Below are 57,671 nucleotides of genomic sequence, written 5' to 3'. Positions count from 1 at the left end.
GGCCCGTAAAGGTGAGGCTTTCCGACACGTGCTGACGACGACGACCACCAAGGTGCTGGAGCCCGGGGAGCTCGACGACGCGCTGGCGGTACTGGACCGCGACCCCGTCGCCAACGCCTTCGTCGCCGCCCGCGTCCAGGTCGCCGGACTGGATCCCTGGCGGCTCGGCGGCGAGATGTGGGGCTGGTACGCGGACGGCCGCCTGGAGTCGCTGTGCTACGCGGGCGCCAACCTCGTCCCCGTCTGCGCCACCCCCGAAGCGGTACGAGGCTTCGCCGAGCGGGCCCGCCGACAGGGCCGTCGCTGCTCCTCCATCGTCGGCCCGGCCGGACCCACCGCCGAACTGTGGGCCCTCCTGGAGCCCCACTGGGGCCCCGCCCGCGAGGTGCGCGCGAACCAGCCCCTGATGGTCACGTCCGCCTTCGCGACCGAGGTCGAGCCCGACCCGTACGTCCGGCGCATCGGCAAGCACGAGATGGACCTGATCATGCCCGCGTGCGTGGCGATGTTCACCGAGGAGGTCGGCATCTCGCCGCTGGCCGGCGACGGCGGGCTGCTCTACCAGGCGCGCGTCGCCGAGCTGGTCGGTACCGGGCGGTCCTTCGCCCGTGTCGACGACGGCAAGGTGGTCTTCAAGGCCGAGATCGGCGCCGCCACCCGGCGGGCCTGCCAGATCCAGGGCGTCTGGGTGGCCCCCGAGTACCGCGGCAAAGGCCTCTCGGAGACCGGCATGGCCGCCGTGCTGCGCTACGCCCTCACCGAGATCGCGCCGGTCGCCTCGCTGTACGTGAACGACTTCAACACGGCCGCCCGGGCCGCGTACCGGCGGGTGGGCTTCGAGGAGACCGGCGCCTTCATGAGCGTGCTGTTCTGAGACACCCGCGGCCGGCCGTCGCACCGGGCCCGCCGGCCGATCGTCTTACGGCCCGGTGCCTTGTACGCTCCCGACCATGGATGACGTCGCGGTCGGCCCCCTGGATCTCGCTGCCCGCGTGGACGACGCGCTCGCCGTGCAGGCACTGGCGTTCGGACTGACCGACGACGAGATCGGCGTCCGCCGCCACATCGTCCTGCGGCACCTGGCCGACCCCGGGGCCCGCGCCCTCGGCGCCACCACCCCCGGCGGGCGCCTGGTCGGCTTCGTCTACGGGATGCCCAACAGCCGTACGCACTGGTGGTCCACGGTCGTCGAGCCGTACCTGCGCTCCCAGGAGCGGGACCACTGGCTCGACGACTCCTTCGTGATCACCGAACTGCACGTGCTGCCCGCCTTCCAGAACCGGCGCATCGGCCGCGAACTGATCACCCGCATCACCGACGACGCCGCCGAGCCGCGCAGCATCCTGTCCGCCATCGACACCGACAGCCCGGCCCGCGGCCTGTACCGCTCCCTGGGCTACCGCGACCTGGCCCGCCGCGTCCTGTTCCCGAGCGCCCCGCTGCCGTACGCGGTGATGGGCGCGCTCCTGCCGCTCGAACGCTGACGGATTCGCGGCCGGGCGGGGGCGGATCCCATTTCCGTGGGGCATGCCCCTCCGGATAACCTCGCGGCAGTCACCTTTCTTACGCAGGAGAATCACCATGGCCCAGGTCCAGCGCATGTCCCGGTTGATGATCAAGACGCTGCGCGACGACCCGGCCGACGCCGAGACCGCCAGCCACAAGCTGCTCGTGCGCGCCGGCTACGTCCGCCGCACCTCCGCCGGCATCTGGACCTGGCTGCCGCTGGGCAAGAAGGTGCTGGAGAACGTGTCGCGCATCATCCGCGAGGAGATGGACGCGATCGGCGCTCAGGAGGTGCTGCTGCCGGCCCTGCTGCCCAAGGAGCCCTACGAGGCCACCGGCCGCTGGGAGGAGTACGGCGACCAGCTCTTCCGGCTCAAGGACCGCAAGGGCGCGGACTACCTCCTGGGGCCCACCCACGAAGAGATCTTCACCCTCATGGTCAAGGACCAGTGCACGTCCTACAAGGACCTGCCGGTGATGCTGTACCAGATCCAGACCAAGTACCGCGACGAGGCCCGCCCGCGCTCCGGCGTGCTGCGCGGCCGCGAGTTCCAGATGAAGGACTCGTACAGCTTCGACACCACCGACGAGGGCCTGGCCGAGTCGTACCGCCTGCACCGCGAGGCGTACCAGAAGATCTTCCAGCGCCTGGGCCTGGACTACCGCATCGTCTCCGCCGTCTCCGGCGCCATGGGCGGCTCCGCCTCCGAGGAGTTCCTGGCCCCCGCCGCGGCCGGCGAGGACACCTTCGTGGACTGCCCGGCCTGTGACTACGCGGCCAACACCGAGGCCGTCACGGTCACCGTCCCGGCGGTGGACGGCTCCGCGCACGGCCCCGTCGAGGAGCTGGACACCCCGGACACCCCGACCATCGAGACGCTGGCCGGGCACCTGGGCGTACCGGCCGCCGCCACGCTGAAGAACCTGCTGGTCAAGGTCGACGGCGAGATCGTCGCGGTGGGCGTGCCCGGGGACCGCGAGGTGGACCTCGGCAAGCTGGGCGAGCATCTGGCCCCGGCCACGGTCGAACTGGTCACCGCCGAGGACTTCACCGGCCGCGACGACCTCGTGCGCGGCTACGTCGGCCCGCAGGGCCTGGCAGGCAAGTCCTTCAAGTACCTCGCCGACCCGCGGGTCGCCCCCGGCACCGCCTGGATCACCGGCGCCAACAAGGACGGCAAGCACGCGCGCAACGTCGTCGCGGGCCGTGACTTCGAGGTCGACGAATACCTGGACGTCGTCGTGGTCGAGCCGGGCGACCCCTGCCCCAAGTGCGGCGCGGGCCTGCGCATCGACCGGGCGATCGAAATCGGCCACATCTTCCAGCTGGGCCGCAAGTACGCGGACGCCTTCGAGCTGGACGTGCTCGGCCAGAACGGCAAGCCCGTGCGCGTCACGATGGGCTCGTACGGCATCGGCGTCTCGCGCGCCGTCGCGGCCCTCGCCGAGCAGACCTTCGACGAGTCAGGCCTGTGCTGGCCCGCCGAGGTCGCCCCGGCCGACGTGCACGTGGTCGCCGCGGGCAAGGCCAAGCAGACCGAGCTGGCCCTGGAGGTCGGTGACAAGCTCGGCGCCGCGGGCCTGCGCGTCCTGGTGGACGACCGGGCGGGCGTCTCGCCGGGGGTGAAGTTCACCGACGCCGAGCTGCTGGGCGTCCCGAAGATCCTGGTCGCGGGCCGCCGCGCCGGCGAGGGCGTCGTCGAGCTGAAGGACCGCTGTACGGGCGAGCGCGAGGAGCTGACGGTCGAGGAGGCCGTGGCCCGGCTGAGCGCCTGACCGGCGAGGAACAGCCCGGTGGCCGGGCGGGACCAGGAGACGGTCCCGCCCGGCCACCGGCCGTCAGCGCCCTTCTGCGGCCACGTGGCGCACTCCGGGAGCTACAGCCACGTGGCGAACTCCAGCAGCAGCTCGCCGCGCTGTGCGTCGCCGCCCGGCGTCGTCATCTCGCGCACCCCCGAGTCCACCGCCCGGTACAGCGTCCAACTGCGCAGGCGGTCGCGGTCCACGTCCAGGGAGTCCGCCAGCTTGGCCACCCGCCGCCGGGCCGCCGACGCGGCTCCCGAGCCGGCCGCCAGGTCCTCGAAACGGTCCAGTACCAGCCAGGCCAGGTCGTACGCCCGCTCGCCGACCACCGGCGCCGGACCGACGGCCAGCCACGGCGTCCGCTCCCCGGCCAGCACCTTGCCCTGCCGGAACGCGCCGTGCAGCAGCACCTCCTCGGGGGCGTCGGCCGGCAGCGCCCGGCGCAGCTCCAGGCTCTCGTCCAGCAGCGGCCCCGCGGCGGGGGTCTCCGACCCGAGGGCGCGCAGCTCCCCGACGGTCTCCTCCGTACGGTCCGCCAGTGACGCGAACGGGTGGCCGTCGGCCGGCGGCACCCACAGCCGCCGTACCGTCCCCGCCGCCTCCAGCAGCGCCTTCGCCTCCGGCAGCGAGCGCAGGGACACCGCGCCCTGCAAACGCTCCAGGAGCAGCGCACCGCTGTCCTCGTCGGTGCGCAGCAGGCGTGCCGCGCCCCAGCCGTCCCACTGCGCCAGCGCCGCGCCCTCGTGCGCCGGCGCACGGCCGGGCGCCGGGAACTTCAGCGCGGCCGGCGTCCCGTCGGCCTGCCGCACGTACACCAGCAGACTGCTGCGCCCGCCCGGTTCGTGCACCCGCTCCGGCGTCAACTCCCACGCTTCCAGGCGCTGTTGGACCAGGCCGGGCAGAGCTTCCAGCCAGGCACCGGCCGGTCCGTCCGGATCGCCGCCGAGCGCGCTCACCAGCCGTCGCGGCGGTTCGATGGGTGCCGTAGCCATGCCTGTGCTGTCCCTTTCGGTGGACGTTCGGTGCCCCCCGGTACAGGGGCGGTCGTCAGTGCCGGTCCGCGGCGGCGCCGGGCGCCGCGCCGGACGGGGTGCCGGCGCCCCCGGCCCGTTCCGCGAGCCCAGGGAAGGCTACGCCGCTGCCGCGCCAGCGCACCGCACGCACCGCGGCCTCGCGCAGCGCCCCCGCCGCGTCCCGGCGCCGCGCGCCGTCACCGTCCCGGACGAGATCGGCGTACACGGCCGCCACCCGGTCCTCCAGCTCCGCGGCCAGCCGGGCCGCGGCCGCCGCGTCCGGCACCGGGAACGGCAGCTCGTACGCGGCCGCGGCGGCCTGCGGGGTGCCGCCCAGGTCCCGTACCCCGCGCCGGAGCGCGTCCCGGCGCGCGCGGTGCGCGTCATACCCCTCCCGCGCCTCCTCGCGCCGGTCCTCGCCGATCCGGCCGCCGACCACGCCGTAGCCGTACACGGCCGCGTGCTCGGCCGCCAGCGCGGCCTGGAGCGCCCGCAGCTCGGCGCCGCGCGCGCCCCCCTCCGCCGCATCGGTACGCGCCGCCCTGGTTGTCAGCATCGCTGTGCCCCTTCCGTGGCCGGGCCCTGCCCCGGCCGCTGTCCCGTCGTGCGGCCGCCCGCCGCTCCGGCGTGCCTCACGCGCCGTCCTCCGCGAGCAGGTACGCGTGCGCCGCGCCCGCCGCCGCGACCGACGCCAGCAGCCTGGCCAGCTCCGGCGGCGCGTCCACCAGGGCCGCGGCGCGGGCGTCCGCGGTACGCCGCTCCGCCGCCGCGAGGTCCGTACGCGCCTGCTTCTCGTCGGGCGGGACGGCGGGCGCGGAGGGGGCGGGGGAGGAGGCCGACGCGCCCGTACGGGGCAGCGTGGACGGACCGGCGGACGAACCGCCGGACGCGGAAGGCGCGGCAGGGGCACCGAACGCCGCCGCGTGCCGGGCCACTTCGGTCCGCAGCGGCCGCAGCCGCTCGCCGAGCCCGGGGTGCGCGGCGAGCGTCGCGTCGTACCGGGCGAGCAGCGCGGAGCTGTCCCGCGCGGCCTGCCCGCGCAGCCGGGCGTCCGCCGCCGCGTCCGCGTCCTTCCTGCCCGCGCCGGGCCCGGAATCCTCCGAGCAGCCGGTGAGCAGCAGCGCCGCCCCGCCGAGCACGGAGCCGGCCAGCAAGGTCCTCCTGCGCGTGTGCGCGACGTTGTGCACGTGTGACTTCCCGGGGTCTTCGGTGGGGGCGTCCGTAGTGATCACCGCAGGCGAGCGTATCCGTGACCGGCCACCGAATCGTCAGTACCCCGCCGGAACAGCTAGGCTTTGACCCGACACGCGACCTTCCCACAACAGCACACGCGGCCGAGGAGTCACCCGGATGAGCACCACCCAGAGCGAGAGGCTGCGCGGACTGCTTGAACCGCTCGTCGCCGCGCGAGACCTGGATCTGGAAGAGATCGAGGTGACACCGGCCGGAAAGCGGCGTGTGCTGAGGATCGTGGTCGACTCCGACGACGGCGTGCAGCTGGACGAGTGTGCCGAGCTGAGCCGCGAGGCGTCGCAGGCGCTCGACGACTCCGACGTGATGGGCGGCGCCCCGTACACGCTGGAGGTCACCTCCCCCGGAGCCGACCGTCCGCTGACCGAGCCGCGGCACTACCGCCGCGCCGTCGGCCGCCTCATCAGGGCTCAACTCCACGAGGGCGGCGAACTGGTGGCGCGTATCACCGCCATGGACGACGAGGGCCTGGACCTGGAGGTGCCGGGCGTGAAGGGGCGCAAGCCCACCGCCCGGCGGGTCGCCTTCGCCGAGATCGCCAAGGCGCGCGTGGAGATCGAGTTCAACCGCAAGCAGGACAAGGGGCGCGACGACCGCGCCGAGCAGAACGACGAGAGCCAGGAGGAGGCGTAGCCGTGGACATCGACATGAGTGCCCTGCGGGGTTTGGTACGGGAGAAGGAGATCTCGTTCGACCTGCTGGTCGCGGCCATCGAGTCGGCCCTCCTCATCGCGTACCACCGTACCGAGGGAAGCCGCCGCCACGCGCGGGTGGAGCTGGACCGCAACACCGGCCATGTGACGGTGTGGGCCAAGGAGGACCCGGCCGACCTCGAAGAGGGCGCCGAGCCCCGTGAGTTCGACGACACCCCGTCCGGCTTCGGCCGGATCGCGGCGACCACCGCCAAGCAGGTCATCCTCCAGCGGCTGCGGGACGCCGAGGAGGAGATCACCTTCGGCGAGTACGCCGGGCGTGAGGGCGACGTCGTCATGGGCGTCGTCCAGCAGGGCCGGGACCCGAAGAACGTGCTGGTCGACATCGGCAAGCTGGAGGCCATCCTGCCGGCGCAGGAGCAGGTCCCCGGCGAGGAGTACGCGCACGGCACCCGGCTGCGCTCGTACGTCGTCCGGGTGGTCAAGGGCGTGCGCGGCCCGTCCGTGACGCTCTCGCGCACCCACCCCAACCTGGTGAAGAAGCTCTTCGCCATGGAGGTGCCGGAGATCGCCGACGGTTCGGTGGAGATCTCGGCCATCGCCCGTGAGGCGGGCCACCGCACCAAGATCGCCGTACGGTCCACCCGCTCCGGGCTGAACGCCAAGGGCGCCTGCATCGGCCCGATGGGCGGCCGGGTGCGCGCGGTCATGGCCGAGCTGCACGGCGAGAAGATCGACATCGTCGACTGGTCGGACGACCCGGCCGAGCTGGTGGCGCACGCCCTGTCGCCCGCCCGGGTCAGCAAGGTCGAGATCGTCGACCTCGCGGCGCGCTCCGCCCGGGTGACGGTTCCCGACTACCAGCTCTCGCTGGCCATCGGCAAGGAAGGGCAGAACGCCCGGCTCGCCGCCCGGCTCACCGGCTGGCGGATCGACATCCGCCCGGACACCGACCAGGGCGCGGGACAGGAGTGATCCCGAGCCGCCGCCGGGACGGGTACGGCCCGCGCCCGGTGGCGGTCAGGGAGCGTAGGGGTGCGGCCGCAGCCGAAAATCGGTGGCAGCCCACCGGAATTTTGAGCGACCGTTCGGGCATTACCCCGTAGGGGTGAGGTCGGCGCGGGGAGGTAGACTAGAGCAGTGTCTGGCCGGACGCATGCCCGCGCACGCCCTGAGCGCACCTGTGTGGGGTGCCGGGAGCGAGCGGCCAAGGGCGATCTGTTGCGGATCGTGGCGATCGAGGGTGAGTGTGTCCCCGATCCTCGCGGTACGCTGCCCGGCCGGGGTGCTTATGTGCACCGAACCCGGGTCTGTCTCGACCTGGCGGTCCGCCGCCGGGTCTTCCCCCGGGCCTTCCGGGGCCGGGGACCGTTCGATGCGACGGCCTTGCGCCGGTTCGTCGAAGGGGCGCATGTTGATCAAGCCGCACCGGTTGATCAGGCAACACCGTAAGAAAGCACAGCGCACGGAAAACCGTGCGGTCAGGTACCTCGCGAGTCGGAAGTAGGTCGAGATTGCGATGAGCACTCGATGAGTACGCGATGAGTACGCCCATGAAGTAGCGACGGTCCGGTGGACACCCGGACCTAGAAGGAGCGAAGTGGCTAAGGTCCGGGTATACGAACTCGCCAAGGAGTTCGGAGTGGAGAGCAAGGTCGTCATGGCCAAGCTCCAAGAACTTGGTGAATTCGTCCGTTCGGCGTCCTCGACGATCGAGGCGCCGGTTGTTCGAAAGCTGACCGACGCTTTCCAGGCAGGCAACGGCAACGGCCGTGCCGCCGGCAAGCCCGCGGCGCCGCGCAAGAGCGCGCCCGCGAAGCCGTCCGCGCCGTCCCCGGCGCAGGCCGCACGTCCGGGTGCCCCCAAGCCGGGTGCCCCCAAGCCGGGCCCCGCGGCTCCGGCACCGGCCGCCCCCGAGGCGACCCAGACTCCGGAGGCCCCCGCGGCCCCCGCCGAGGCCCCGAAGTCGGCCCCGGCCCCGGGTCCCCGTCCCACGCCGGGCCCCAAGGCCCCGGCGCCCAAGCCCGCTCCGGCCGCGCCCGCGCAGCCCGAGTTCCAGGCCCCGCCGTCGGCCCCGGCTCCCAAGCCGGGCGCCACCCCCGGCCCGCGTCCGGCCCGCCCGCAGGGCGGCCAGGGCGGCGGCCAGGGTGGTCAGGGCCGCGGCAACGCACCCCGTCCCGGCGGCGACCGCCAGGGCGGCGCCCCGCGTCCCGGCGGCAACCGCCCGTCCGGCCCGCGTCCGGGCAACAACCCCTTCACCTCCGGTGGCTCCACCGGCATGGCCCGTCCGCAGGCTCCCCGTCCCGGTGGCGCGCCGCGCCCCGGCGGCCAGGGTGCTCCCGGCGGCCCGCGCCCGCAGGGCGGCCAGGGTGGCCAGGGCGGTCCCCGTCCGCAGGCTCCCGGAGGCAACCGTCCGACCCCGGGCGGCATGCCCCGTCCGCAGGGCGCCGGCCAGGGTGGCCCGCGTCCCGGCGGCGGTAACCGCCCCAACCCGGGCATGATGCCCAAGAGCCCGGCCGCCGGCCCGCGTCCGGGTCCCGGTGGCGGCGGCGGTCGCGGTCCCGGTGGCGCAGGTCGTCCCGGTGGCGGCGGTCGTCCCGGTGGCGGCGGCTTCGCCGGTCGTCCCGGTGGCGGCGGTGGCGGTCGTCCGGGTGGCGGCGGCGGTTTCGCCGGTCGTCCCGGTGGCGGCGGCCCCGGTGGTGGCGGCGGCTTCGGCGGTCGTCCCGGCTTCGGTGGCCGTCCGGGTGGTCCCGGTGGCCGTGGTGGCACGCAGGGCGCCTTCGGCCGCCCCGGCGGTCCCGCGCGCCGCGGCCGCAAGTCGAAGCGGCAGCGCCGTCAGGAGTACGAGGCCATGCAGGCCCCGTCGGTGGGCGGTGTCATGCTGCCCCGCGGCAACGGTGCGACGGTCCGCCTGTCGCGCGGTGCCTCGCTGACCGACTTCGCCGAGAAGATCAACGCCAACCCGGCGTCGCTCGTCCAGGTCATGCTGAACCTGGGTGAGATGGTCACCGCGACGCAGTCCGTCTCCGACGAGACGCTCACGCTCCTCGGCGAGGAGATGAACTACGTCGTCGAGATCGTCTCCCCGGAGGAGGAGGACCGCGAGCTCCTGGAGTCGTTCGACATCGACTTCGGCGAGAACGAGGGCGGCGAGGAGATGCTCGTCGCGCGTCCGCCGGTGGTGACCGTCATGGGTCACGTCGACCACGGTAAGACGCGACTGCTGGACGCGATCCGCAAGACGAACGTCATCGCGGGCGAGGCTGGCGGCATCACCCAGCACATCGGTGCCTACCAGGTCGCGACCGAGGTCAACGACGAAGAGCGGCGCATCACCTTCATCGACACCCCGGGTCACGAGGCGTTCACCGCCATGCGTGCCCGTGGTGCCAAGTCGACCGACATCGCGATCCTCGTGGTGGCGGCCAACGACGGTGTGATGCCGCAGACGATCGAGGCCCTGAACCACGCCAAGGCGGCCGACGTGCCGATCGTGGTCGCGGTCAACAAGATCGACGTCGAGGGCGCGGACCCGACCAAGGTGCGCGGCCAGCTCACCGAGTACGGCCTGGTGGCAGAGGAGTACGGCGGCGACACGATGTTCGTCGACATCTCCGCGCGCCAGGGCCTGAACATCGAGGAGCTGCTGGAGGCTGTGGTCCTGACCGCGGACGCCTCGCTCGACCTGCGGGCCAACGCCGAGCAGGACGCGCAGGGCATCGCGATCGAGGCCCACCTCGACCGTGGCCGCGGCGCCGTGGCGACCGTCCTGGTCCAGCGCGGCACGCTGCGCGTCGGTGACACGATGGTGGCCGGCGACGCGTACGGCCGCGTCCGGGCGATGCTCGACGACAAGGGCCAGAACGTGCAGGAAGCGGGTCCCTCGACCCCCGTCCTGGTGCTGGGTCTGACCAACGTCCCGGGTGCCGGCGACAACTTCCTGGTGGTCGACGAGGACCGTACGGCCCGCCAGATCGCCGAGAAGCGCGCCGCCCGTGAGCGCAACGCCGCGTTCGCCAAGCGCACCCGCCGGGTGTCGCTGGAGGACCTGGACAAGGTGCTCAAGGCCGGCGAGGTGCAGCAGCTCAACCTCATCATCAAGGGCGACGCGTCCGGTTCGGTCGAGGCCCTGGAGTCCTCGCTGCTCCAGCTCGACGTCGGCGAAGAGGTCGACATCCGGGTCCTGCACCGCGGCGTCGGTGCGGTCACGGAGTCCGACATCAACCTGGCGTCCGGCTCCGACGCGATCGTGATCGGCTTCAACGTCCGCGCCGAAGGCCGCGCGACGCAGATGGCCGAGCGCGAGGGCGTCGACGTCCGGTACTACTCGGTCATCTACCAGGCGATCGAGGAGATCGAGGCGGCCCTCAAGGGCATGCTCAAGCCGGAGTACGAAGAGGTCGAGCTCGGTACGGCGGAGATCCGCGAGGTCTTCAAGTCGTCCAAGCTGGGCAACATCGCGGGTGTTCTCATCCGCTCCGGCGAGGTCAAGCGGAACACCAAGGCACGCCTGGTCCGCGACGGCAAGGTCGTCGCGGAGAACCTCAACATCGAGGGTCTGCGCCGCTTCAAGGACGACGTCACCGAGATCCGGGAAGGCTTCGAGGGCGGTATCAACCTCGGAAACTTCAACGACATCAAGGTCGACGACGTCATCGCGACGTACGAGATGCGGGAGAAGCCGCGCGGCTGATCACGCTCTCACCTCCGGGGCCGGTCGGCGGAAGGAAAATTCCGTCGATCGGCCCCGGCCGTTGCATGTACGGTTCGAACAGTTCGTACATCTGCATCTAGTGCCCCACGGGTGGCCTTACCCGCACCGCATGTACGTAGGGACACTGTCCTTCGACCTCCTCCTCGGCGACGTACGGTCGCTGAAGGAGAAGCGCTCCGTCGTCCGCCCGATCGTCGCCGAACTGCACCGCAAGTACGCGGTCAGCGTGGCGGAGGTCGGCGAGCAGGATCTCCACCGCAGAGCCACCATCGGACTCGCGGTGGTGTCCGGGGACACGGGGCACCTCACAGACGTACTGGACCGCTGCGAGCGCCTGGTCGCCGCACGGCCCGAAGTGGAGCTGCTGTCGGTACGGCGGCGGATCCACGGCGACCATGACGACTGAGCGGGTCGTCGGCGCCACATGCACCATGGTGAAAGACACAGAAGGAGACGGACCAGTGGCCGACAATGCGCGGGCGAAGAAGCTGGCGGACCTCATCCGGGAGGTGGTCGCCCAGAAGCTGCAGCGCGGCATCAAGGACCCGCGGCTCGGCAGCCACGTGACCATCACGGACACCCGGGTCACCGGCGACCTGCGGGAGGCGACGGTCTTCTACACGGTCTACGGCGACGACGAGGACCGGGCCGGCGCGGCGGCCGGACTGGAGAGCGCCAAGGGTGTGCTGCGCTCCGAGGTCGGCCGGGCGGCGGGCGTGAAGTTCACGCCGACCCTGACCTTCGTCGCGGACGCGCTGCCGGAGAACGCCAAGACCATCGAGGACCTGCTCGACAAGGCGCGGGCCTCGGACGCCAAGGTGCGCGAAGCATCCTCGGGCGCGAAGTACGCGGGCGAGGCGGACCCGTACCGCAAGCCGGGCGACGAGGACGAGGACACCACGGCGTAATGAAGCGCGAGAACACCGGCGCGAAGCGCGTGGAGCGCACCCGCGCCAAGCAGGGGGCGCCGGACGGCCTGGTCATCGTCGACAAGCCGGCCGGCTTCACCTCGCACGACGTGGTGGCCAAGATGCGGGGCATGGCCCGCACCCGCCGCGTCGGGCACGCCGGCACGCTGGACCCGATGGCGACGGGCGTGCTCGTCCTGGGCATCGAGCGCGCCACGAAGCTGCTCGGGCACCTCGCGCTGACCGAGAAGGAGTACGTCGGCACGATCCGGCTGGGCCAGACGTCGGTCACCGACGACGCCGAGGGCGAGATCACCGCGTCCAAGGCCGCGCACGGCCTGGACCGGGCGGCGATCGACGCGGGTGTGGCGGCGCTGACCGGCGCCATCATGCAGGTGCCGTCCAAGGTCAGTGCCATCAAGATCGACGGCAAGCGGTCGTACTCCCGGGTGCGCAACGGCGAGGACGTGGAGATACCGGCCCGCCCGGTGACCGTCTCCTCCTTCGTCGTGTACTCGGCCGAGGAGGCCGAGGCGGAGGACGGCACGCCCGTCACCGACCTGCTGGTCTCGGTGGAGTGCTCCTCCGGTACGTACATCCGGGCGCTCGCCCGTGACCTGGGGGAGACCCTCGGCGTCGGCGGCCACCTGACCGCGCTGCGGCGGACCCGGGTGGGCCCGTACAAGCTCGACCGGGCCCGCACGCTGGAGCAGCTGCAGACGGCCGTGGACGACGAGACGGGCGGCGGCCTGCCGGTCATGCCGATCGGCGAGGCGGCGGCCGCGGCCTTCCCGCGCTGGGACGTCACGCTCGACCAGGCGCGGCTGCTCACCAACGGTGTGCGCATCCCGATGCCGCGGTTCGACGAGGGCGAAGGGCCGGCGCGGCCCGCGGCGGCGTTCGCGCCGGACGGAACGTTCCTGGCGCTGCTGGAGAACCAGGGCGGCCGGGCGAAGAGCCTGGCGGTCTTCGCGGCGTAGCTCAGGACCGTGGCCCAGGCCTCGGAGCAGTACGACGGGCGGTGCCGTGCTCATGGCGCCGCCCGTCGCCGTATCCGCACCGGGACGGCAGCTCCCCCGGTGTCCGCCGGGGCGCGGGCGGCGGTGCGTGCTCCGGCGTGCGGGTGACACGCGCGGGTCGGGACGGCGGAACGCGCGCCGTAGGGTGCCGCACTCCACAGAAGCGAGGTGACCCTTCCCGCGAAGCGATGCACGAGGCATGGCAGTCTTAGACCTGCGTAAGGCCGAGGGTGCCCGGATCCGACCGGGTTCTTCCCGGCGCAGTGACGGACGAGAGTTCTGGCGAGGAGCGGGCACAGTGCAGCGCTGGCGTGGCTTGGAGGACATCCCCGAGGGCTGGGGACGCAGCGTCGTCACCATCGGCTCCTACGACGGCGTGCACCGCGGGCACCAGCTGATCATCGGGAAGACGGTGGCGCGCGCCCGGGAGCTGGGCCTGCCGGCCGTGGTGGTCACCTTCGACCCGCACCCCAGCGAGGTCGTACGGCCCGGCACCCACCCGCCGCTGCTGGCGCCGCACGAGCGGCGCGCGGAGCTGATGGCGGGCCTCGGCGTGGACGCCGTGCTGATCCTGCCGTTCACCACCGAGTTCTCGAAGCTGGCCCCGGCCGACTTCGTGGTCAAGGTGCTGGTCGACAAGTTGCATGCGCAGCTCGTCGTCGAAGGGCCGAACTTCCGCTTCGGGCACAAGGCTGCGGGCACCGTCGAAACGCTCGCCGAGCTGGGCGGCACATACGACTACGCGGTCGAGGTCGTCGACCTGTTCGAGCGCGGGGCCGCGGGCGGCGGCGAGCCGTTCTCCTCGACCCTGACCCGGCGGCTGGTCGCCGAGGGCGACGTCGCGGGCGCGCGCGAGGTCCTGGGACGGCCGCACCGCGTCGAGGGCGTCGTGGTGCGCGGCGCGCAGCGCGGCCGCGAGCTGGGCTTCCCGACGGCGAACGTGGAGACGCTGCCGCACACCGCCATCCCGGCGGACGGGGTGTACGCGGGCTGGCTGCACGCGGACGGCGAGAAGATGCCGGCCGCCATCTCGGTCGGCACCAACCCGCAGTTCGACGGCACCGCACGGACCGTCGAGGCGCACGCCATCGACCGCGTCGGCCTGGAGCTGTACGGCCTGCACGTCGCGGTGGACTTCTACGCGTACCTGCGCGGCATGGAGAAGTTCGAGACGCTCGACGGGCTGCTGGAGCGGATGGCGGTCGACGTGAAGGAGACCCGCGAGCTGATCGGGTCGGCCGAGGCCGAGGGCTGACGGCGGCAGACGCGGCGTCCCTCGCGGGCGCCGGGAGACGGGAAGAGGCCCGGCACTGGGAAAGTGCCGGGCCTCTTCGTGTGCCGTGGTGAGGCGCCGCCGACGGCGCCTGCTGTCACTGCGGCGGGGGCTGCTGCGTCCACCCCGGCTGGAGGCCGGGCTGGCCGGGCTGCTGCGGTGCGTCCGGGGGCGGCTGCTGCCACCCGGCCGGCGGCTGCTGGCCCTGCGGCTGCTGGGTCCAGCCGCCCTGCTGCGGCGGGTACCCGGCGGGCTGCTGACCCGGCGCCTCCTGGCCCTGCTGCTGCGGGTACGCCTGCTGGCCGTACTGCTGCTGCCCGTACTGCTGCTGGGCGTTCGGGTCGCCCGGCTGCATCTGCTGCTGGGCGGCGGGGTCGTTCCAGGCGCCCTGCGCCTGCTGGGTCCGGGAGAAGTCCTCGGCCACCAGCGCGGACAGGTTGAAGTACGCCTCGCGGGTCTTGGGACGCATCATGTCCAGGTCGACCTCGGCACCGGCGGCCAGGTGCTCGTCGAACGGGACCACGACCACACCGCGGCACCGCGTCTCGAAGTGCGACACGATGTCATCGATCTTGATCATCTTGCCGGTCTCGCGGACCCCGGAGATCACCGTGATACCGCGCTGTACGAGGTTGGCGTAGCCGTGCGCGGACAGCCAGTCCAGCGTGGTGCTGGCGCTGGACGCACCGTCCACCGACGGGGTGGAGATGATGATCAGCTGGTCGGCGAGGTCCAGCACTCCGCGCATCGCGCTGTACAACAGGCCTGTACCCGAGTCGGTGAGGATGATCGGGTACTGCTTGCCGAGGACGTCGATCGCCCGCCGGTAATCGTCGTCGTTGAACGTCGTCGAGACGGCCGGGTCCACGTCGTTGGCGAGGATCTCCAGGCCGGACGGCGCCTGCGAGGTGAACCGGCGGATGTCCATGTAGCTGTGCAGCTGCGGAATCGCCTGCACCAGGTCACGGATGGTCGCGCCGGTCTCGCGGCGGACCCGGCGGCCGAGGGTGCCGGCGTCCGGGTTCGCGTCGATCGCCAGGATCTTGTCCTGCCGCTCGGAGGCGAGCGTGGCGCCCAGCGAGGTCGTCGTCGTGGTCTTGCCGACGCCGCCCTTGAGGCTGATGACCGCGATCCGGTAGCAGGACATCACCGGCGTACGGATCAGCTCCAGCTTGCGCTGGCGCTCCTGCTCCTCCTTCTTCGCACCCAGCTTGAAGCGCGAAGGCTGGGCGTTGGCGCCCGGCTTCTTCTTTTTGGGCTGGTTGCGGAGCAGGCGGTCGGAGGTCAGCTCGACGGCGGCGCTGTAGCCCAGGGGCGCGCCCGGGGCGGCCCGCTGCTGTTGCTGCTGCTGACCCGGCTGCGAGTACTGCGCGTAATTGGCGGCGGCGTTCGGGTCGGTGCCCTGGACGGGGGTGGGGGCCTGCGGCTGCTGCGGGGCCTGGGGCTGGGCCTGCTGGGGCTGTTGAGCCTGCGGCTGCTGGGGCTGCGGGGCCTGCGGCTGTGCCTGCTGCTGGCCGTACGCGGGGTATTGCTGCTGTTGCTGCTGAGCGGGCGCGGCTTGCTGTGGGTAGCCCTGGGCGGCCTGTGGGTAGCCGTAGGCGCCCTGCTGCTGCGGATAGCCGTAAGCGGCCTGCTGCTGAGCCTGGGCTTGCTGCGCCTGCTGGGGTGCCTGCTGCTGCGGCTGGGCCTGCTGAGGGTAGCCGTAACCGCCTTGCGCGGCAGCGGCATTGGGGTCTGCCGGTGCCTGCTGCGGCATCGGTGCGCCCTGCTGGGGATGCTGCTGCGGATATCCGTAGGCGGGCTGCGGGTAGCCGTACGCGGCCTGCGGCTGGGCCTGTTGGGGTGCCTGCTGCTGGGGCTGGGGCTGCTGTGCCTGCTGCTGCGGGTAACCGGCCTGCTGCTGGTACGGCTGCTGTTGGGCGTACGCCTGCTGCTGGGGTTGCGGCTGTGCCTGCTGCTGGTACGGCTGCTGCTGGGCCTGAGCCGTCCGCGGGTCCGCGGGCTGGTACTCCGGAGGCAGCGGCGGCAGGTTCGCAGGCGCACCTGCCTGCTGTCCGACGGCGCCGCCCCAAGGCGCACCCTGCTGAGGGATGCCCTGCTGCTGAGGCATCTGCTGCTGCGGCACCTGCTGGGGCGCGGCCTGCTCCTGCGGCATCTGCTGCTGAGGCGGCTGCTCCTGCGCTGCCTGCTGCTGGGGAACGCCCTGCTGCGGAGCTTCCTGCGGTACGTCCTGCTGCGCGGCCTCGGGCTGCTGCGGGGCTTCCGGCTGCTGCGGGGCTTCTGGAGTGGGCCGCTGTTCCACGGACTGCTGCTGCACGGGCGGTTGCGGCTCGGCGACAGGAACTTCGGCCTCCGGCGCGGGCTGTGCCAGGGGAGCGGGGGCCGGTGCCTCGGCCTCGGCTGCCCCGCCGGACGAGGCCGCCTCGTCGGCCCGCTGCTCGTCGGCGGCCGGCGCGGCCTCCACCGGGGCGGGAGCGGGGGCCGGTTCGGGCTCCGGGTCGTCGGCCCACAGGGACGCCGACGGGTCGGCGCCGCTGCCGGCCCGTACGTTTGCGGACGTGGCCGCTGCGGCCACGTCGGACTCCGCGGACTCGGCGGGCGTCTCCGGCGCGGCCTCGGCGACGGGCGCGGGAGGCGTCACGGGAGCCACCGGCTCGGGCGCGGGCGGTGCGGGTGCGACGGGGGCCGGAGCGACCGGCGGCGCGGTGGGCGCGGGCGCCGGAGCGGTGTCGGCGGCGCCGCCGTCGGGACGCAGCGTCGGGAACCCGGGAGGCGCGGCAGGCGGTGCCGCAGCGCCCTGTGGGGCTCCTTGGGCCGGTCCGGCCTGCGGGCCGGTCTGGCCGGGACCCGCCTGCACGGGACCGCTCAGCGGCGCTCCGGTGGGCGGCGTGGAGGGTGTGGCGGCGGGAGGTGTGGCCGGAGCGGCCGCGGCCGAACCGCCGCCGCTGGTGTCGTTGCTGGCGTACCAGGCCGGAGCCGCGAAATCGATCTTGAATTCACCCGTCAGATCGAACTCGGACTGGTCGTCGTCAGGATCGTTCCCGTCCGGACGGAAAGCCTCCTGCTCCCTCACTGTGCCTCCTGGTGTACTGAAACGCACCTGAACGGCAGGACCGGATACAGGCGGATCAATCGGATGTCGGACCACACCACCCCGGGTAGCGCCAACACTAACTGTCTCCATCCCCGTATCGGCAGCCGCCGGTGTGCTCTTGCGGCTCTCCGACACAGCCTAATCAACAGTCGGCCCCGAACGGCAGTCGATGTCATCTCGTCTTGGCAACCCGACGGCACACCGGCAGCACACCGGAGGCCGCACCACGCACCGCTCCCGTGCCGGGCCGGCCCGCCGAAGGCTCCGGCGCACGGTCCCGCGTACGAAGCACGGGCGCGGGCCCGCGGACACCCCCAAGAGGTACCCGCGACAGCCCGCGCCGTACGTGTACCGCTCCGTCAGTCCATCCGCCGCGGGCCGCCGAGCAGATTCGTCTCCGCGTCGGTGGGCTGCGTCATCACGAACTGGTGGCTGTCCCGCGTGCACCAGAGCATCGCGTTGTCGCTGAGCGTCGGCAGCACTCCGCCGATCTGCGCCGGGAGCCGCATGATGCGCGTCACGACCTCGGCCTCCTCCGGCGACAGCCGCTGCAGGCAGACCAGGTCGGCGCGGGCCAGCATCTGCGGCGACCGCGGGCCCAGGAAGGGCAGCACGGTCAGTACGGACTGCCAGGGCCCCGGGGCGAGCTGGTTGCGCGGCGGCCGCGCGCCCATGTCCCGTACGACCAGGACCGGGCTGGAGACCGACGGCCCCTGCGGCGCGATCTGCCGTACGTCGTGCACCGAGACGCACTGCTGCCCGCCGCCCGCCGCCTGTGCCATCTGCGCCCAGGCCGGCGGCCGCGCGGTCTCGACCGCGACCCGCGCGCCGGTGGCGACCGTACGCAGCGACAGCACCTGCGCCAGCCACATGCTGCCCACCAGCACCACTTCGAGCGGGCTGGGCCGCAGCAGGCTGAGCACCGCGGGCTGGTTCTGCGGGTCGATGCCGATGACGACGCCGTCCTCGGCGACCGGCAGCGTCAGCGAGCCGAGTGACTCCGGCGGCAGGACGTGCGGACTGCGCCGCGGGCCCTTCAGGCCGAAGCCCGGCTGCGGGCGCGGGCCGTTGGACGCGGACTGCCGCTCGTCGGGCCGGGGCTCGTGCGAGAGCCGCCGCCCGCCGCCCGCGGGCGTGCCGCCGATGGGGGGATTGCGCCAGCCGTCGCTGCTCGGGGTGGCGCGGGGCTGGTAGGTGGGCGTCGCCATCAGCGGGTACCTCCGAGGGGAAGCGTGGCCAGCAGGCCGGGCAGCTGCTCACGGTCCAGCCGGACGAGCCCGACCTTCGCGGAGCCGGAGCGGCGCTCCAACTCACCCTGTGCGGCGCTCAGTTCGTTCTCGCTGCGGGTCGAGAGGCGGACGTAGCCCGAGATGGCGGGTGCCCGGCCGCTGCCGTGCGAGGCGGTCAGCGAGAAGGTGCTGGCCATGGCCGGGGTGCTGCTCAGCAACTGGACGACGCCCGCCAGCGGCGTACCGCCCTGCCCCAGCTGGGGCCAGCGGCCGATCCAGTACGTGGTGTGCCAGCGGTCGTCGCAGCGCATCGCCCGCACCGTCTCCTGTGTGCGGCGCGCGGCGCGGCCGTCGCGGCCCATCGCGCCGTTCGCGGCCCGCGGGCTGACGCACACCGCGGTGCCCACCGCGGCCACCACCTCGCGCTCGGCGAGCACCTTGGCCCGTACACCGTGCGCGGACAGCCGGCTGACGAGCTGGTCGGCAGCGCGCAGCAGCGACCGCTTGGCGCCGTCGAGACCGCCGCCGCGCGCCTCGATGGCCTCCGCGCACAGTTCCGGGTCCAGCTTCAGCGCGATCCAGGTGAGCTGCAGGGCGGGCGTCTTGGTCTGCGCCTGGAGCGGTGCGTAGGAACGGGCGGCGACGGCCTGCTCGGGCAGATGCGGGGCCGGGGCGGGCTGGGTGTACTGCACGAACTGCACCGATTCGAGGTGGATGTCCTCCACGTCCAGCGCGGTGTGCAGTACGTCCATCGGCAGCGCGCGGCCGCCGCTCGCCGGGCGCAGCGGCTCGTCGCGGCCCTCCAGCTGCACGACGGCGGTCAGGAACGTGCCGTCCCCGACGAAGCCGATCGCGCGCTGCTCGGCGTCGGTGTACTCGTACGTGCGCAGCGCCGGATCGCACTCCACCAGCGGCGCGAACGCCGGGTCGACACCACCGGAGCCCGCGGCCGAACTGCTCCGCCTGGCCCGGCGCTTCATCGCCCGCACCGTCGTGATCCACTCCGGCAGCGGGATGCGCCGGCGCCGGCCGAGGGCGAAGACGACGAGTACGGCCGCCAGCACCGCCGCGACGGACAGGGCCACGGGATGGATCGCCCACCCCACCAGCACCAGCGCCGCGGCGATCTCGATGATCGCGAGCTGCTGGACGCGGACGCCGCCGATGCTCCCGGCCTGCGTGCGCAGCCGGGGTGCCACCGGCCCGGCCGGCCGGTCCGCGGCTCCGCGACCCTGATTTCCTCCATTGCCCGGAGCTATACCGTTTTGGCCCGCATTTCCCGCGTAATGCGGCGCAACGGAAGGCTGTTGCTGTTGCTGCCGCCCATTGCGGCGTCGAGCCCTGGTGGCGCTGGACATCCCCCGGCCTGCTCCTCTACTGGTGGTGTGGCTCCGAGCATTGTGCCTCTGAGCGGTATGTCTTCCCGGCCTCAGTACCGTCGTCGAGACTGGTGCACCGGAAGGTGGCACCCGTACCGTACGGGTCGATCGACACACGGCATAGTAGAGGGCGCTGCGGCCCGAGTGCCGGGGGCGGTCCACGGTGGATCCGACAGGCGGGGAGAGAAAGCAACAATGGCATCACGTCGGGACGAGCTGAATGCGTATTCGTTCGCTCGAAAGCGGACGACTGCGGCATTTCTGAAGCCGCTACCGAACGGCTCGATCGAGAGCGCGCCGCGGCCGCTCAAGGCGGTGCTCCCGAGCATCCTGCTCGGCCTGGTGGTCACCGTGGGCTTCGGCGCCTGCGGCATCCTCAAGCCGGTCGCCCCGAAGGGCTGGGACACGCCAGCGCAAAACGTCATCGTCGGCGACAAGTCCACCACCCGGTATGTCGTACTGAACAGCAAGGGTGAAAACGGAAGCAATCAGAAACTTCTGCACCCGATCCTCAACCTGGCCTCCGCCAAACTCCTTCTCGACCCGAAGAAGTTTCAGGTCGTAAAGGTGAAGGAAGAGGAACTCGACGGAAAGATCCCGCACGGCCCGGCCATCGGAATCCCGTACGCCCCCGACCGGCTGCCCACCGAGAAGGAGGCCGGCACTCCCAAGATCTGGGCGGTGTGCGACCGCCCGGGCAGCGGTGAGAACAGCAAGTCCCAGCAGGCCGTATTCGTCCTCGGCGGCAAGGACAAGGCCAAGGTGCTCGACCACGGCAAGCTCGACCTGCACCAGGCGCTGTACGTCCAGGACCCGGAGGGCGAGAAGTACCTCGTCGACGAGAACGGCGTGGCCTTCAAGTTCGACGCCCTCGCCGGCAAGGCCCCCTCGCCGGCCGTGAAGGAGCAGCAGGACGACAAGCTGCGCCAGGTCATCTTCGGCGACGCGCAGCCGCAGCAGGTGACCTCCGAATGGATGAACACCCTCATCAAGAGCCAGATGCCGCTCACCATGCCCCGGGTGGAGAAGGCGGGCACCCGGATGGCCGTCGAGGGGGTGCCGAGCGAGTTCAGCGTCATCGGCAACATCCTGCAGGCCGGCGACAACCAGAAGTACGTCGTCACCGCCGACGGCCTGGAGAAGGTCACCAACTTCCAGGCCAAGCTGCTGCTGGAGGGACCGAACGCGACCGCCGTCAAGAAGGGCGGCGAGAAGATGGACGCGATCAAGGTCTCCACCGACAGCATCACCCCCAAGCGTGACGACAAGGACCAGGTCGTCCAGTTCGGGTCGGAGTACCCGGGTACGGCCCTGTGGCCCTCCGAGGCCGTCACCATGGCCAACGCCGCCGCAACGCAGCGCAGCTCCGGCATCGGCGACTCGGGCAAGGGCGCGGACGTCGCCTGCAGCGTCTACCACGGCACCAGCACGGAGTACGCGAACGGCGCGGGCAAGGCGCTCGGCTTCAGCGGCGCCGTACCGAAGATGACCACCTGGGTCGGCAAGGACTACCCGGCCACCATCGCCTCCGGCTCGGCCTCGTACGTGACGCCCGGCAGCGGCCTGCTCTACCAGCAGGTGACGGGCAGCGCCAAGGAAGGCACGCTGTTCCTGGTGACCGACACCGGCCTGCGCTATTCGGTGCCGCGCAGCAACGACAGCGCCACCAAGGCGGGCAATGCGGAGAAGGCGCGCGACCAGGCACAGATCCACCTCGGATACGAGAGCGTGCGTCCGCCGACGGTCGACAAGGCGTGGTCGCAGCTGCTGTCCGAAGGGCCGCAGCTGGATGTCGACAGCGCCAAGAAGCCACAGAGCTCCTGATCCCCCGGACCCGCACTGCACCTTCACATCCGAGGACGCTGCTTCACCTTCCCGCTTGACCGAAACAAAGGCATCTGTCCGTTTCCATCGAATTGGCATTCGCGGTCGGCCAGTTGCCTTTGTTGTGATCCCGTCACAACCACCCACCCGCTGTTGGGAACAGGCGTATGGAGTGGTTAAAGTGACGGAAGGCGTCAACAGAAGATGCCGACCGGGGGCTTGCTTCACGCCAGTCCCCCGGCACGACGTACGAGTCTCATGGGGGACGTTGACTTATGGCTGGTCAGCAGTTCACAACCACTGAGGAGGAGATGGTCGCATTCAGCGGCCGTATCTCCTCCGTCAACCAGTCGATCCAGGGTGAGATCACTCGCCTGAACGGGGTCGTCGAGGGCATCACGTCCGGGTGGAAGGGCGCTGCCGCCACCTCGTACCACCAGCTGCAGACCCAGGTGAATGACGACGCCAAGCGCCTGAACCAGCTGCTGAACGAGATCAAGGAAGCGATCGACTCGACCACGAAGAACTACGTGGCCTCGGAAGAGGAGCAGGCTCAGTCGATGTCCCACGTCTCCGCGCAGGCTTCGCCCTTCGGATGACGGGACCGCGCCGCACCCCGCGGCGCGCCCACTTCGCCGCAGCACGCACCGGCCCACCGCCCCGGCGGACCATGGGCCGGCCCGCCTGCTGCGGCATGTGAATCGATCTCAGCTCAACTCCCCGAGGAGACTTCATGTCCGGCCAGATCCTCGTCAATTTCGCGACGATCTCCCAGGCCGCCTCCGACGTGCGCGGAACGGCCAACAACATCCGTACCCAGCTCGACGACCTCGAGTCGGGTGTCAAGAAGATCGCGGCCAGCTGGGAAGGTGCCGCGCAGGAGGGCTACCAGGCCCGCCAGCGCGAGTGGGACCAGCGCGCGGCTTCCCTGCACTCGACCCTGGAAGCCATCGCCAAGGCCCTGGACCAGGCCGCTCAGAACTACCAGAGCACCGAGTCCAAGAACGCCAGCATCTGGGGCGGCTGACCCGGCACCGTCCACCGACGGGAACGGACACAGCACAACGGCTGAGCAGCCACGAAGGCTCGCACAGTGGTGAATGAGGGCGGGCGCGCTGCACCAGTGCGCTCGCCCTCACGCAGTCCACCCACTTCTTCACCGCCTCCCCGGTTCCTCCCCCTCACCTTCCCGAATCCGCCACACACGGAGAGCAGACACCTCGTGGGATCTCGCGCCAATGGTCACCGAGCCGGCCACCGCCGACGCACGGCGGTAGCACTGGCCGGTGCTGCTTCGGCCGTCGCACTGTCCTGCGCCACGGCCGCACCGGCGATCGCGGACCCGAACGTGCCCCTGAACAGTGGCCAGTGCACGTTCGGCACCGACGACATCAAAGAGACCCCCTGGTCGCTGCAGCGCCTGCTCACCCGGCAGATGTGGGCCCACGGAGAGGGCGCCGGCGTCAAGGTCGCCGTCATCGACACCGGCGTCGACTCCGGCAACGAACAGCTGCGCGGCGCCATCAGCGGCGGCAAGAGCTACGTCGAGAAGGGCAAACCCACCGAGGACCAGGTCGGCCACGGCACCAAGGTCGCGGGCATCATCGCCGCCCGCCCGAAATCCGGCTCCGGCTTCTACGGCCTCGCCCCCAAGGCCACGATCATCCCCTTCCAGCAGACGGACAAGGAAAAGGGCGGCACGGCCGCCAGCCTGGCCAAGGCGATAGACGACGCGGTCGCCGCGGGCGCCGACGTCATCAACATCTCCCAGGGCACCAACGCCGACCCCGCCCTCCTGGGCAGCCTGCGCGCCGCGGTCACCCGCGCCGAGGCCAAGGACGTCCTGATCGTCGCCTCCGCCGGCAACGGCGGCGCGAGCGGCGCCGAACAGAGCATGTACCCGGCCGCCTTCGAGAACTCCAACGTCCTGGCCGTCGGCGCCTCCGACCGCAACAACGAACGCGCCCCCTTCTCCCAGGCCGGCGCCTTCGTCGACATCGCCGCCCCCGGCGTGGACATGGTCTCCACCGTCCCCAACGGCGGCAACTGCGTCGACCAGGGCACCAGCTTCGCCGCCCCGTACGCCGCCGGCGCCGCGGCCCTCCTGATCGGCCGCAACAAGGCCGAGCACCAGACGTGGAAGCCGCGCGAGATCATCTGGCACCTGGAGAAGACCGCCGAACGCGTCCGCAAGAACCGCGACCACAACATCGGCTGGGGCGTCGTCGACCCCGTAGCGGCCCTCAACGACACAACCAAGCCGACCGGCGAACCCAAACCGGACACCGACTCCGGCGCAGCCGACACCGGCGCCAACATCCAGCCGGCCGTCCTCACCATCGGCGAATCCACCGAGGAACGACAGGCCCGCATTGCCATCTACATCATCGGCGGCGGCGCCCTAGCCGTCGCCACGGTCGTCGGCACCTCGATCGCCATGCGCGACTGGCGCCGCAAGACCGGCTACAACTCGAACGGGGAGGCCAATCATGGCTAACGATTCCTACCGCGTTGATCTTGACCGGTTGGACGAAGTGGTGAAGAAGCTCAGAACTGTCCTCAAGGACATGCAGGGAGCCTCCGGCAAGGCGAAGAGTGGGACTCACCTGCCGGAGGGAGCGTTGGGGAAGGGGTTTTCGGAGGAGACTGAACTCCGTAACACCCACAACGAAATGAAGACGTACATCGAGACGAAGGTCCTCAAGAACCTTGAGGATCTGATCGACGACCTGACGAACAAGACGTCCAAGACTCACGGCGCCTACCAGGACCGTGAGCAGGACACAAGCAACGCGATGCGGCAGGGCCAGTCCGCCGGCGCGAACAAGTATTCCTGAGCGATGACCATGGACACGGGGATGTCCGAGAAGAAGAGGGGACAGGGCCATGGGTAGCTACGCGAATTCGAAGTACACGCCGAAGGACAAGTGCTACGCGATCGAGAACTCGACGAAGTTCCACGAGCACGACTTCGAAAGCCTGAAAGCCATGGTGGCCAATGCCAAGCCCGAAGAGGTCGCGGGCGTCGGCCATGCCTGGGAACAGGTACACAACCGTCTCGTCAGCGACAACGGCGGCGGGATCAAAGCCTTTTTCGACAAGGCCATCAACGAGGTGCTGGAGCACTGGGAAGGCGACGCTGCGAAGGCGTTCCGGGACCGTGCTGACAAGATCAGCAAGAGCATCGACCACGGCGCTCAGTACGCCAAGCATGTCGGTGAGGGAATGAAGCGCTCAAGTGAGGCGCTAAGCGAGTATAAGAAGCACCTCGATGGGATGGAGTGGCCGAGCTGGGGCAACCGCGCCTGGGACTGGGCCACGGACAGCGTCGGTCGCGACGATTCGAAGGCCAATTCGCAGCTGTCGAGTGGTAAGAGCGCCGCGCAGGTCGTCGAGGACAACGAAGACGACCTTTCCGCCGGCAAGGAAGCACAGCTCAAGGCCGCGGCGACCATGGAGTACCTGGGCGCTGCATACCGTACGAACGCCGCAGCGATCGGCAGGCTGCCCGGCCGGTCGGATGAAAATTCCACCGAGGTTCCGCCGCCGAACGTCGGCCCCGCCGTTCCTCCTGTACTGCCGCTGCCTGCAGCTGTTGCGAAGAAGCCCAAGCCGCTCGTGGGCGGACCGGGAGGCTCTTTGGGGAAGGGCCCTGGTTTCTCCTCCGATGGACTCAAGGCCCCTAAGACGGACGGTATTCACGGTGGCGTGGGATCCGTACAGCCGGGCAAGGGCGGTATGCCCTCCAACATCGGTACCGGCCTCGACAGTTTCAACCCGCCCAGCACTTCGGGTCCGGGGGGCGGCCTGGCCGGCACCGGTCCCGGCGGTGGCTCTGGCCTGGGAACACCCTCCGGCGGTGGCGGACACCTCAACGGTGGGCCCGGAGGCGGCGGACACCTGGGCGGCGGTCCGGGTATGCCCGGGATCGCCGGTGGCGGTAAGGCCGGTGGTACTTCCGGCGGCAAGTCCACCAGCCGCATCGGGGGAACTGGTCCGACCGGCGGCTCCGGAAACACCGGTGCGCGCAGCGGGCGTCCGGGGATGCCTGGCATGGGCGGTGCGGCAGGTGCCGGCGCCGGGGCACGCGGCGGAGGCGCCGCGGCAGGTCGCGGCGGTGGGCTGGCCCGGCAGAAGGGCGGCGTGGTCGGCAGCACCAGCGGCAGCAAGACCGGTGGCGGAGCCCAGGGCGGCTCGGGTCTGCACCGCAGCCGCGGTGGTGCGCAGGCAGGCACCGGAGCAAGCGGCCGCCGCCCGATGGGCATGGCGGGTGCTCCGGGTGCACACGGCGCCAAGGGCACGGACGACAAGGGCCAGAACGGACAGCGCCCTGACTACCTCGTCGAGGACGAGGAGACCTGGACGCCGGAGCGTAATGTGGCGCCCAAGGTCATCGAGTAGGGACCAGTCGGTCTGACAGCCGGCGAAGACGAGACGGGGCCCGCAGTCCTCGGGCTGTGGGCCCCGTCCTGTTTCAGGAGAGGTGTACGGCATGAGCTTCACGCGGACGCTGCGTGCGGTGGGCGGCGCGGTCTTGGCGGGAGCGCTGGTCATCGGCACCGCACCGGCTGCTTCGGCGGACTACATCAGGGACGGGCAGTGGGCGCTCGGCGCGTTCGGGCTTGACAAGGTACGACAGCAATCCACGGGTAAGAACGTGACCGTGGCAGTTATCGACAGTGGAGTCGACGCAACCCATCCCGACCTGAAGGGAAATGTTCTGCCGGGGAAGAGCTTCACCCGCGAGGGCGGGACCGGAGACCACCCGACCCAGGATGACCACGGCACTGCGATGGCGGCGCTGATCGCCGGTCACGGGCACGGTGCCAATGGTTCTGCTGGAATCATGGGCCTGGCGCCGGGCGTGAAGATTCTTCCAGTCATGACGGACAGCCCTGAAACCGCCGTGACGACCCGAGGTTTCGCGGAGCCGCTCCGGTATGCGGTTGACCAAGGAGCCAAGGTCGTCAACATGTCGTTCGGTGCGGGCACCATCGACCCCGACGAGAATAAGGCGATCAGCTACGCCCTGGAGAAGGACGTACTGCTCGTTGCCGCGACAGGAAACGCCGGCACTTCCTCACCTCAGTACCCCGCAGCTGCCCCGGGGGTGCTGGCGGTTGGTGCAGTGGCCAAGGACGGACAGGTATGGCGCAATTCGAACTACGGTGAGCACACCCGGCTCCTGGCGCCAGGCGAAGGTATTTACTCGGCTGGTCTTGATGGGAAGTACCGGCAGGCGGACGGTACATCCGATTCCGCTGCCTATGTGTCTGCCGCCGCCGCGCTCGTCCGTTCCAAGTTCCCGAATCTCACCGCCGGTCAGGTTGCCAATCGGCTGACGAAGACCGCTATCACCCCCGACGGTAAGTCGGACATCAGCACGCCGAGCCCCAAGTACGGGTACGGCACCATCCGTCCGTACCGTGCGCTCACCCAGGACATTCCGGCCGGGTCCAAGTACGGTCCGCTCAAGGCCCCGGAAGTTACGGATTCGGCGTCTGCCGGGAATGACGGTGCCACTGCCGGCAAGGCCGGTGAGCAGAAGGCAAGTGGCAGCAGCGGTTTGGGGGTTCCTCCGATCGTCATTATCGGGCTGGTGCTGGTTCTGCTGGTGGCGGCTCTGGTGGTTGTCATTGTCATGGTGCGGCGTAAGAAGAACAACGGTGGACCGCCGCCGGGTGGCCCTGGTGGTTACGGAGGGCCCGGGAGTAACGCCGGCTTTCCGCCGCACCAGGCTGGGCCGTACCAGCAGCAGCCGAATCCCTACGGGCAGCAGCCCAACGCCTACGGTTCCTACCCGCCGGCGCCGCCTGCTCAGCCTCCGGGGCAGTAGCCGCATAGTGTGATTGGAGAAGGGGCCCGCAGCTTGCTGCGGGCCCCTTCTATGTGTGTGGGTGCGGAGGGAGCGGGGTGGCGGCGGCGCGGTGTCAGCGGCATGCACGGTGTTCACTCGGATGAGTTGTGATCGATTTTGATTAGAGTGAGGATTGTTTGTTGAGGGTTGGGGGCTGTGGGGGAGTGGTTTTGTGGGTGGGTGGTTGGAATTTGTTCGCGTGGGTGGGGGGCGAGAGGGGCGCGGTAAAGGTTTCTTCGGATTGTCTGGGCGGTGGGGTGTCGGGGTGTTGGGTCGCGTGTGCGAGTGGGGTGGATGAGGGGAGATTGTGGGTTGGGTGTTTGCTGCGCTTTCGGTGGGATGGAAGGCTCGCGGCACTCAATTCGGCGGGCGAGTTCGGTCGCTGATTCCTGCGATGGTTGATTGTTCGAGTGGGGGTTTGTGTGGTGGGTGAGGCATTTGATGTTGATTTGGATGGGATCAGGTTGCAGGGGAGGGAGTTCGTCGATATCGGGGCGGAGTTCGGGGCTGCTTCGAAGCGGTTGCAGGACACATTGAAGGGGCTGGGGAAGCCATGGGCGGGCGCTGAGTTCGCGGAGGTGTTCGCCATGGTTTACGAGCCGGTCCGGGACGGCATGTTCGAGTCCATGGATTCGCTCGGGAAGCGGATGGAGGGAATGGGGGAGAAGCTCCAGGAGATGGCGCGGAGGTACGAGACGGCTGAAGGTGCGGCGGGGCGGTTCGTCGGTCAGGTGTCGGGTTCGTACTCGTCCCCTTGGGGACCGTGATGGGGGCGAGTACCAGGGGAGGTGCGGGGCGTGGCGCTGACGCTGCCTGGTGAGGTCGTGTGGGTGCTCGATCTGCTCGGGTACAACTGGCCCGAGGCGGACGAGGACAAGCTCATGGAGTGCGGGCAGGCCTGGCTGGAGTTCGCGGCCCAGGTCGGGCGTACCGACGGGCGGGGCGGATCAGCAGTACGGGAGGTCGTCAGCGGCAATTCGGGCGAGGCGGTGAGCCGCTTCACGGGGGAGTGGAAGGACTTCTCGGGCGGGCCGGGTTCCTACCTGACCGATGCGCAGATCGCGGCCAATGTGATCGGTATTGCTTTCGAGGTGGCGGCGGCCGCGGTGTTCGCCGCGAAGGCCGAAGTCATCGTGCAGCTCGTTGTCCTGGCCGTCGAACTCATCGCGGCACAGGCTGCCGCGCCGTTCACATTCGGGCTGTCGGAGGTGGGCGCGCTGGGGGTGACCCAAGCCACGCGGCTCGTCGTGCGACGGCTCTTGGACACGCTGAAGCGGGAGGTCGCCGAAGCGGTCACCAAGGCGATGGCGGACGCCGCCGAGAAGGGCGTCAAGGAGATCGCCTCGGACGTAGTGAAGAACCAGGTCAAGGACTTCGCGACGGACTATGCGAGGAAGACGGTCAGGGACATCGTCGTCGACCCCGCCAAGGAGGTCGCCACCAACATCGTGACCGGGGCTGGGCAGAACATCGTTCAGCAGGGCATCGAGAGCCATTTCGGTGCTCGTGCCGGGATTGATGTGGGGGACACGGTGGATGGCGCCAAGAAGGAATTCGGCAAGCAGTTCGGCACGGTCCAGGGTGGGGAATTCACGGCCGGTGAGTACGTCGTCGGCACGCCGAGTGGCCCGGGGGAGAGGGAAGGGGGTTTGGCCGGCCTCCTCGACCCTGCCACTCATCGCGACCGTCTGCTCGACGGCGCGACGGAGGCGGGGGCCAGTGCCGCGGCGGGGAGGGCGCGGGAGGCCGTTGAGAGAGGGAGAGGAGGTGGGGGCGGGAGGGAAGAAGCAAGTGGAAGTGGAAGCGGAAGCGGTGGTGGAGGTGGAGGTGGGAGTGAGAGGAGGGCTGGCGGTGCCGAGGATGTTCGTGCTGTTTTTGGGTGAGGGGTGGTGAGGGGGTGAGGGGCTGAAGGTCCGGGGCCTGCTCCCGGGCCTCACCCGAACACGGCTTGTACCGAATCCCTCGCGCCGTCGGTGACGCTCTGGTGGCGGGTCGCGGCGCCGCCTGTGCGGTTGTCCGTGTGTTTCTGGGCCGCGTCGAGGCCGCGGTTGGTGAGGTCTTGCCTGGCATGGTCGACGTACGTCTGGGGGTCGGCCAGGCTCTGGGCGCCTTCCTTGAGGCCGTCGGCGTATTCGCCGGCCTTTTCCTTGCCGATGTCGGCGGTTTCGCCCCAGTCCATGCCGTCGCGGGCGCCGAAGTGGTGCTCGATGCCCTGCTGGGCAATGTTCTGCCCCATTTCTGTGGCGGCTTCGGTGGCTTTCGCCTTGCCGTCCTCGACGACCTTGTCCTGGACGGTCTCCTTGACCGTGTCCTTGACCGTCTTCTTGGCGTAGTCCATCGCCAGTTGCCGGGCTTCCTTGGAAACCGCCTTCTTGGCGAGCTTCTTGATGGCGTCCATCGTCGCGTGTTCCATGGTCTTGGTGGCGGCCTGTACGACCTCCTGCTTGATCTTGTTCAGGATCTCGCGGACGGCGACGCGGGTGATTTGTGTTGCGCCCGCCGCGCCCGCTTCGGACAGCCCGAAGGTGAAGGGGGCGGCGGCTTGTGCGGCGATGAGTTCCACCGCGAGGACGACGAGCTGGGCGATGATCGCGATCTTGCCGGTGAGTACGGCGATGGCCGCCGCGTCGAAAGCCAGTGCGATGGTCTCGGCCGCGATCTGGGCGTCACGCAGATAGTGGTCGGAACCCGAGCTGCCGGAAAAGGCGCCCCATTCCTTGTGGAATCCGTCGACGGCTTCGCCGGTGTTCGCCGCGGCCACCTCGTTGGCCGCCGACGTGCCCTGCGAGGCCGCCTGTTCGACCTGGGCGGCGAAGTTCCGCCAGGTCTCGGCGCACTTGAAGAGCGCGTCCTCGTCGGCCTGCGGCCAGTCGTAGCCGAGAAGTCCGAGGACCCAGGCGACCTCGCTCGGCAGTGTCAGTGACACAGTGATCGTCCCCCGTGCGGTTGCAGCCGTGTGCGGCTGGAGTGATCGTGATCGTGGTGTTGGTGCTGCTCAGAGGCATGAGAGGCGTGAGAGGCATGAGCAGCGTGGGCGGAATGGGTGCGGGTGAGAGCGGGAGTGGAGGGTGGGGGACGGGCAGGTGCCTGTCGGCTGCCGGGGCGGTGGGGCGTACGGATGGAACGTACGGGCCAGGTCGCGTGTCAGCGGGCCGTACGGTGACGAGCGGCGAGCACGGACGGTCGTACGGCGGGACGCGCTGACGGCCGTACGAGTGGGCCGTGCGCCTCAGACCGCGGGGCGGGGGACCGAGCTGACGACGTGGACGCCCTGCTCGTCGGAGGCCGTGTAGGTGCGGGCCATGCCCTGGAGTTTGTCGCCGATGTCCTCAAGGCGTTCGCCCAGCGAATCCATGGAGGTGAACATGCCGTCGCGGATCGGGGTGTAGATGACGTCGAAGGCGGCGCCGAAGTCGGCGTCCTCCCAGGGCTTTCCGAAGCCCTCCAGGTCGTCCTTGAGTTTCTTGGCCGCCTTGCCGAACTCCGTGCCGATGTTCATGAACGCGTGACCCTGTGTGCGCAGCACCTCAGGGTCTACGTCGAATGCCTTGTCCGCCACCACGGCCCCCGTCATTGCCCTGTCATTCGTGCTTGGCGTGTTTGACCCTCGACACGTCCAGCGTGACCACTTTATGTGTCCTTAACGCAGGCATGTCAAGGCGGGTCCTCGCGGGCGGCTGCCGGGTCGGCGGCCCGCGCCCGGCAGCGGACAGTGGCGGTGAAATGGGTTTCAACGGGGCGTCGCTGACGGGCCGTTGAGGTATATGCGTGGAGTGATTCCGCTCGAATGCGGATCGAATTCGGGGGGATTGACCGTGCTGGGTGTTGGCGGTGGCCGGAATGCGGGGCGGGAGGGGAGTGGTGCGGAAGGGGAAAGAGGTGGTTAAGTTTCGGTACCTGCCCGGTCAAGAGGCCGCGCGCCACGGGTGGTGCGCGTTCCCGCGCCGTACGGCTGCCGGGCAGGGCCGGCACTGTCCCCACAGCAACGCGGTCCCTCCATGCCAACGCAGCCCTTCATACGCACGCGCCCGTCGGCCGTGCGTACGCGCTCGTCGGCCCGGCTGCCGTCCTCGGCGGGCAGGGTCGTGGGCGCCGGTCTCGTCCTCGCCGGGCTGTTCTTCGGCGGGATGACCGCCAAGGACATGGGGTACGCGAACGGCCACCGGGGTGACGCGGGCACGCTCACCGTCCAGGAGTGCCGTACGCAGTTCGACCGTGCCGGGTCGTCCCGCCACCGGCACGCCCGTCCCGTCGTCACCTGCACCGGTACCTTCCGGGACGACCGGGCCGGCACCGCGGCCGAGGATGAGACGGCCGAGGATCAGACGGTAGAGGGCGCGACGGTTGAGAGTGCGGCGGGCGAAGACACGACGGTCGAAGGTGCGACGGTCGAGACCGGAGCCAAGTTCGAGCCGGGCAAGCAGTTGGCAGTCCAGAAAACGGACCACAAGTTCGTCATGATCGACGAGCAGTGGTTCTGGCGAAGCCTGGCGGTCGTCTGCGTCTCGGTGTGCGCGCTCGTGGCGGGCGTGTTCTGCCTGCTCACCGGGTTCGGTACGCGTCGAGGCCCGGGTTTCCGGGACGCCTGGCGGCGGGTTCCCGGCGGCATCGCGGTCCGTGCCGTACTGGCCGGGTTCGGCGGCCTGGCCGCCCTCGGGGCCGGTGCGGCGCTGCTCGTCGACGGGATCGTCTGATGCCGCCGCCGGTAGCGCACCGTACGCCCCTCGCGTCACTTCGCTCTCTGAGCCGGATCCTGGCGACGGTGACCGGTCACCGCGACGCGGCCCGGTATGTGGTGGGGCGGGCCGTCGGCCTCGTCCTGGTGGCACTGGGGGTGATGGTTTGTGTGATCTCGGTCGGGCAGACGGTGCTCGCCACCGGATCCACGGGCACTCACGGGGCGTACACCGTCGAGGAGTGCCACGAGCGCCACGCGGCCGTCGGCAGCGGCCGTCACGGCAGCCGGACGGTCACCTGTACGGGCACCTTCCGGGCAGACCGGGGCGGCGAGGAGGCTCATCGGGGCGGCGAGGACGCCCATTGGGACGGCGAGGACGCCCCTCAGAAAAGCGGGGAGCCTCATCGGAGCAGCACCGTCAGCAGCGACGGCCTTGGTGATGTCAATTCTTTTGGAACGTTCCACCCCGACACGGTGTACCCGCCGGGTACCCGTGTCCCCGTACAGAGCGGTGACGGCGGAACGTACGTGGTCTTCGGTCGGGAGCAGGTGTGGGGCGATGTCGCCGGAGTGTTCGTGTCGCTGCCGATGCTCGCGGCGGGCGCTTTCTGCCTGCTGACCGGCTTCGGCGCTCGCTGGGGACGGTCGTTCGGCGACAGCTGGGACGGGCTGCCCGGCGGGGCGGTGCTGCGGCCGCTGCTGCTGTCCGTCACCGGGGTGGGCATCCTTGGTGCAGCCGTCTTTCTCTTTTTGCAGCATTACGGGTGACGCTGCGGACCGCCTGGCCGGCCGGGCGGGTGCGTCCGGGCCGTAGGCTCGGCACATCGCGGAAGCACGCACACCCCGTACGCGTGGCATGTCCGGCATGCCGATGCGTGCATCGTTCGTCCTGCACCTTCGCACGCCCCTGGAAAGGATCGCTGACCATGGCAGCACAGTCGGAACACACCAGGTCAGGCGCGTCCCATGCATCCGGTGTGGGCGACGCGCCGGGTGTGACGGACGGGGTGAAGCGCGGTCTGGGGCGGCTGATCGGCGTGGGCGTTGTGCTGGCCGCGCTGCTGCTGATCGCGGTCGGCGTCTACGTGGGCCCGTACTCGGTGTGGGTGGACGGCAGCCCCGGCAAGATCACCGTGGAGGCGTGCGCCACGGACTACCACTACGCGAACAAGCAGCACTCGGGGAACCGGACGCGCGACATCCAGTGCTACGGCACATTCCGGTCGGACGACGGCAGGACGAAGGACCTGAACGCCAGTGTCGACTCCTGGCACCGCTTCAAGGAGGGCGACCTGATCGAGGTACGCCAGGTCGGCCGCTCCAGCTACGTCCAGCACAGCTGGAACCGGCTGGCCAACGGGGTGCTGTGCCTCTGCGGCGGACTGGTCGTCCTCGTCCTGGGCGTGCTCTGCACGGTGACCGGCTACCGCTTCCGAGGCGCCCCGACCTTCGACGACGCGTGGCGCTCGGTCGGCCCGGGCGTGCTGCGGACGCTGATGGTCGGGCTGATGGCCGCGGGGCTGATCGGCGCGGTGCTGTCGGGCGCGGTGCTCTTCTTCACATAGCGCCGACCGGGAGCGCCGACCGGGAGCGGAGCCGGGATCCCGAAGCGCGGGGAGCAGGGGCCGGGAGGCCAGGGGGCCAGGAGAAGGCCGAGGGATGCGAACGCGGTCGTACGGGCCCGAACAGCCGTCCCGTACCATTCCCGCTCATGGACGCACCCGCCGACGCCGACGAACAGCCCCTGCCCGCACGCCGCGTGCACCTGACTCCTCGTCAGGCCCGGCGGGTGCGGATCGTCCTGGCCTCCGCGCTGATGGCCGCGATGGCGGCCGTGCTGGTGGTCCGCCTCGCGAGCCGCACGTCGGTCCTGGTCGTCGGGGTGTACGGCGCCGCGCTGATCCTGTGCGGGATCGTGATCGAGCTGAGCCGCAACGGGCGTACGCGGCTGGGCAGCTGGCTGCTCGGCCTGGGACTGGCGGCGGCGCTCGCCGCGGACTGGCTGCTGCTGCCCTGAGCGGCGGGCCCGCACCCTTCCACGCGGGCCCGCCGCCCCGGCCGACGCTCAGGTCAGGCCCCGGCCGACGCTCAGATCAGCCCGGGCTGCATCTGCTCGACGCTCAGGGACCACCGGTTCTCGTCGCTGTCCAGGGACCACGCGTCGATGGCGACCAGATGTTCCTGGAAGGCGGCGACCGCCGTTCCCGCCGCGCGCGGGTCCATGCCCCGCATCCGCTGCCGGGTGGCCGTCAGCAGCATCAAGGGGCCTCAGGAACGCCACGAGGGAGGCGTTGACGAACCCGGCCGCCGCCCGAGGACGGCTGGACGCCCACACCGCGCCGAACAGCGCCTGGTTCTCCTCCGGTGCCGTGCACTGCACGCTGATCAGGCAGGCGCCGGCCGTACCGATGCGGACATGGCCCGCCAGCTTGCCGAGCGTCACGTCCCGTACGGCTCGGCCCGCGGCACGCTGCCGGGCGACGGAACCGGCAGCCGGTGCGGTCGCGGCGGCTGCTGCTGTCCCGGGAGCTGGTGCATCATTTCGGTATGGCGGTGCCGGACGAGGCGGGGGCCGGTGTGGCGTCCGTGACGGCGGTACCGGACGCGGCGGTGGCCGACGTGCCATCCGCGACGTCGGGAGCCGGTACGGGCGCGGGCAGCGGGAGCTGCAGCGCCTTGACGCCGCGCTCCGTGGCGACGACCAGGACACCCTCGGGCGAGAGGTCGGCGTCCGTGAAGGGGATGTCGCTGACCAGGGCGGCCACCACCTCCTCGCGCTGCCGGTCCCACACCCGGACGCAGTCCGTGCCCCGGCTCAGCGTGAGCGGCGTCGCTGCCCGCACGTCCTCCGTGGGGCGCAGGACCTGCGCCGGATCGGCGTCCACGAGCCCGGGGCCCAGCAGCTGGTGCACGAGCACGGCGGAACCGCCCGCCCCCTCGGTCCCGGTCCCGGCCCCGGCGGGGACCGTACGGGATCCTGGGGTGCCTTCGGGAACGACGAAAGCGGCGACCGGCAGCGCGGCGGCGCCTGACGTACCCGCACCGCCCTGGTCCGCACCGGCCGCGTCCGCGTCCCCGGCGGCCGGGGCCTGCGGCAGGCTGCCGACCGTCACGCCGGTGACGCCGGGCAGCGGCACGCTCCACAGCGTGCGCCACGGCAGGCCGAGGCCGAGCGCGTGCACCGCGTCCGCGTACGGTCCGAGGCCGTCCTCCACGAAGGCCGTCTCCAGGAGCGCCGCACGCATGGCGACGGACGCCTGGGTCCGGATGAGCAGCGGGGCCGTCCGCAGGTACGTACGGGCGGGAGCGCCCAGGGACTCGTACGGCACGGCCTCGATCGCCGTACGCAGCGACACCGGGTCGGCGTGCGCGAACAGGCCCGGGTCGGTGAGCAGTTGCGGAAGCAGGCCGGCGGCCAGTGTGTGCGCGGCGAGGCGGTCGCGTACGTACGGGTCGGCGCGGGACCAGTCCTGCTGCGGTACGGCCTCCAGGAGCGCCATGGCGATGCGGGTCTGCGCGTCGCGCGGGTCGGCCAGCCCGGCACGTACCGCGTCCGCGACACCGGGGTGTACCAGGCGCAGCAGCTTACGGGCGGCGGCACCGGTGCTACCGGTGCCACCGGTGTCTTCGGAGGCCGAGGCCGGGGTCGAAGCCGAGGTCGAAGCCGCATCGGCAGCCGGCACCGGGCCCGCACCAGGACCCGAACCCGAACCACCCCCCGAACCCGGTGCCTCCCCGGCCCCCGGCTCAGCAACCGGTTCCACGAACGGCCCCGCCAGCAGCATCCCGTCCGCGATCTCCCCGGTCGTGTCGCGCCCGGCGACGGCGGACGCCAGCGGTCCCCACAGCCCGAGAGGCAGCCCGTCCCCTTCGGCGAGCGCCAGCGGTGCCAGCATCAGGCGCAGCGTCTGCGGATCGGCACCCAGCCGCCGTGCGTGCAGGTCGAGCGCCTCGTCCACGCTGCCCGGCAGGTGCGTCGGGTCGGCCGGGTCGAAGCCTTCCGGCCGCATGAGGACGCACCGCACCGCGAGCTGCGCGGTCAGCCGGCTGCCGTCGGCGCGCTCCGCGACGGCCTCGGCGAGCGCCCGGCGCGCCCCGGCGTCTTCGGTGTACGGCAGCGCCGGCGCACCGGCCCCCGGGTCGAGCGACGTCTCCACCTGGCGGACCAGCCCCTCGGGGTCGGCCCAGCGCGGCTCGTCGAGGTCGATGATCTGCCCGTGGCCGGACGGCAGTGACGCGATGACCTCGGCGGCCAGTGCGCGCGGCACGTCGGCGAGGAGCTGGACCGTGCCGGTCTCGGCGAGCGGCTTGAGCACGTCCCGCACGAGGCGGGCGGGTTCGTCGGCGGCCCGCACCGGACCGGCCCGGTCGACGTCCGGGACGACGACCGTCACCGGGGCGGCGGCAGCGGCGAGTTCGGGGACGATGTCAGCGCGGCGGGTGGCTTTGAGACCGAAGTGGCCGGCGATGGTCCACAGGACCTGGTCGGCGGTGCGGCCCTGAGGGGCCGGCACGGCGGGCGCGGGCAGGTCGGGCGGTACGGTCGTCGGATCCAGGTCGTCCAGCGGCAGGCGCTTGCGATGCTCCGGGTCGCACAGCATGAGGAAGCCGGCCACCAGGTGCGAACGCCCGCTGCCGGGGCTCCCGGTGACCACGACGACCCGGGGCGCGCCGGGCCACTGCATACGCCATGCGGCCAGCGCACGCAGGACGGCGGTACGGCCGCCGATGTACGGGTGCGGCGTGTAACCCCCCGTACTGCCGTGCTCCTCGTCCGAGGCGTGCATGAATTCCTCGTCCCCCATGAGTCCTTCGCCCTCCACCGTCGCGGATCGCCGCGTGTGCGTGCCGGCCGACCTGCCGTGCTGACCGTGCTGTTCCCGATGCCCGCGCGGTGAGCGCCGCCTGCCCGCACTCCCGCGCTGCCCGAACTCCTGCTCCGTTCCTCGATTCCCGTGCTGCGTTCCTCGACGTTCTTCGACTCCGGGCCGATCCTACGATCCGCCACTGACACCGGCGCCGCTGCCCGTCGAGGCCCAGGTCAGCCCGCGGGTGGCGGGCCGAAACCGCCCTGCGGCGGCGGATGCCCGCCGGGCACCGGGGTACCACCGGGGCCCGGACCCGGGTGTCCACCGTGCGCCTGGAACCCGCCCGGCGCCGGATATCCCGGAGGCCCTGGAGGCACCTGATGCCCCGGAGGCCCGTGATATCCACCGGGCCCCGGAACGCCCGGCGCCAGCCCTCTGACAGGCCCGTACGCGGGTGCGCCCACGGGCCCCGGCGCGTAGTGCCCCGGCGCACCAGGAACCGCGAACCCCGGCGCCCCCGGCATACCCGGCCCGGTCATCCCGGGCACCGCCGACTGGACCGGCACCCCGCGCCGCCCCATCAGCACCAGAACCACCACCGAACCCACCAGTTCCACCAGCATCTGCACCCGGCCCAGCAGCGCGCCGCCCGGCGCGGCGTCGCCCAGCTCGAAGAGCGTTCCGGTACGGAGCGAGCCGCACAGGGCCAGGAAGGCGACCGGCAGCAGGACCAGCGCCGGTCCGAGGGCGAAGCCACGGGCGGAGACCCGGCGGGTGGCGGCCAGCAGCGCGCCGGCCGCGCACAGCGGCAGGAAGGTGAGCCAAGCCCAGCCGGGTGCCATGCCCAGCATGGCCGTCAGCACGCCGCGCCCGGTGAACAGAACGTCCAGCGGCGCTCCGTACCCGCTGCCGAGGGACTGCACCAGCGCGTAGCAGATCCAGATCACCCACAGGAGCGTGAGCGCGCCCAGCACGATCGCGGTCACGGGGCCGGCCGGTCCGGCGGGGCGCACCGGAGGCAGACCGGGCGCCGCGCCGGGCCGCGGCCAGGCACGGATGCCGGCCGGCAGCACGACGGCCGCGACGAGGGTCAGCGGCACCAGCAGGCCCGCGGAGAGGAAGACCGCCATGAGGGTGGAGTCGTCGATGTCGCCCGCGCCGAGGAACCAGCGGTTGGTCGAGGTGTGGCTGCCGGTGCTGACGACGGCCTGCACCCGCAGGGAGAGCGTCAGCGCCGTCGCCACCGCGAGCAGGCCGCCGGCCGTCCGCCGACCGGCGAACGCGGCCCCCACGGCGGCGCCTTGGAGCAGGGCCAGGCCGACCTCGTACGGAGTCGTGACCGGATAGGCGGCCGCCGGAGCGCCGCCGGGACCGGAAGCGCCACCGGAACCGCCGGAAACGGGAGACGCGCCGCCCGTCCACACATCCCACATGACGCCCGGGCCGAGCGTCACAAGATCATGGCCCAGCCAGTACAGGGTGTACAGGAGGAAAAGCAGGCACAAGGTGCCCGCCGTGATCCGCGCGCCCTTACCGAGCACCCGAATATGTGGCATTTTGCTCCGCTCTCTCCCGCGTGCGCTTCTCCGGCACGCGATCGCGCACGAGAGCAATGCCGGTCGAGATCACCTCAGGGGCCGGCAGGCACCATCCAGAAACGATCACGTACCGGCGAATGCGATCAAGCGTCGGCCGGAAAGAGCGGACAAGCGGGAAAATATGGTGTCGATTCAGGTCCCGAGACGCGTCGGATACCCATCAGGTCTCACGCCGCGTTTCGGAACCGAGGAGTTTGCGGCACCGAAGGATGCCGGCGGTCACGGCGACGGTGTCGAAGGCGTCGGCCGTTACGGCGACGGCACCGGAGGCACCGACATCCCGCGGCCCCGTAGGCGCCGGAGAAGGCCCGTACCGAGCCGCACCCCGCAGAATCAGTGCCGGTGGCCCGTGCCGCCGCCCCGCCGCGGCCCCGTCACCAGGGCGCCCGAGGGGCCGTCGCGCTCGGCGCGCTCCCGGTCCTCCTGCTCCTCCTGCTCCTTCTGCCACTTCGCGAACTGCTCGCGGGAGGCCTCCCGCTCGGCCTGCGTCTGGTTCTCCGCCGCCCGCCGCATCTCGTTCATACGGTCGCCGATGGCGCCCATGTACTCCTCGGACTGGATGGCGTCCTTCATGCCGATCCGCCCGGAGAGCACCTCCTGGGCCATCTCCTGGAGCTTTCCGCCGACCTTGGGGTTGGTGGCCAGTGTCTGCAGGGCCTTGCGCAGCCGGTGCGCCTGCTCGGGATCCTGGGCGACGTCCATCAGATCCTCGTCCTGGATCTGCCGCTCATTGCCCATGCCGCTCATACCGCTCATGTCTTCTGCCCCCGGTGAACTCGGTGGTACAGCAACCGCGTGTGCTGCACCGGCGTCATGAGTCTAATGACGGATCGGAACCGCTCGTCAAGGAGGGTTGTTGGCATTGCGGGATATTGGTCCCTTTTCCCGCTCCGCGATGCCGTCCCGCCGCTTCGGACGCGGCAGTCGGCCGCTATCCGGGTGTGCTAGACCTGGGGTCTTGTCCGTCATGCCGTCGGTGCTTTCGAGCGCGTCATTCGAGCTGCGCCAATCAATTCGGGGAGAACGGGGAGAAAAGATGTCAGACGAGGTCCGGATCAGTACCGAGGAGCTGCACAAGCTCGGTACCAAGTTCGAGATATCCGCGGACGACCTGGGCCGTCAGCTGACCGCTTTCAGACGGCGCAGTGACGCCGAGGCGCTGCGCGACGGGTTCGGCTCGCGCGAGGCGGCCCGGCCGTACCTGGAGGTGTACGAACAGGCCGAGCGCGCCCTGGAACAGCTGCGGGAGCGGCTGGCGGAGGTCGCCGGCGGCATCAGGGAGACGGCCGTGACGACGGACGCGGCCGAGGAAGAACTCGTCAAGACGATCCGGGGTGTCCAGTGACCGAGCAGCGCAACCCCCACGCCCTGCACGAGGCGGCGGCCGGCTGGCGGGACATGGGCCGGCATCTGGACGGCCTGGTACGGGACCTGGACCGGCACGTGGGCAAGGCGGCGGCCGCCAACTGGCACGGCCCCGCGGGCGAGGCGTTCGCGGCGGAGTGGCATCAGCTCAAGCGGTCCGTCGACGAGACGCTGCCGGCGTTCGAACTCGCCGCCGCCGACCTGGAGAACGCCGCCTTCCAGGACGCCTCCCAGGACAAGGGGGCGCACGCGGGCGCGGGTTCCGGCGCGCACGACTCCGCACCGGCCGCCTCCCAGAATGACGGCTCGCAGTCGTCCGGTACGCAGACCGCGTACGGCTTCATGGCCCTGGGCCAGCTCGCGACGTCGCTGGGCGGCGTCTTCCGGGGCAAGGGCGGCAAGGGCGGCCAGGGACAGCGGCCCCCGCTGACCGAGCGGTGGGAGACTTCCAGCGCGCCTCAGGGACCCGACCCCTTCGGACCGCCGCGGGCCACCGACACGAAGAACGCACGGGGCGGCGCGGGCGTGGCCAGGGGCGTGCGTACGGGAGAGGCCGCGGCCGCGGGGGACGCCTCCGGGGAGACGCCCATGGCACCGGCCAGGAAGGCCGGCGCCGCGCCCTCCACCGGCGCGACGGCCCCGGGCCCGGAGAAGGCGACCCCAGGCCCAGGCCCCGAGAAGGCCGCCGCCGAGAAGCCGTCCGCCACCGAGGACCAGCCCGGCACCGAGAACAAGAACGACAAGGGGGACAAGGACAAGAACGCCCAGGGCGCCAAGGGCAAGGACGACGAGGACACCAGGTCCCCGTCCCCGAACGTCCGCCGCCACGGCGCCTTCGGCTGAGGCCCGGCCCCTCACCCGTAACTCCCTCCGAAATGGCGGTGGGGCGCCCCTCCCGAAGGAGAAGCGCCCCACCGCCTTCCGCCTGCCCGTACGGCGGCTGCCCGTGCGGCGTCCGTCCGTACGGCACCGGAGAGGCGCCGTACGAATCCGTACGGACCCGTCAGCCGCTGTGCGCCGGCAGCCACCCCGTCTGCACCAGCTGCGCACCGCGCTTGCGCGTGATGAAGTGCGCACGTCCCGGCGTCAGGCTGGTCGCCTTGATGTTGCCCATCAGCGGGCCCTCGCCCGGGTCGCCCGACAGGATCAGGCCCTGGGCGCCGAGTTCCTTCGTCCGCTGCATCACGGGCTCGAAGGAGGACCGTCCGGCCCCCGAGGAGCTGCGCGCCAGGATCAGGCGCAGGCCCAGGTCACGGGCGAACGGCAGGTACTCCAGCAGCGGCTGCAGCGGGTTGCCGCTGCTGGTCGCCACCAGGTCGTAGTCGTCCACGATCACGAACGCGTCCGGCAGGTCGTACCAGCTGCGGTTGCGCAGCTGCTCCGGCGTGACGTCCGGGCCCGGCATACGGCGGCCCAGCGAACCGGCCAGTCCGGTGATGACCTCCTGGAGCTGCGGTCCCGCGGCACAGTACTTGTACATGTGGCTCTCGGGGATCTCGCCGAGCAGCGCGCGCCGGTAGTCGGAGACCACCATGAGCGCCTTGTCCGACGGGTAGCGCTCCGCGATCTGCTTGGCGATCAGGCGCAGCAGCGAGGACTTGCCGGACTCGCTCTCGCCGTAGATGACCAGCAGCGGGTCGGTCTCGAAGTCGATGAACGCCGGCGACAGCGTGGTCTCGTCGACACCGATCGCGATGCCGTGCTCCGGGTAGTCGCTGCCCTTGGGCAGGTCGCTCGCCGGGAGCAGCGTCGGCAGCATCCGCACCTTCGGGGCGGGCTCGCCCTGCCAGTGCTCCTTGACGGTGGCCACCAGGTGCGCCATGCCGTCGCTGAGGCTCTCCGCCTCCTGGACGCCGTCGATACGGGGCAGCGCCGCCAGGTAGTCCAGCTTCTCCGGGGACAGACCGCGGCCGGGGCGGCCCATCGGCACGTTCTCCGCGCGCTTGCGGTCGAACTCCGACTCCATCGGGTCGCCGAGCCGCAGCTCGACGCGGTTCAGGAGCTGGTCGCGCAGCGCGGGGCGTACCTCGGTGTAGCGGGAGGCGCCGAGGATCAGGTGGATGCCGAAGCCCAGACCGCGGCTGGCGATGTCCAGTATGACCGGGTCGAGCTGTTCGTAGTCGGTCTTGAAGGTGCCCCAGCCGTCGATGACGAGGAAGACATCGCCCCACTTCTGGTCCGGGAACGAGCCGGCGGCGCGCCGCTGGCGGTAGGTGCCCATGGAGTCGATGGAGTTGGCGCGGAAGAACTCCTCGCGCTCGTTGAGGATGCCGACGACCTCGGCGACCGTACGGCGGACCTTCTCCGCGTCCAGCCGGGAGGCGACACCGCCGACGTGCGGCAGTCCCTCCATGGCCAGCATGCCGCCGCCACCGAAGTCGAGGCAGTAGAACTGCACCTCGGACGGGGTGTGGGTGAGCGCGAAGCCCGCCATGGCGGAACGGATCAGCGTCGACTTGCCGGACTGCGGACCACCGACGACCAAGCCGTGACCGGCGCCCGCGGAGAAGTCCAGGTACATCACGTCACGCCGCTGCTCGAACGGCTTGTCCACGAGCGCGACCGGCACGACCAGCTTGCCGAGCGCCGTGTACTCCGGGGCGTGCACGCCCCGCTCGGGCGTGACGGCGAGCGCCGGGAGCAGCTGGTTGACGGTGGGCGACTCGTCCAGCGGCGGCAGCCACACCTGGTGCGCCGGCGGGCCCTGGCCCTGCATCCGCTGGACGATGACGTCCAGGACCGTGTCGGCCAGCGCGTCGTCCTGCTGCTGGGTGAGCGACGGCTCCTCGGCGATGATCTCCTCGACGATCGGCGCCAGCACCGGCGACGCCGTGAACGGCACCGGCATCCGGTTCGTACGGCCGCCACCGCCGCCACCGCCGGCCCCGGGACCGCGGTACGGGCCCGACACGTACGCGGCCTTGAACTGCACCATCGTCTCGGTGTCGTACTTCAGGATGCCGGAACCCGGCACGTTGGGCAGGTGGTACGCGTCCGGCACACCGATCGCCGTACGCGACTCGGCGGCGGAGAAGGTCCGCAGACCCAGCCGGTAGGACAGGAACGTGTCCAGGCCGCGCAGCTTGCCCTCTTCGAGGCGCTGCGAGGCGAGCAGCATGTGCACACCCATCGAACGGCCGATCCGGCCGATCTGGATGAACATGTCGATGAAGTCCGGCTTGGCGGTCAGCAGCTCGGAGAACTCGTCGAGCACCATCACCAGCGAGGGCAGCGGGTCCAGCGGGGCGCCGGCGGCACGTGCCTTCTCGTAGTCGGTGATGTTGGCGTAGTTGCCCGCCGAGCGCAGCAGCTCCTGGCGGCGCTGCAGTTCACCGGTGATCGAGTCGCGCATGCGGTCGATCAGGCTGACGTCGTCGGCCAGGTTGGTGATGACCGCGGCGACGTGCGGCATGTCGGACATGCCGGTGAAGGTGGCGCCACCCTTGAAGTCCGCGAGGATGAAGTTCAGCGTCTCCGAGGAGTGGGTGACCGCGAGGGCGAGCACCAGCGTGCGCAGCACCTCGGACTTGCCGGAACCGGTCGCGCCGACGCACAGGCCGTGCGGGCCCATGCCCTCCTGCGAGGCCTCCTTGATGTCGAGCATGACGGGCTGGCCGTCCTTGTCGACACCGATCGGTACCCGCAGCCGCTCGTGCAGCGTGCGCGGGCGCCAGGTGCGCGAGACGTCCACCGAACCGGCGTCGCCGATGTTCATCAGATCCGTGAAGTCCAGGTTGGACAGCAGCGGCTCCTCGCCGTCGGCGCCCGAACCGGCCCGCAGCGGTGCGAGCTGGCGGGCCAGCGACTCCGCCTCGGAGACCGACAGGGTGTCCACGACGCCGTTGTAGACCGCGCCGCCCGCCGACTCCAGCACCAGCTTGCCCGGCCACACCTGGACGGCCAGGCCGCCCCGGATCTCGTCCAGGTCGCCCGGTACGACCTCCAGGATCGTCACGCCCTGCAGGCCCTCGGCCCCGGCGATCACCGAGTCCATCGGCACTTCGCCGGCGTCCAGCACGATCACCACGTGCGGGGTGTCGGTGACCGGGGTGCCCTGCGGGTTGAAGCGGCCGCGGCCCTCCAGCTCCTCGGCGAGCAGCTCCTCGATCTCACCGAGGTCGCCGACGACCAGCCGGCGGGTGCCGGCGCCGTCGGTGGTCTTGTCCTGTACGTGGGGCAGCCACTTGGTCCACTCCCACTCGGCCTGCGCGCCCGGCGCGGCCACCACGGCGACGACCAGGTCCTCCGGCGAGTGCAGGGTGCACAGCTGCGCGAGGATGGCGCGCGCGGACCCGTACACGGTGTCCGGGTCGCCGGAGACCGTCAGGTGGTAGAAGGCGCGCAGCGAGACCGCGAGCGGCAGCGAGTCCAGATGCCCGTGTTTGTCGAGGAACTCCTTCATCGCGTGTGCGGTGAGCGGTTCCAGTTCGTCGACCGGTGCGGTCTCCGGTGCCTTCAGGGGAGTGGCCAGCTGCTGCGGCCCCAGTCCCATACGCACCTGTGCGAAGTCGGGGTCGGACGCCCGGCGTTCCCACACCCGTTTGCCTTCGGCGACGATCGACCACAATTGGCCCGGATCGGGGTGGATGAATAGCTGCGCGTCGCGCTGTTTGCGCGCGGTGCGCCGCACTTCCTTTCGCTTCTGCGCCAGGTATTTGAGGTAATCCTGGCGCTCCTGGAGCATTTGCCCGGAAGGCCCTTGGCGGGCCTTGACGATCTGGACAATAGCCATCGCGAGGGTGGAAACCACCATCACGCCGCCCATGATCTTCATGAACGGCTGGGTGCCCATGAACAGGAAACCCGCCGAACCTGCCATGCCCATCATCGGCATGAGGTTCATCAGCATGTTGTCCTCGCCCTCGCGAGGCAGCTCCGGCGGAGCTTCGAGCGTCAACTCCTCACCGGGGATATCAGGTGGAAGCGCGCGGGGCGGGCGCTTGACGATGACAACGCTCACCGAGGCATCAGTCCTTCATGCATCTCGCAGTCTCGGACCGCCCCCGTTGGTTCGACGGTCCCCCGGACCAAGTCCATGGCCCGACGCAGGCGTTGATCCTACTGTTAACAGTCAAGTGCTGGGGCGGGTGGGGCGGCGGCCTAATTGGGGGGTACGCTGACGCCTCGCGAGCGCGCCCAAGGCCCCGTAACGACGTCCCTTATATAAGGCACGGTGGCGGCGCCCCTATATATAAGGCACGCACGCGACAAACTGCCCAACGGATAGGGGGAACCGCCAGGTGAGCACGACTACAGGCACCGGCTTCTGCCGGGTCACAGTCGCCGCGCCGGACGCACGGATCGACGTGGCACTGCCGGAGGATGTCGCACTCGTCGATATTTATCCGGAGATCCTGCGACTCTCCGGCCAGTCCCAGGCGGAGGGCGCCCCCACCGGATACCACCTGGTGCGCCGTGACGGCACCGTCCTGGACGCCGGGCAGTCCCTCGCCCAGCAGCGCATCCTCGACGGCGACCTGCTCCTGCTGCGGCCGTTCGCCGAGTCGCTGCCGCTGCCGGTCTTCGACGACGTCTCGGACGCCGTCGCCTCCGCGGTCAAGCGCAACCGCAACCGGTGGAGCGACGACCTGATGAACATCGTCGGCCTCACCGCCGGCGTGCTGCTGCTCGTCATGATGGCGTTCGCCCTGTGGTTCTCGAACCCGGCCGACCGCGACATGCACCGCCTACCCGGCATCATCGCCGGCGTCACCGGCATCGTCCTGGTCGCCCTGTCCGGCGTACGGGCCCGGGTCTACGACGACCACGCCTCGTCCATCGCGCTGGGCCTGGCGTCGCTGCCGCACCTGCTGCTCGCCGGCTCCGGGATCATGCCGGTGGCCGACGGCGAGGGGCCGGGGCGCCTGCAGTTCCTGGTCGGCTGCGTGACCGTACTGATCGCGTCCGTACTCCTGGTGGTCCTGCTGCCGCGCGGCGACGCGCCCTTCGTGGCCGCCGCCTTCCTGGCCACCATCGGCACCCTCGCGGTCTTCGCCTCCATCCTCACCGAGGCCGAGCCGCGCGAGGTCGCCGCGGTCACCGCCGTCGTCGCCATCGCCGTGGTCGCCTGGCTGCCCGGCCTGTCCGCGCGCTTCGCCCGGCTGCCCATCGGCTACAAGTCGCCCGACCAGATCGCCGCCGGTCCGCACAACGACGGCGACCAGGCCGCGTCGACCGAGTCCGTCGACTTCGTCAAGATCGGCAACCAGGCCAAGCGCGGCCACGAGCTGCTGCTCGGCCTGGTCGCGGGCTGCTCCGCGCTGGTCGTCGGCGCCGCCGGCGTCGTCCTCGGCTTCTCCGACAACAGCTGGGCGCAGCTGCTGGCGCTGGCCGCGGGCATCACGATCATGCTGCGGGCCCGGCTCTTCGACTACACCGCGCAGGTCGCCTGCCTGACGATCGCCGGCATCCTGACGATCGTGCTGCTCATCCTGGGCATCGCGCTGCACCCGCCGCTCGACATCCTCTCCGACCTCGTGCGCTTCGGGGACTCCGGCCCGCTCAACATCCGTACGGTCTGGTTCTCCAGCAGCATCGCGGCCGGCGCCGCCATCCTGGTCGGTGTGGGCCTGGTCGTCCCGCGCAAGGGCGTCACTCCCTTCTGGGGCCGCGTCTTCGACATCTTCGACGGCGTCGTCCTGCTGTCGCTGGTGCCGCTGTGCCTGGCGGTGCTGGACGTGTACGGCACCGTGCGCGGCCTGACCGGCTCCTCCTAGGAGCCACGAGAAGCCCCTCGTACGGGTGACCTGCCTCTTACCGGGGGCGCCCGTACGCACGGCCCTCTGACCGCCCGGTCAGGGGGCCGGTGCGCAGCTGGTACTCTGTGTGATGGCCTAGGCCGAGTAAATGAAGATTCCCTGTGAAGACGATCCAGGGGCGCTCGGAGGCCCAGAACACCCTGAGGAGTACGCGTGTCGCTCGACGCCGCTACGAAGAAGCAGATCATGGCCGAGTTCGCCACCAAGGAGGGCGACACCGGCTCCCCCGAGGTCCAGGTCGCGATGCTGTCCCGCCGCATCTCTGACCTGACCGAGCACCTCAAGGTCCACAAGCACGACCACCACTCCCGCCGTGGTCTGCTGCTGCTCGTCGGCCAGCGCCGTCGCCTGCTGCAGTACCTGGCGAAGAAGGACATCACGCGCTTCCGTGCGCTGGTCGAGCGCCTGGGCATCCGCCGCGGCGCGGCGGGCGCCAAGTAGGACGACGTGAAGGGAGCGGTTCCCACACCCGGGGGCCGCTCCCTTTGCCGTACGCACCGGACGTCCGGTCCCCTGCCTGGTGGACCGGAGCTTTGTAGTCTGGTCCCATAACGCCATAACGAAGAGGTGGAGCGCCTTTCAGCCGCCGGTCCTCGGTAGTGGCCCCCGGAAGGCGCGCGGAACGCACCGCGCGACCCCGTATCCGGGTGCTTCGATCGAAGACCGGCCCGCAACCCCGGCGCTCCACCGACGAAGGTCCGCCGCCACACGGGCGGTGGACGCAGACGAGGAGATATCCCTGGTGGAGAACGAGACCCACTACGCCGAGGCCGTCATCGACAACGGCTCCTTCGGCACCCGCACCATCCGCTTCGAGACGGGCCGCCTGGCCAAGCAGGCCGCCGGCTCCGCCGTCGCGTACCTGGACGACGACACCATGGTGCTGTCGGCCACCACCGCTTCGAAGAACCCCAAGGACCAGCTGGACTTCTTCCCGCTGACCGTGGACGTCGAGGAGCGGATGTACGCCGCCGGGAAGATCCCCGGCTCCTTCTTCCGCCGTGAGGGCCGGCCCTCCGAGGACGCGATCCTCACCTGCCGCCTGATCGACCGGCCGCTGCGCCCCTCCTTCAAGAAGGGCCTGCGCAACGAGATCCAGATCGTCGAGACGATCATGGCGCTCAACCCCGACCACCTCTACGACGTGGTCGCGATCAACGCCGCCTCCTGCTCCACGCAGCTGGCCGGCCTGCCCTTCTCCGGCCCGATCGGCGGCACCCGTGTCGCCCTGATCGACGGCCAGTGGGTCGCCTTCCCGACCCACACCGAGCTGGAGAACGCGGTCTTCGACATGGTCGTGGCCGGCCGCGTCCTGCCGGACGGCGACGTCGCGATCATGATGGTCGAGGCCGAGGCCACCGAGAAGACCATCCAGCTGGTCAAGGACGGTGCCGAGGCCCCCACCGAGGAGGTCGTCGCCGCCGGTCTGGAGGCCGCCAAGCCCTTCATCAAGGTGCTGTGCAAGGCCCAGTCGGACCTGGCCGCCAAGGCCGCGAAGCCGGTCGGCGAGTTCCCGGTCTTCCTCGACTTCCAGGACGACGTCCTGGAGGCGCTGACCGCCGCCGTCAAGGACGAGCTGGCGCAGGCGCTGACCATCGCGGGCAAGCAGGACCGCGAGGCCGAGCTGGACCGCGTCAAGGCCGTGGCCGCAGAGAAGCTGCTGCCGCAGTTCGAGGGCCGCGAGAAGGAGATCTCCGCCGCCTACCGCGCGCTGACCAAGTCCCTCGTGCGTGAGCGCGTCATCAAGGACAAGGTCCGCATCGACGGCCGTGGCGTCACGGACATCCGTACGCTCGCCGCCGAGGTCGAGGCCATCCCGCGCGTACACGGCTCGGCCCTGTTCGAGCGTGGCGAGACCCAGATCCTGGGCGTCACCACCCTGAACATGCTCCGCATGGAGCAGCAGCTGGACACCCTCTCCCCGGTGACCCGCAAGCGCTACATGCACAACTACAACTTCCCGCCGTACTCGGTCGGCGAGACCGGCCGCGTGGGCTCCCCCAAGCGCCGCGAGATCGGCCACGGCGCGCTCGCCGAGCGTGCCATCGTGCCGGTGCTGCCGACGCGCGAGGAGTTCCCGTACGCCATCCGCCAGGTCTCCGAGGCGCTCGGCTCCAACGGCTCGACCTCGATGGGCTCGGTCTGCGCCTCGACGATGTCGCTGCTGAACGCCGGTGTGCCGCTCAAGGCCCCGGTCGCCGGTATCGCCATGGGTCTGATCTCCGAGGAGATCGACGGCAAGACGCATTACGTCGCCCTCACCGACATCCTCGGTGCGGAGGACGCGTTCGGCGACATGGACTTCAAGGTCGCCGGTACGAAGCAGTTCGTCACCGCCCTGCAGCTGGACACCAAGCTGGACGGCATCCCGGCGTCCGTGCTGGCCGCGGCCCTCAAGCAGGCCCGCGACGCCCGTCTGCACATCCTGGACGTGATGAACGAGGCGATCGACGTTCCGGACGAGATGTCCCCGAACGCGCCGCGCATCATCACCGTCAAGATCCCGGTGGACAAGATCGGTGAGGTCATCGGCCCCAAGGGCAAGATGATCAACCAGATCCAGGAGGACACCGGCGCCGACATCACGATCGAGGACGACGGCACCATCTACATCGGTGCCGCCGACGGCCCGGCCGCCGAGGCCGCCCGCGCCACGATCAACGGCATCGCCAACCCGACCATGCCGGAGGTCGGCGAGCGCTACCTGGGCACGGTCGTCAAGACCACCACCTTCGGTGCGTTCGTCTCCCTGCTCCCGGGCAAGGACGGCCTGCTGCACATCTCGCAGATCCGCAAGCTGGCCGGCGGCAAGCGCGTGGAGAACGTCGAGGACGTGCTCGCCGTGGGCGCCAAGGTCCAGGTCGAGATCGCCGAGATCGACCAGCGCGGCAAGCTGTCGCTGGCCCCGGTCATCGAGGGTGAAGACGACGAGGCGAAGGACGACGCCGCCAAGTGACGTCCCGTAGCTCACGGACGACGGCCCGCACCTCTTCGGAGGGGCGGGCCGTCGCCCGTACCCAAACGCTTCTCAAGGGCACGGGCGGCGCCGGCACGGTCCGCAAGACGGTCCTGCCCGGCGGCCTGCGCGTGGTCACCGAGACCCTGCCCTCCGTACGCTCCGTCACCTTCGGCATCTGGGCCAACGTCGGCTCCCGCGACGAGACCCCCTCGCTGAACGGCGCCACCCACTACCTGGAGCACCTGCTCTTCAAGGGCACCAGGAAGCGCAGCGCGCTGGACATCTCCGCCGCGATCGACGAGGTCGGCGGCGAGATGAACGCCTTCACGGCGAAGGAGTACACCTGCTATTACGCGCGGGTGCTGGACACCGACCTGCCGCTCGCCATCGACGTGGTCTGCGACATGCTGACCGGCTCGCTCATCGAGCCCGCCGACGTCGACGCCGAGCGCGGCGTGATCCTCGAAGAGATCGCGATGACCGAGGACGACCCGGGTGACTGCGTGCACGACCTGTTCGCGCATACCATGCTCGGCGACACCCCCCTCGGCCGCCCGGTCCTCGGCTCCGTCGACACGGTCAACGCCCTCACCCCCGAGCGCATCCGCCGCTTCTACAAGAAGCACTACGACCCGACCCGCCTGGTCGTCGCCGCCGCCGGCAACGTCGACCACGCCAAGGTCGTCCGGATGGTCCGCGCCGCCTTCGAGAAGGCCGGTGCCCTCGACCGTACGGACGCCGCCCCGATGGCCCCGCGCGACGGCTCCCGCACCATCCGTACGGCGGGCCGCGTGGAACTGCTCAACCGCAAGGCCGAGCAGGCCCACGTGATCCTCGGCGTGCCGGGCCTGGCCCGGACCGACGACCGCCGCTGGGCCATGGGCGTCCTGAACACCGCCCTCGGCGGTGGCATGAGCTCCCGCCTCTTCCAGGAGGTACGGGAGAAGCGCGGCCTGGCCTACAGCGTGTACTCCTACACCTCCGGATACGCCGACTGCGGTCTGTTCGGCGTGTACGCGGGCTGCCGCCCGAACCAGGTCGACGACGTCCTGAAGATCTGCCGCGACCAGCTCGACCAGGTCGCGGCCGAAGGCCTGACGGACGACGAGATCCGCCGCGCGATCGGGCAGCTGCGCGGTTCGACGGTGCTCGGCCTGGAGGACACCGGCGCGCTGATGAACCGCATCGGCAAGAGCGAGCTGTGCTGGGGCGCCCAGATGTCGGTCGACGACATGCTGGCCCGGATAGCGGCGGTCACCCCGGACGAGGTACGGGAGCTCGCCCGCGATGTACTGGGACGGCGCCCGTCGCTGTCCGTCATCGGCCCGCTGAAGGACCGGCAGGCGGACCGGCTGCACGACGCGGTCGCCTGACCTTTCGTATCAGGCGTACCAGGGGTACTGGGAAAGAGAGAGCGGGAAACGATGAGCAAGCTGCGCGTGGCCGTACTCGGCGCCAAGGGCCGCATCGGCTCCGAGGCCGTACGGGCCGTCGAGGCCGCCGAGGACATGGAACTGGTCGCGGCCCTCGGCCGGGGCGACAAGCTGGAGACCCTGACCGAGGCCGGGGCGCAGGTGGCGGTCGAGCTGACCCACCCCGACGCGGTCATGGACAATCTGGAGTTCTGTGTCCGCAACGGCATCCACGGCGTCGTCGGTACCACCGGCTGGACCGACGAACGCCTCACGAGGCTGCGCGGCTGGCTCGACGCGTCGCCCCGCACGGGCGTGCTCATCGCCCCGAACTTCTCCATCGGTGCCGTACTGACCATGCGGTTCGCGCAGCAGGCGGCCAGGTTCTTCGAGTCGGCCGAGGTCATCGAGCTGCACCACCCGAACAAGGCCGACGCCCCCTCGGGCACCGCGGCCCGCACGGCCAAGCTGATCGCCGAGGCCCGCGCGGCCGCGGACTGCCCGCCGCAGCCGGACGCCACCAGCAGCGCGCTGGACGGCGCCCGCGGCGCGGACGTGGACGGCATCCCCGTCCACTCCGTACGGCTGCGCGGCCTCCTGGCTCACCAGGAGGTGCTGCTCGGCGGGGTGGGGGAGACCCTCACCATCCGCCACGACTCGCTCCACCACAGCAGCTTCATGCCGGGCATCCTGCTCGGTGCGCGCCGCGTGGTGGCCACTCCCGGCCTGACCATGGGCCTGGAGAACTTCCTCGACCTGGACTGACGGGCAGACCGACCGTGCGAGCAAAGATCACCTACTGCGTCCTCGCGGCTGTCCTGGTCGTCTACTTCGTCCTCGTCGGCAGCCGCGGCGTCCTGCTCATCGAGCAGGGCACCGCGCTGACCGTCGCGTTCGGCGTCGCCGTCCTGATCCTGCCGTTCATCGGACTGTGGTTCCTCTGGCACACCACCCAGTTCGCCCGCAAGGCCGGCCGCCTGGCGCGCGAGCTGGAGGCCGAGGGCGGGCTGCCGGTCGACGAGCTGAAGCGCACTCCGGGCGGCCGCATCGACCGGGACTCCGCCGACGAGGTCTTCGACCGGCGGCGCGCCGAGACCGAGCGGGCGCCGGAGGACTGGCGCACCTGGTTCCGGCTGGCGGTCGCCTACCACGACGCGCGGGACACCCCGCGGGCCCGTAAGGCGATGCAACGGGCCATCGCCCTGCACGACGGCAAGCCCGTACGGGCCTGAGGCGTCCTTGTGCGAGCCGGTACGGGATCTCTCCGTACGGGCGCCATCGCTCATCCGGGGCCGGTTCCGCCAGGAGCCGGCCCCGGCGGTGTCTACGGGCGGTACTCCGCCGCCCACGCCTCCAGCACGTCCGCGGCCCGCTCGAACGCCTCGGGGCGCGCCAGGAAGTCCCCGTTGTGGTCCGTGACGAGGGTGCGCAGCGTGGCGCCGCCCTGCCGCTCGACGACCAGCGCCTGGCCCTGCACCGTCCGCGGCAGGCCCAGCCAGCGCACCGGCCGCTGGGACGTACGGACGGCGGCGACCTCGCTCCAGCGCAGCGTCGTCGTCCGCAGCAGCTCCACCTGCCGCAGGCCGTGGGTGCTCACCCACATCCCCACCCGCAGGTGGCGCAGCGCGAGCGCGATGATCAGCACCGCGACACCGGCGCAGACGGCGGCGGCGGGCAGCGCGCCCGCGGCCACGATGATCACCGCGGACAGCAGGACGAACGAGGCGAGCAGCAGAAGCACGGCGGCCGCCCCCACGCGTCCGGGGCCCGGACGGTAGGGACGGCGCCAGCGGTCGGGCCCGGCATGGGGCAGCGGGGCTTCGACGGCCTGGTCATCGAGATCGCGGTCGGCCGTCAGGAAGGTCAGGGGCACGGCGGATCCTCACTCCAGGCACGCAGACGAAGGCTGTGACCGGTGAGGTTATCGAGACTTACGTGCCGGAACCACTTCGTGCCGGGCGGCACGCGCGGCCATCGCGCGCGGACCGCCCGGCCGGATCAGCGGCCGTGCGCCGCCTCGGAATGGTGCGTGCCGACACCGCCGGTCTCCTGCTGGAGCGCGGGGACGCCGAGCAGCAGGGCGCCGGCGAGTCCGCCGACGACCGTCAGGCCGATCAGGGACCGGCCCGCGAGCTGGGCACGGCTGACGCGTTCTCGGGGCGGGGGCGCGACATTGCTGCGGAACCGGTCGGCCTCGGCGACGAAGGCGAACGGCACGGGCTCTCGCCGGCGGAACATGAGCGGGCTCTCCTTGGAACCTCGAAGTGGGCACTGTCACAGGGTTAGACGACTGCCGCGTCCGTTTGGTGCCCGTTTTCCGCAAGTTCTGTGAAAAAAATCAAGCACGGGACGAGCTGGGCGCGACAGCGTCCGTTTTCGTACGGTACGCGGTATCCCGCCGTATTTCCGGGACTGTCGGTGGCGGGCCGTAGGCTGGGGACCGCCACGTGGAATGAACGGAAGGAACCGTCGGTGTCCCCTACCCCCGCCGAGAGCGTCGAAAGCTCCGAAGGCACAGCCCCCAGCTTCCGCAGTGAAGTGACGGTCGAGCTGGTCAAGCACAGCGCCGCGGACAGTGACGTGCTGTGGGCGGCCCGTGTCTCCACCGCCGGCGAGCAGTCACTGGAGGAGCTGCAGAAGGACCCGGAGCGCTCCAAGGGCCTGATCAACTACCTGATGCGGGACCGGCACGGCAGCCCCTTCGAGCACAACTCGATGACCTTCTTCATCAGCGCGCCGATCTTCGTCTTCCGCGAGTTCATGCGGCACCGCGTCGGCTGGTCCTACAACGAGGAGTCCGGCCGCTACCGTCAGCTGGAGCCGGTCTTCTACGTGCCCGGTGAGTCCCGCAAGCTCGTCCAGCAGGGCCGCCCCGGCAAGTACGAGTTCGTCGAGGGCACCCCTGAGCAGCACGCGCTGGCCACCAAGGCCATGGAGGACTCCTACCGGCAGGCGTACGAGGCGTACCAGGAGATGCTGGCCGCCGGCGTCGCCCGCGAGGTGGCCCGCTCGGTCCTGCCGGTCGGCCTGTTCTCGTCCATGTATGCGACCTGCAACGCCCGTTCGCTGATGCACTTCCTCGGCCTGCGTACGCAGCACGAGCTCGCGGCCGTGCCGTCCTTCCCGCAGCGCGAGATCGAGATGGTCGGCGAGCAGATGGAGGCGCACTGGGCCGGACTGATGCCGCTCACCCACGCCGCGTTCAACGCCAACGGCCGTATCGCCCCGTAAGGGCACGTGCCCGGCGGCGACCCGCCGGACCGGTGTGCGGCCCGGCCGCCGCCCTCCGGGGCCGTACCGGACCGCACAGACGTGCCAAGTGTCCGTATTGCGGCATTTTGAGAAGTTCATCTACGCTGAAGAAACGGACCCGGCACTGCTTGAACCCCCGAGCAGGCAGTGCCGGAGTCCACATCCCGGCTCCCCAGGGGCGCGACCCGAGGTGAGCTACGAGTAGCGTGGTGCCCATGGCTCCGACTTCCACACCGCAGACCCCCTTCGGGCGGGTGCTGACCGCCATGGTCACGCCGTTCACGGCGGATGGCGCTCTCGACCTCGACGGTGCGCAGCAGCTCGCCGCGCACCTGGTGGACTCCGGCAACGACGGTCTCATCGTCAACGGCACCACCGGTGAGTCCCCGACCACCAGCGATGCGGAGAAAGCCCAGCTGGTACGGGCCGTGGTGGATGCGGTCGGAGACCGGGCCTTCGTCGTCGCCGGAGCCGGCACCAACGACACCGACCACAGCCTGCAGCTGGCCCGCGCCGCGCGCGACGCCGGCGCCCACGGCCTGCTCGCCGTGACGCCGTACTACAGCAAGCCCCCGCAGGAAGGTCTCTTCCGGCATTTCACCGCCATCGCGGACGCCACCGACCTGCCGGTCATGCTCTACGACATCCCCGGCCGCAGCGGTGTGCCGATCAACACCGAGACCATGGTGCGCCTCGCCGAGCACCCGCGGATCGTCGCGAACAAGGACGCCAAGGGCGACCTCGGCCGCGCCAGCTGGGCCATCGCCCGCTCCAACCTCGCGTGGTACAGCGGCGACGACATGCTCAACCTCCCGCTGCTGTCCGTCGGCGCCGTCGGCTTCGTCTCGGTCGTCGGCCACGTGGTCACGCCCGAGCTGCGCGCCCTGCTCGACGCCCACCTGCACGGTGACGTCACCAAGGCCACCGAGATCCACCAGAAGCTGCTGCCCGTCTTCACCGGCATGTTCCGCACCCAGGGCGTCATCACGACCAAGGCCGCGCTCGGCCTCCAGGGCCTGCCCGCCGGGCCGCTGCGCCTGCCGCTGGTGGAACTGTCCGCGGAGGAGACCGAACAGCTCAGGCGCGATCTCGCCGCCGGCGGGGTACAGCTGTAGCCACAGACTTCACAACTGAATACGGAAAACAACCGCCAAACCGCAAGTGCACGAATGTCATGCGCGCCACGTGTGCCTCACGGCGACGTGGCGTGTGTGGTGAGGAGAGTCTTTTGAGTCATCCGCATCCTGAGCTCGGCGCGCCGCCGAAGCTTCCCAAGGGCGGCCTGCGCGTCACCCCCCTCGGTGGCCTGGGTGAGATCGGCCGCAACATGACGGTCTTCGAATACGGAGGCCGGTTGCTGATCGTCGACTGCGGAGTGCTTTTCCCGGAGGAGGAGCAGCCCGGAATCGACCTGATCCTGCCGGACTTCTCGTCCATCAGGGACCGCCTCGACGACATCGACGGCATCGTGCTCACGCACGGCCACGAGGACCACATCGGTGGTGTCCCCTACCTGCTGCGCGAGAAGCCGGACATTCCGCTGATCGGCTCCAAGCTGACCCTCGCCCTCATCGAGGCCAAGCTCCAGGAGCACCGCATCCGGCCGTACACGCTGGAGGTCGCGGAAGGCGACACGGAGGCCATCGGCCCGTTCGACTGCGAATTCGTCGCGGTCAACCACTCCATCCCGGACGCCCTCGCGGTCGCCATCCGTACCCCCGCGGGCATGGTCGTGCACACCGGCGACTTCAAGATGGACCAGCTCCCGCTGGACCGCCGCCTGACCGACCTCCCGAAGTTCGCCAAGCTGGGCGAGGAGGGCATCGACCTCCTGCTGTCCGACTCCACGAACGCCGAGGTCCCGGGCTTCGTCCCGCCCGAGCGCGACATCTCCAACGTGCTGCGCCAGGTCTTCGCGGGCGCCCAGAAGCGCATCATCGTGGCCAGCTTCGCCAGCCACGTGCACCGCATCCAGCAGATCCTGGACGCGGCGCACGAGTACGGCCGCCGGGTCGCCTTCGTGGGCCGCTCGATGGTCCGCAACATGGGCATCGCCCGTGAACTGGGCTACCTGAAGGTCCCGGCCGGGCTGGTCGTCGATGTCAAGGCCCTGGACGACCTGCCGGACGACGAGGTCGTGCTGGTCTGTACGGGTTCCCAGGGCGAGCCGATGGCGGCCCTGTCCCGGATGGCCAACCGCGACCACCAGATCCGCATCGTCCCGGGCGACACGGTGATCCTCGCGTCGTCGCTGATCCCCGGCAACGAGAACGCGGTCTACCGCGTCATCAACGGCCTGACCCGCTGGGGCGCCAACGTCGTCCACAAGGGCAACGCCAAGGTGCACGTCTCGGGCCACGCCTCGGCCGGCGAGCTGCTGTACTTCTACAACATCTGCAAGCCGAAGAACCTGATGCCGGTGCACGGCGAATGGCGCCACCTGCGCGCCAACGCCGAACTCGGCGCGCTGACCGGCGTCCCCAAGGACCGTATCGTCATCGCCGAGGACGGCGTGGCCGTCGACCTGGTCGACGGCGTCGCCAAGATCGTCGGCAAGGTCCAGGCGGGGTACGTGTACGTCGACGGCCTCTCGGTCGGCGACGTCACCGAGTCCTCCCTGAAGGACCGCCGCATCCTCGGCGACGAGGGCATCATCTCGGTGTTCCTGGTCGTGGACTCCAGCACCGGCAAGATCGTCGGCGGCCCGCACATCCAGGCCCGCGGCTCGGGCATCGACGACGCGGACTTCGCCGCCGTCATGCCCAAGATCGACGAGATCCTCGCCAAGGCCGCCCAGGACGGTGTCGCGGAGCCGCACCAGCTCCAGCAGCTCGTCCGCCGGGCCATCGGCAAGTGGGTCTCCGACAACTTCCGCCGGCGCCCGATGATCCTCCCGGTGGTCGTCGAGGTCTGACCCCTGACGGGGCCGCCTGCACAGGTACGGGGAGCGGGGCAACCGGATTTGCGTCCGGGCGCCCCGCTCCAGTACGTTTACGGCTCCGCCTGAAGGGGAACCCGGTACGCCTGCGCGTCCGGAGTCCGCCCCGACCGGGACGGAATTCCGACCCAGAGCAATCTGATAACGTCGGATCAGCCGAAAGGCAAACCCCCTCCGACGGAAATCGGAAACGAATTCGGCCCGAAAACGGACCGGAAATCGGATCTGATAGAGTCGGAAAGGCCGGAAAGCGAAAGCCGGACGGCCATCCCGCTCCAGCAGGGAGCCGGATACGGAAAGCGGAAACGCCGAACGGATCTGGTAAGGTTGGAACCGCGCAGAAGCCGAAAGGCCGAAACGCACCGGCGGAAATCAGGACC

50 protein-coding genes are annotated in these 57,671 nt (G+C 70.7%); 35 read left to right on the top strand and 15 right to left on the bottom strand.

Annotation, left to right across the window (positions count from 1 at the left end; all coding sequences use genetic code 11):
* Nucleotides 1-28: 28 nt before the first annotated feature.
* The 3 genes from ACZ4Z1_RS39155 to ACZ4Z1_RS39145 all read left to right on the top strand — a co-directional run bounded on the left by ACZ4Z1_RS39155 (nucleotide 29) and on the right by ACZ4Z1_RS39145 (nucleotide 3,282).
* A complete protein-coding gene (locus ACZ4Z1_RS39155; RefSeq protein ID WP_468491461.1) occupies nucleotides 29-874 on the top strand; it encodes a GNAT family N-acetyltransferase in 846 nt (281 codons plus the stop codon).
* A gap of 76 nt (nucleotides 875-950) precedes the next feature.
* The gene (locus tag ACZ4Z1_RS39150) at nucleotides 951-1,484 is read left to right on the top strand and encodes a GNAT family N-acetyltransferase (protein ID WP_468491460.1); all 534 of its coding nucleotides are present in this window, start codon (nucleotides 951-953) and stop codon (nucleotides 1,482-1,484) included.
* Nucleotides 1,485-1,581: 97 nt separating this feature from the next.
* On the top strand, nucleotides 1,582-3,282 hold the full coding sequence (locus ACZ4Z1_RS39145) for a proline--tRNA ligase (RefSeq protein ID WP_468491459.1): 1,701 nt from the start codon (nucleotides 1,582-1,584) through the stop codon (nucleotides 3,280-3,282).
* Nucleotides 3,283-3,383: 101 nt separating this feature from the next.
* Here ACZ4Z1_RS39145 and ACZ4Z1_RS39140 read toward each other — a convergent pair whose 3' ends face one another.
* The 3 genes from ACZ4Z1_RS39140 to ACZ4Z1_RS39130 form a co-directional block, all read right to left on the bottom strand.
* On the bottom strand, nucleotides 3,384-4,301 hold the full coding sequence (locus ACZ4Z1_RS39140; RefSeq protein ID WP_468491458.1) for an aminoglycoside phosphotransferase family protein: 918 nt from the start codon (nucleotides 4,299-4,301) through the stop codon (nucleotides 3,384-3,386).
* Between the two features lie 55 nt (nucleotides 4,302-4,356).
* Nucleotides 4,357-4,878: a ferritin-like domain-containing protein gene (locus ACZ4Z1_RS39135; protein WP_468491457.1), complete on the bottom strand. Its 522-nt coding sequence runs from the start codon at nucleotides 4,876-4,878 to the stop codon at nucleotides 4,357-4,359.
* A gap of 76 nt (nucleotides 4,879-4,954) precedes the next feature.
* The gene (locus ACZ4Z1_RS39130) at nucleotides 4,955-5,551 is read right to left on the bottom strand and encodes a hypothetical protein (protein ID WP_468491465.1); all 597 of its coding nucleotides are present in this window, start codon (nucleotides 5,549-5,551) and stop codon (nucleotides 4,955-4,957) included.
* 121 nt (nucleotides 5,552-5,672) lie between these two features.
* On the opposite strand from ACZ4Z1_RS39130, the gene rimP reads away from it, so the two are divergent.
* The 8 genes from rimP to ACZ4Z1_RS39090 all read left to right on the top strand — a co-directional run bounded on the left by rimP (nucleotide 5,673) and on the right by ACZ4Z1_RS39090 (nucleotide 14,122).
* On the top strand, nucleotides 5,673-6,206 hold the full coding sequence (rimP, locus tag ACZ4Z1_RS39125) for a ribosome maturation factor RimP (protein WP_365847617.1): 534 nt from the start codon (nucleotides 5,673-5,675) through the stop codon (nucleotides 6,204-6,206).
* A 2-nt stretch (nucleotides 6,207-6,208) separates the two neighbouring features.
* Nucleotides 6,209-7,201, top strand: coding sequence for a transcription termination factor NusA (gene nusA, locus ACZ4Z1_RS39120; RefSeq protein WP_468491456.1), 993 nt, complete (start codon nucleotides 6,209-6,211; stop codon nucleotides 7,199-7,201).
* A 165-nt stretch (nucleotides 7,202-7,366) separates the two neighbouring features.
* Entirely contained in the window at nucleotides 7,367-7,678 is a 312-nt protein-coding gene (locus ACZ4Z1_RS39115) for a YlxR family protein (RefSeq protein WP_468491455.1), read from the top strand.
* A gap of 148 nt (nucleotides 7,679-7,826) precedes the next feature.
* Nucleotides 7,827-10,919, top strand: coding sequence for a translation initiation factor IF-2 (infB, locus tag ACZ4Z1_RS39110; RefSeq protein ID WP_468491454.1), 3,093 nt, complete (start codon nucleotides 7,827-7,829; stop codon nucleotides 10,917-10,919).
* 130 nt (nucleotides 10,920-11,049) lie between these two features.
* Nucleotides 11,050-11,346: a DUF503 domain-containing protein gene (locus ACZ4Z1_RS39105; protein ID WP_030024331.1), complete on the top strand. Its 297-nt coding sequence runs from the start codon at nucleotides 11,050-11,052 to the stop codon at nucleotides 11,344-11,346.
* Nucleotides 11,347-11,401: 55 nt separating this feature from the next.
* On the top strand, nucleotides 11,402-11,848 hold the full coding sequence (gene rbfA, locus ACZ4Z1_RS39100) for a 30S ribosome-binding factor RbfA (RefSeq protein WP_468491453.1): 447 nt from the start codon (nucleotides 11,402-11,404) through the stop codon (nucleotides 11,846-11,848).
* Nucleotides 11,848-12,828, top strand: a complete 981-nt coding sequence (gene truB, locus ACZ4Z1_RS39095; RefSeq protein ID WP_468491452.1) for a tRNA pseudouridine(55) synthase TruB — start codon at nucleotides 11,848-11,850, stop codon at nucleotides 12,826-12,828. Before rbfA ends, truB begins: the two co-directional genes overlap by 1 nt.
* Nucleotides 12,829-13,165: 337 nt before the next feature.
* Nucleotides 13,166-14,122 (top strand): bifunctional riboflavin kinase/FAD synthetase, encoded by a 957-nt coding sequence (locus ACZ4Z1_RS39090; protein ID WP_468491451.1) that lies wholly within the window; start codon nucleotides 13,166-13,168, stop codon nucleotides 14,120-14,122.
* 115 nt (nucleotides 14,123-14,237) lie between these two features.
* On the opposite strand, the gene ACZ4Z1_RS39085 is transcribed toward ACZ4Z1_RS39090, so the two are convergent.
* The 3 genes from ACZ4Z1_RS39085 to eccE form a co-directional block, all read right to left on the bottom strand.
* Entirely contained in the window at nucleotides 14,238-17,213 is a 2,976-nt protein-coding gene (locus tag ACZ4Z1_RS39085; RefSeq protein ID WP_468491450.1) for an SCO5717 family growth-regulating ATPase, read from the bottom strand.
* A gap of 380 nt (nucleotides 17,214-17,593) precedes the next feature.
* Complete coding sequence (locus tag ACZ4Z1_RS39080; protein ID WP_468491449.1) at nucleotides 17,594-18,442, bottom strand: hypothetical protein; 849 nt, start codon at nucleotides 18,440-18,442, stop codon at nucleotides 17,594-17,596.
* Nucleotides 18,442-19,662, bottom strand: a complete 1,221-nt coding sequence (gene eccE / locus ACZ4Z1_RS39075; RefSeq protein ID WP_468491448.1) for a type VII secretion protein EccE — start codon at nucleotides 19,660-19,662, stop codon at nucleotides 18,442-18,444. Before eccE ends, ACZ4Z1_RS39080 begins: the two co-directional genes overlap by 1 nt.
* A gap of 375 nt (nucleotides 19,663-20,037) precedes the next feature.
* Between eccE and ACZ4Z1_RS39070 the strand changes: the two genes are divergently transcribed.
* The 9 genes from ACZ4Z1_RS39070 (at nucleotide 20,038) to ACZ4Z1_RS39030 (ending at nucleotide 29,406) form a co-directional block, all read left to right on the top strand.
* The gene (locus ACZ4Z1_RS39070; protein ID WP_468491447.1) at nucleotides 20,038-21,666 is read left to right on the top strand and encodes a type VII secretion protein EccB; all 1,629 of its coding nucleotides are present in this window, start codon (nucleotides 20,038-20,040) and stop codon (nucleotides 21,664-21,666) included.
* A 275-nt stretch (nucleotides 21,667-21,941) separates the two neighbouring features.
* Nucleotides 21,942-22,265, top strand: coding sequence for a WXG100 family type VII secretion target (locus ACZ4Z1_RS39065; RefSeq protein ID WP_030024339.1), 324 nt, complete (start codon nucleotides 21,942-21,944; stop codon nucleotides 22,263-22,265).
* Between the two features lie 134 nt (nucleotides 22,266-22,399).
* The gene (locus ACZ4Z1_RS39060) at nucleotides 22,400-22,693 is read left to right on the top strand and encodes a WXG100 family type VII secretion target (RefSeq protein WP_030024340.1); all 294 of its coding nucleotides are present in this window, start codon (nucleotides 22,400-22,402) and stop codon (nucleotides 22,691-22,693) included.
* Between the two features lie 195 nt (nucleotides 22,694-22,888).
* The gene (gene mycP / locus ACZ4Z1_RS39055) at nucleotides 22,889-24,163 is read left to right on the top strand and encodes a type VII secretion-associated serine protease mycosin (RefSeq protein ID WP_468491446.1); all 1,275 of its coding nucleotides are present in this window, start codon (nucleotides 22,889-22,891) and stop codon (nucleotides 24,161-24,163) included.
* A complete protein-coding gene (locus tag ACZ4Z1_RS39050; RefSeq protein WP_468491445.1) occupies nucleotides 24,156-24,503 on the top strand; it encodes a hypothetical protein in 348 nt (115 codons plus the stop codon). The genes mycP and ACZ4Z1_RS39050 overlap by 8 nt, the downstream gene beginning before the upstream one ends.
* A 49-nt stretch (nucleotides 24,504-24,552) precedes the next feature.
* A complete protein-coding gene (locus ACZ4Z1_RS39045) occupies nucleotides 24,553-26,067 on the top strand; it encodes a hypothetical protein (RefSeq protein ID WP_468491444.1) in 1,515 nt (504 codons plus the stop codon).
* 91 nt (nucleotides 26,068-26,158) lie between these two features.
* Nucleotides 26,159-27,502, top strand: coding sequence for a S8 family serine peptidase (locus tag ACZ4Z1_RS39040; RefSeq protein ID WP_468491443.1), 1,344 nt, complete (start codon nucleotides 26,159-26,161; stop codon nucleotides 27,500-27,502).
* A gap of 470 nt (nucleotides 27,503-27,972) precedes the next feature.
* On the top strand, nucleotides 27,973-28,290 hold the full coding sequence (locus tag ACZ4Z1_RS39035) for a hypothetical protein (RefSeq protein ID WP_468491442.1): 318 nt from the start codon (nucleotides 27,973-27,975) through the stop codon (nucleotides 28,288-28,290).
* A gap of 30 nt (nucleotides 28,291-28,320) precedes the next feature.
* Entirely contained in the window at nucleotides 28,321-29,406 is a 1,086-nt protein-coding gene (locus ACZ4Z1_RS39030; RefSeq protein ID WP_468491441.1) for a WXG100-like domain-containing protein, read from the top strand.
* A gap of 50 nt (nucleotides 29,407-29,456) precedes the next feature.
* Here ACZ4Z1_RS39030 and ACZ4Z1_RS39025 read toward each other — a convergent pair whose 3' ends face one another.
* Nucleotides 29,457-30,449: a WXG100-like domain-containing protein gene (locus ACZ4Z1_RS39025; RefSeq protein ID WP_468491440.1), complete on the bottom strand. Its 993-nt coding sequence runs from the start codon at nucleotides 30,447-30,449 to the stop codon at nucleotides 29,457-29,459.
* 303 nt (nucleotides 30,450-30,752) lie between these two features.
* Complete coding sequence (locus tag ACZ4Z1_RS39020; protein WP_468491439.1) at nucleotides 30,753-31,097, bottom strand: WXG100 family type VII secretion target; 345 nt, start codon at nucleotides 31,095-31,097, stop codon at nucleotides 30,753-30,755.
* A 424-nt stretch (nucleotides 31,098-31,521) separates the two neighbouring features.
* Here ACZ4Z1_RS39020 and ACZ4Z1_RS39015 point away from each other — a divergent pair, with 424 nt between their 5' ends.
* The 4 genes from ACZ4Z1_RS39015 to ACZ4Z1_RS39000 all read left to right on the top strand — a co-directional run bounded on the left by ACZ4Z1_RS39015 (nucleotide 31,522) and on the right by ACZ4Z1_RS39000 (nucleotide 34,218).
* Entirely contained in the window at nucleotides 31,522-32,217 is a 696-nt protein-coding gene (locus tag ACZ4Z1_RS39015; RefSeq protein WP_468491438.1) for a hypothetical protein, read from the top strand.
* 68 nt (nucleotides 32,218-32,285) lie between these two features.
* A complete protein-coding gene (locus tag ACZ4Z1_RS39010; protein ID WP_468491437.1) occupies nucleotides 32,286-32,969 on the top strand; it encodes a hypothetical protein in 684 nt (227 codons plus the stop codon).
* Between the two features lie 158 nt (nucleotides 32,970-33,127).
* Nucleotides 33,128-33,766 carry a hypothetical protein gene (locus ACZ4Z1_RS39005; protein WP_468491466.1) on the top strand — a complete coding sequence of 213 codons (639 nt, stop codon included), beginning with the start codon at nucleotides 33,128-33,130 and terminating at the stop codon, nucleotides 33,764-33,766.
* Nucleotides 33,763-34,218, top strand: a complete 456-nt coding sequence (locus ACZ4Z1_RS39000; protein ID WP_468491464.1) for a hypothetical protein — start codon at nucleotides 33,763-33,765, stop codon at nucleotides 34,216-34,218. Before ACZ4Z1_RS39005 ends, ACZ4Z1_RS39000 begins: the two co-directional genes overlap by 4 nt.
* A gap of 71 nt (nucleotides 34,219-34,289) precedes the next feature.
* Here the strand turns inward: ACZ4Z1_RS39000 and ACZ4Z1_RS38995 are convergent, their stop codons facing one another.
* The 4 genes from ACZ4Z1_RS38995 to ACZ4Z1_RS38980 form a co-directional block, all read right to left on the bottom strand.
* On the bottom strand, nucleotides 34,290-34,460 hold the full coding sequence (locus tag ACZ4Z1_RS38995) for a hypothetical protein (protein ID WP_468491436.1): 171 nt from the start codon (nucleotides 34,458-34,460) through the stop codon (nucleotides 34,290-34,292).
* A 278-nt stretch (nucleotides 34,461-34,738) separates the two neighbouring features.
* Entirely contained in the window at nucleotides 34,739-37,006 is a 2,268-nt protein-coding gene (locus tag ACZ4Z1_RS38990) for an ATP-binding protein (RefSeq protein WP_468491435.1), read from the bottom strand.
* Nucleotides 37,007-37,242: 236 nt separating this feature from the next.
* Entirely contained in the window at nucleotides 37,243-38,565 is a 1,323-nt protein-coding gene (locus ACZ4Z1_RS38985) for a hypothetical protein (protein WP_468491434.1), read from the bottom strand.
* Nucleotides 38,566-38,940: 375 nt separating this feature from the next.
* Nucleotides 38,941-39,363: a hypothetical protein gene (locus ACZ4Z1_RS38980; RefSeq protein WP_468491433.1), complete on the bottom strand. Its 423-nt coding sequence runs from the start codon at nucleotides 39,361-39,363 to the stop codon at nucleotides 38,941-38,943.
* Between the two features lie 280 nt (nucleotides 39,364-39,643).
* Between ACZ4Z1_RS38980 and ACZ4Z1_RS38975 the strand changes: the two genes are divergently transcribed.
* Complete coding sequence (locus tag ACZ4Z1_RS38975) at nucleotides 39,644-39,952, top strand: hypothetical protein (RefSeq protein WP_468491432.1); 309 nt, start codon at nucleotides 39,644-39,646, stop codon at nucleotides 39,950-39,952.
* Entirely contained in the window at nucleotides 39,949-40,815 is an 867-nt protein-coding gene (locus ACZ4Z1_RS38970; protein WP_468491431.1) for a WXG100 family type VII secretion target, read from the top strand. The genes ACZ4Z1_RS38975 and ACZ4Z1_RS38970 overlap by 4 nt, the downstream gene beginning before the upstream one ends.
* Nucleotides 40,816-40,975: 160 nt before the next feature.
* Here the strand turns inward: ACZ4Z1_RS38970 and eccCa are convergent, their stop codons facing one another.
* Nucleotides 40,976-44,932 (bottom strand): type VII secretion protein EccCa, encoded by a 3,957-nt coding sequence (gene eccCa, locus ACZ4Z1_RS38965; RefSeq protein ID WP_468491430.1) that lies wholly within the window; start codon nucleotides 44,930-44,932, stop codon nucleotides 40,976-40,978.
* A gap of 280 nt (nucleotides 44,933-45,212) precedes the next feature.
* On the opposite strand from eccCa, the gene eccD reads away from it, so the two are divergent.
* From eccD to ACZ4Z1_RS38935, 6 genes are all read left to right on the top strand, one after another.
* Nucleotides 45,213-46,688, top strand: a complete 1,476-nt coding sequence (eccD, locus tag ACZ4Z1_RS38960) for a type VII secretion integral membrane protein EccD (RefSeq protein WP_468491429.1) — start codon at nucleotides 45,213-45,215, stop codon at nucleotides 46,686-46,688.
* 195 nt (nucleotides 46,689-46,883) lie between these two features.
* On the top strand, nucleotides 46,884-47,171 hold the full coding sequence (gene rpsO / locus ACZ4Z1_RS38955) for a 30S ribosomal protein S15 (protein WP_003982664.1): 288 nt from the start codon (nucleotides 46,884-46,886) through the stop codon (nucleotides 47,169-47,171).
* Nucleotides 47,172-47,472: 301 nt separating this feature from the next.
* Nucleotides 47,473-49,686, top strand: coding sequence for a polyribonucleotide nucleotidyltransferase (locus tag ACZ4Z1_RS38950; RefSeq protein WP_468491428.1), 2,214 nt, complete (start codon nucleotides 47,473-47,475; stop codon nucleotides 49,684-49,686).
* Nucleotides 49,683-51,062, top strand: a complete 1,380-nt coding sequence (locus tag ACZ4Z1_RS38945; protein WP_468491427.1) for a M16 family metallopeptidase — start codon at nucleotides 49,683-49,685, stop codon at nucleotides 51,060-51,062. Before ACZ4Z1_RS38950 ends, ACZ4Z1_RS38945 begins: the two co-directional genes overlap by 4 nt.
* 51 nt (nucleotides 51,063-51,113) lie before the next feature.
* Nucleotides 51,114-51,866, top strand: a complete 753-nt coding sequence (dapB, locus tag ACZ4Z1_RS38940) for a 4-hydroxy-tetrahydrodipicolinate reductase (protein ID WP_468491426.1) — start codon at nucleotides 51,114-51,116, stop codon at nucleotides 51,864-51,866.
* A 14-nt stretch (nucleotides 51,867-51,880) separates the two neighbouring features.
* The gene (locus ACZ4Z1_RS38935; protein ID WP_003982659.1) at nucleotides 51,881-52,333 is read left to right on the top strand and encodes a tetratricopeptide repeat protein; all 453 of its coding nucleotides are present in this window, start codon (nucleotides 51,881-51,883) and stop codon (nucleotides 52,331-52,333) included.
* Nucleotides 52,334-52,425: 92 nt separating this feature from the next.
* Here the strand turns inward: ACZ4Z1_RS38935 and ACZ4Z1_RS38930 are convergent, their stop codons facing one another.
* Nucleotides 52,426-52,974: a hypothetical protein gene (locus tag ACZ4Z1_RS38930; RefSeq protein ID WP_468491425.1), complete on the bottom strand. Its 549-nt coding sequence runs from the start codon at nucleotides 52,972-52,974 to the stop codon at nucleotides 52,426-52,428.
* Between the two features lie 125 nt (nucleotides 52,975-53,099).
* The gene (locus tag ACZ4Z1_RS38925) at nucleotides 53,100-53,339 is read right to left on the bottom strand and encodes a hypothetical protein (RefSeq protein ID WP_468491424.1); all 240 of its coding nucleotides are present in this window, start codon (nucleotides 53,337-53,339) and stop codon (nucleotides 53,100-53,102) included.
* Nucleotides 53,340-53,573: 234 nt separating this feature from the next.
* Between ACZ4Z1_RS38925 and thyX the strand changes: the two genes are divergently transcribed.
* From thyX to ACZ4Z1_RS38910, 3 genes are all read left to right on the top strand, one after another.
* Nucleotides 53,574-54,332, top strand: coding sequence for an FAD-dependent thymidylate synthase (gene thyX, locus ACZ4Z1_RS38920; RefSeq protein ID WP_468491423.1), 759 nt, complete (start codon nucleotides 53,574-53,576; stop codon nucleotides 54,330-54,332).
* 236 nt (nucleotides 54,333-54,568) lie between these two features.
* Complete coding sequence (dapA, locus tag ACZ4Z1_RS38915; protein WP_468491422.1) at nucleotides 54,569-55,468, top strand: 4-hydroxy-tetrahydrodipicolinate synthase; 900 nt, start codon at nucleotides 54,569-54,571, stop codon at nucleotides 55,466-55,468.
* A 113-nt stretch (nucleotides 55,469-55,581) separates the two neighbouring features.
* Entirely contained in the window at nucleotides 55,582-57,267 is a 1,686-nt protein-coding gene (locus ACZ4Z1_RS38910) for a ribonuclease J (protein WP_468491421.1), read from the top strand.
* Nucleotides 57,268-57,671 lie beyond the last annotated feature (404 nt).

It is taken from the genome of Streptomyces sp. NPDC030165, from assembly GCF_055573595.1.
Note: the sequence above shows the minus strand (reverse complement) of the source record. Positions and strands in the feature narration are given on the sequence as shown.

Coding starts and splice junctions, on each gene's coding strand:
- ACZ4Z1_RS39150 (WP_468491460.1), top strand. CDS start 951: ATGGATGACGTCGCGGTCGGCCCCCTGGATCTCGCTGCCCGCGTGGAC.
- ACZ4Z1_RS39145 (WP_468491459.1), top strand. CDS start 1,582: ATGGCCCAGGTCCAGCGCATGTCCCGGTTGATGATCAAGACGCTGCGC.
- ACZ4Z1_RS39140 (WP_468491458.1), bottom strand. CDS start 4,301: ATGGCTACGGCACCCATCGAACCGCCGCGACGGCTGGTGAGCGCGCTC.
- ACZ4Z1_RS39135 (WP_468491457.1), bottom strand. CDS start 4,878: ATGCTGACAACCAGGGCGGCGCGTACCGATGCGGCGGAGGGGGGCGCG.
- rimP (WP_365847617.1), top strand. CDS start 5,673: ATGAGCACCACCCAGAGCGAGAGGCTGCGCGGACTGCTTGAACCGCTC.
- ACZ4Z1_RS39105 (WP_030024331.1), top strand. CDS start 11,050: ATGTACGTAGGGACACTGTCCTTCGACCTCCTCCTCGGCGACGTACGG.
- truB (WP_468491452.1), top strand. CDS start 11,848: ATGAAGCGCGAGAACACCGGCGCGAAGCGCGTGGAGCGCACCCGCGCC.
- ACZ4Z1_RS39080 (WP_468491449.1), bottom strand. CDS start 18,442: ATGGCGACGCCCACCTACCAGCCCCGCGCCACCCCGAGCAGCGACGGC.
- ACZ4Z1_RS39070 (WP_468491447.1), top strand. CDS start 20,038: ATGGCATCACGTCGGGACGAGCTGAATGCGTATTCGTTCGCTCGAAAG.
- ACZ4Z1_RS39065 (WP_030024339.1), top strand. CDS start 21,942: ATGGCTGGTCAGCAGTTCACAACCACTGAGGAGGAGATGGTCGCATTC.
- ACZ4Z1_RS39060 (WP_030024340.1), top strand. CDS start 22,400: ATGTCCGGCCAGATCCTCGTCAATTTCGCGACGATCTCCCAGGCCGCC.
- ACZ4Z1_RS39050 (WP_468491445.1), top strand. CDS start 24,156: ATGGCTAACGATTCCTACCGCGTTGATCTTGACCGGTTGGACGAAGTG.
- ACZ4Z1_RS39045 (WP_468491444.1), top strand. CDS start 24,553: ATGGGTAGCTACGCGAATTCGAAGTACACGCCGAAGGACAAGTGCTAC.
- ACZ4Z1_RS39040 (WP_468491443.1), top strand. CDS start 26,159: ATGAGCTTCACGCGGACGCTGCGTGCGGTGGGCGGCGCGGTCTTGGCG.
- ACZ4Z1_RS39020 (WP_468491439.1), bottom strand. CDS start 31,097: ATGACGGGGGCCGTGGTGGCGGACAAGGCATTCGACGTAGACCCTGAG.
- ACZ4Z1_RS39015 (WP_468491438.1), top strand. CDS start 31,522: ATGCCAACGCAGCCCTTCATACGCACGCGCCCGTCGGCCGTGCGTACG.
- ACZ4Z1_RS39005 (WP_468491466.1), top strand. CDS start 33,128: ATGGCAGCACAGTCGGAACACACCAGGTCAGGCGCGTCCCATGCATCC.
- ACZ4Z1_RS38995 (WP_468491436.1), bottom strand. CDS start 34,460: ATGCTGCTGACGGCCACCCGGCAGCGGATGCGGGGCATGGACCCGCGC.
- ACZ4Z1_RS38990 (WP_468491435.1), bottom strand. CDS start 37,006: ATGGGGGACGAGGAATTCATGCACGCCTCGGACGAGGAGCACGGCAGT.
- ACZ4Z1_RS38985 (WP_468491434.1), bottom strand. CDS start 38,565: ATGCCACATATTCGGGTGCTCGGTAAGGGCGCGCGGATCACGGCGGGC.
- ACZ4Z1_RS38980 (WP_468491433.1), bottom strand. CDS start 39,363: ATGAGCGGTATGAGCGGCATGGGCAATGAGCGGCAGATCCAGGACGAG.
- ACZ4Z1_RS38975 (WP_468491432.1), top strand. CDS start 39,644: ATGTCAGACGAGGTCCGGATCAGTACCGAGGAGCTGCACAAGCTCGGT.
- dapB (WP_468491426.1), top strand. CDS start 51,114: ATGAGCAAGCTGCGCGTGGCCGTACTCGGCGCCAAGGGCCGCATCGGC.
- ACZ4Z1_RS38925 (WP_468491424.1), bottom strand. CDS start 53,339: ATGTTCCGCCGGCGAGAGCCCGTGCCGTTCGCCTTCGTCGCCGAGGCC.
- dapA (WP_468491422.1), top strand. CDS start 54,569: ATGGCTCCGACTTCCACACCGCAGACCCCCTTCGGGCGGGTGCTGACC.